Origin of the sequence: Paraburkholderia sp. UYCP14C, from assembly GCF_004197395.1 — a bacterium.
In the GTDB taxonomy this organism is placed as follows: Bacteria; Pseudomonadota; Gammaproteobacteria; order Burkholderiales; family Burkholderiaceae; genus Paraburkholderia.
On sequence record NZ_SELS01000010.1, the window covers coordinates 1 to 55,788 of the forward strand.

Sequence of the window (55,788 nt, forward strand, 5' to 3'; positions counted from 1 at the left end):
GCAGATCAGCGACATCACGGCAGTGGATAGCGCCGACACGTTCGAACGCCCGATCTACGCAGGCAACGCGATCGCGATCGTGCAATCGGCTGACCCGATCAAGGTCATCACCGTGCGCTCGACCGGTTTCGACGCCGTTGCGGCCGAAGGCGGCAGCGCAGCGGTCGAGAAGATCGAAGCGGCAGCCGACGCAGGCATCTCGCAGTTCGTGAGCCGTGAAGTGACGAAGCTGGATCGTCCGGAACTGACGAGCGCAAAGATCATCGTGTCGGGTGGCCGTGGCCTCGGCAACGGCGAGAACTACACGAAGGTTCTGGAGCCGCTGGCAGACAAGCTCGGCGCGGCACTCGGCGCATCGCGCGCAGCGGTCGATGCGGGCTTCGTGCCGAACGACTATCAGGTCGGCCAGACCGGCAAGATCGTCGCGCCGCAACTGTACGTCGCGGTCGGCATCTCAGGCGCGATCCAGCATCTCGCCGGCATGAAGGACTCGAAGGTGATCGTCGCGATCAACAAGGATGCGGAAGCGCCGATTTTCAGCGTCGCGGATTACGGCCTCGTCGGTGATCTGTTCACCGTCGTCCCGGAACTCGTGAACGAACTCGGCTAAGCGCCGCGGCGCCTGAAAGAGGCCGCCGAAAGCAAGCGAAGGGCGCTGGACCGACCAAGTCCCGCGCCCTTTTTTCATCTCAAGGGAGGAGAACCAGAATGAGCTATACGGCGCCCATCAAGGACATGCTGTTCGTGATGAAAGAACTGGCCGGACTCGAAGACATCGCGAAGCTGCCCGGCTTCGAAGACGCAAACCTCGACACGGCGCAGGCCGTGCTCGACGAGTCGGCGAAACTGTGCGGCGAAGTGCTCGCGCCGCTGAACGTCGACGGCGATCGCAATCCGAGCAGCTGGAAGGACGGCGTCGTCACCGCGACACCCGGTTTCAAGGATGCCTTCCGCCAGTTCTCCGAAGGTGGCTGGCAGGGTGTCCAGCATCCGCTCGACTACGAAGGGCAGGGGCTACCGAAGCTGATCGGCACACCGTGCGTCGAAATGCTGAACGCGTCGAATCTGTCGTTCGCGTTGTGTCCGTTGCTGACCGACGGCGCGATCGAAGCGTTATTGACCGCCGGCAGCGAAGCGCAGAAACAGACTTTCGTACCGAAGCTGATTTCAGGCGAGTGGACCGGCACGATGAACCTCACCGAGCCGCAGGCCGGCTCCGATCTCGCGCTCGTGCGCACCCGTGCCGAGCCGCAGGGCGACGGTTCGTTCAAGCTGTTCGGCACGAAGATTTTCATCACGTGGGGCGAGCACGACATGGCGCAGAACATCGTCCATCTCGTCCTCGCGCGCACGCCGAACGCGCCTGATGGCGTGAAAGGCATTTCGCTGTTTCTGGTGCCGAAGTTTCTCGTCAACGAGGACGGCTCGCTCGGTGAGCGCAACGACGTGCATTGTGTGTCGATTGAGCACAAGCTCGGCATCAAGGCGAGCCCGACTGCGGTGTTGCAGTTCGGCGATCACGGCGGCGCGCTCGGTCAGCTGATCGGTGAAGAGAATCGCGGCCTCGAATACATGTTCATCATGATGAACGCGGCGCGATTCGCGGTCGGCATGCAAGGTGTCGCGATTTCGGATCGCGCGTATCAGAAGGCGGTCGCGTACGCGAAGGAGCGTGTGCAGAGTCGTCCCGTGGACGGTTCCGCGAAGCAGTCGGTGGCGATCATCCAGCACCCGGACGTGCGCCGCATGCTGTCGACGATGCGCAGCCTCACCGAGGCATCGCGCGCGCTCGCGTACGTCGCCGCCTCGCACTGCGATATCGCGCATCGTCATCCGGACGAGGCGACGCGCACGAAGCATCAGGCGATCTACGAATACCTGGTGCCGATCGTGAAGGGCTGGAGCACGGAGCTGTCGGTCGATGTCGCGAGCCTCGGCGTGCAGGTGCACGGCGGCATGGGCTTCATCGAGGAAACCGGCGCCGCGCAGTACTACCGCGACGCGCGCATTCTGCCGATCTACGAAGGTACCACCGCGATTCAGGCCAACGACCTGATCGGTCGCAAGACGCTGCGCGATGGCGGCAAGGTTGCGAAGGAACTGCTTGCCGGTATCGCCGAAACCGTCGAAGCGCTTGGCGCGCAGCAGGGTGCGGCGTTCGCCTCGATGAAGACGCAGCTCGCGCAGGGCCAACGCGCGCTTGGCGCGGTCGTCGATTTCGTCGTCGCAAATGCGAAGGGCGATCCGAATGCGGTGTTCGCGGGCAGCGTCCCCTATCTGAAGCTTGCGGGCATCGTGTTGGGCGGCTGGCAGATGGCGCGTGCGCAGCTCGCTGCGGCGGCGAAGCGCAACGAGGATCCCGCGTTTCATGACGCGAAGATCGCGACCGCGCGGTTCTACGCCGAGCACGTGCTGCCGCAGGCGGCGGCGCTCGAAGTGGCGATCGTCAGCGCGAAGGGCGGCGAGGGCGTGCTGGCGTTGTCGGAAGATCAGTTCTGAAGATGCGTCGATGCCGGCCGCGTGCGGCGGCCGCACGACGGAATGCAAACGGCGCCCTCGCGTGGCGCCGTTTGTTATTGCTGCTGCGTTAATTGCGGCCTGCGCTGTGCGGCCAAGGCCGCGTCAGCGCACCCAGTCGAACTCACGCATACGCCGGTCGATGCTCGCCCGCGGTCTCGCCGAGGTAGCGATGCACGGACAGATCGTCCGCGCGAATCGCGGGCTGCTTGCCCGACATCAGGTCGGCCAGCAGTTGGCCCGAGCCGCACGACATCGTCCAGCCGAGCGTGCCGTGGCCGGTGTTCAGGAACAGGTTCGGCACCGGCGTGCGGCCGACGATCGGCGTGCCGTCCGGCGTCATCGGGCGCAAACCGGTCCAGAACGTCGCCTTCGACGTGTCGCCGCCACCCGGGAACAGGTCGTTCACCGAAAGCTCGAGCGTCTCGCGGCGTGCCTGGCGCAGCGATTTGTCGAAGCCGACGATCTCCGCCATGCCGCCGACGCGAATCCGGTCGTCGAAGCGCGTAATCGCGATCTTGTAGGTTTCGTCGAGCACGGTGGACACCGGCGCGGCAGCCGCGTCGACGATCGGCGCGGTGATCGAATAGCCCTTCAGCGGATAGACCGGAATCTTGACGATGCCATCGAGGAAACGCGTCGAATACGAACCGAGCGCGACCACGAACGAATCCGCGCGCACCAGTTCGCCGCCGCACTGCACGCCGGCGATGCGGCCGCCCGCCATCGCGAGCGCGTCGATCGACGTGTTGTAGCGGAACTTGACGCCCAGTTCTTCGGCGAGCGCCGCGAGGCGCGTCGTGAACATCTGGCAGTCGCCGGTTTCGTCGCCGGGCAGGCGCAGGCCGCCGGTGAGCTTGTGCGACACCGCGGCGAGCGCCGGTTCGGCCTTGCCCAGTTGGTCCGCCGTCAGCAGTTCGTACGGCACGTTGGCTTCCTGCAGCACGGCGATGTCTTTCGCGGCGCCGTCGAACTGCTGCTGCGTGCGAAACACCTGCAGCGTGCCGCCGGTGCGGCCTTCGTACTGGATGCCGGTGTCGGCGCGCAGCGCCTGCAGGCAGTCGCGGCTGTATTCTGCGAGTCGCACCATGCGGCCCTTGTTCACCGCATAGCGCGGCGCCGTACAGTTCTGCAGCATCTGCCACATCCATTGCAGCTGGAACGCGGTGCCGTCGAGGCGGATCGCGAGCGGAGCGTGCTTCTGGAACATCCACTTGACGGCCTTCAGCGGCACGCCCGGCGCCGCCCATGGCGACGCGTACCCCGGCGAGATCTGGCCCGCGTTGGCGAAACTGGTTTCGAGCGCCGGGCCGGCCTCGCGATCGATGACGGTCACTTCGTGACCGGCGCGTGCGAGGTAATACGCGCTCGTCACGCCGACGACGCCACTGCCCAAAACGACGACTCGCATAGCTGCTCCAGGTATCCAAAAATTGTGTGAGGGCAAGGCGTTCGTCGCCGGATTCGATCCGATTCGATTCGACGAGCTGCAACGTGAGGTGAAATGCCGTTTGCCCAGTGTCAACCGCTATACTATTAACAGTGGGACAGGTTTTGTTATCGTATTTTCATCATTTTTAGAAAAAACACCATGCGTACCCAGCGCCAGCCCGTGCGGGCTCTCGACAAGCTCGATCACAAGATCCTGCGGCTCCTGCAGCAGGACGGCCGTATGGCGATGAAGGACCTGGCGGAGCAGGTCGGGCTGTCGGTGACGCCGTGCATCGAGCGCGTCAAGCGGATGGAGCGCGACGGCGTGATCACCGGCTACTACGCGCGCGTGAACCCGGCCGAGCTGGGTGCGGCGCTGCTCGTATTCGTCGAGATCACGCTCGATCACAAGAGCGGCAACATGTTCGACCAGTTCCGGCGCGAGGTGCAGAAGATCCCCGAGGTGCTCGAGTGCCACCTCGTATCGGGCGATTTCGACTATCTAATTAAGGCGCGCATCGGCGAAATGGCCGACTACCGCAAATTGCTCGGCGACATCCTGCTGCAGTTGCCGGGCGCAGTGCAGTCGAAGAGCTACGTGGTGATGGAGGAAATCAAGGAGACGCTGACGATCGCGGTGGGCGAGTAAGCGCCGACTAACTGACGGCGCTGGCCGCCTATTGCAGACTCGACGAAGTGCTCGACAAACGGCGTAAACACTGTATATTTATACAGGTGTTTTGCGCCGTTTTCTTATGGCGCTTCCTGTTTGCGTTTGCATTGCGTGGCCCGCCGTGGATGACCCCGACACCCCTGACATTCCCGAATTTCCGATCGCGCCGCCGGCGCCTCGCAAGGGGCGCGGCGCGGTCACGAACCTGCAAGGCCGCTACGAAGTCTACCAGCGCGAGGCCGTCGACGACGGCTGGCAGACGGCCGACGAGGACGGTGAGCCGAAGGTCCTGCGCACGCAGGTGTTCGAGGAGCGCGCCAAAACGATCCTCACACGCAACGCGTCGCCGGACATTCCGTTCAATGTGTCGCTGAATCCGTATCGCGGCTGCGAGCACGGCTGCATCTATTGCTTCGCGCGGCCTACGCACAGCTACCTGGGCTTGTCGCCGGGGCTCGATTTCGAAAGCCGTATCTACGCGAAGATCAACGCGCCCGAACTGCTCGAGCGGGAACTGTCGAAAAAATCCTATGTACCGGAGCCGATCGCGCTCGGCGTCGCGACCGACGCATGGCAGCCGGCCGAACGCGACTTGCGCCTGACGCGTCGCGTGGTCGAGGTGCTCAGCGAGCGCAATCACCCGTTTGCGGCGATCACCAAATCGTCGCTGATCGAGCGCGACATCGATCTGCTCGCGCCGATGGCGGAACGCGGTCAGTTCATGGCGGCGATCACCATCACCACGCTGGACGCCGACATCTCGCGTACGCTCGAACCGCGCGCGGCCACGCCGTCGCGCCGGCTGCGCACGATCCGCACGCTCAGCGAGGCGGGCATTCCGGTCGGCGTCAGCATCGCGCCGGTGATCCCGTTCGTCACCGAACCGGACATGGAGCGCGTGCTCGAAGCGTGCGCGCAAGCGGGTGCCAGCAACGCGAGCTATATCGTGCTGCGGCTGCCGTGGGAGGTCGCGCCGCTGTTCAAGGATTGGCTGAGCGCGCATTTCCCGGATCGGGCCGAGCGCGTGATGAGCCGTGTGCGCGACATGGGGGGCGGTAAGGATTACGACTCGTCGTTCTCGACTCGCATGAAGGGAGAGGGACTATGGGCGGATCTGCTCAGGCAGCGCTTTCACAAGGCCGTGCGCCGGTTGGGGCTGACCGGGCGCGACCGCGGCATTCTCGACATGTCGCACTTCCGCCGCATCGAGCCGCCGCGCGCCGAGCAGGCGAGCGCACCGGCGCGCGACAATCCGCAACTGAGGCTGTTCTAGTGCGCCGGGGCGCTTGCCGGTGCCGTGCCGCGGGAGCTACTGCGAAATCACTTTAGCCGCTTCGACCTGACTTTCGAAGTAGGTCTGGAACGCGAGCGCGAGACCGGTCATCAGCAGGAACGCGCCAATCAGAAGCGAAAAGATTACGACGAAAATGACCGTCCAGCCCGAGCGGCTTTTGCGTTGCGTGTGGGCGTTGAATTGCGCATCCCATTTTTGATCCGGACGCAGCCCGTAGACGAGCGCGGCCAGAAACGCGGCAAACAACGACACCGCGCCGATCGACGCGAGCACCCAGCCGAGGATCGAGGCGCGCTCGGTGGCGATCAGCAGCATCACGCCGGGAATGCCGATCAGCGTGCCAAGCAGATGTGCCCAGCCGTAGATGTCCCGCGTGCCGTACAGATAGAAACGGTGGGCGCCGAGGCTGCCGAACAGGAACGCCAGCGCGGCGGTAAGCGTCTTGGATCTGAAGCGCGGGGAAGTCGAGGCAACGGTGGACATGAACGCGTGGGCAGAGTGACAGGCGGTCGAAAGGAGCGGTGCGCCGCAGGGCGCGAACCGACGCGCATTCTACGCCTGTGGCGGGCGGGCGGTCACCCGGTCTGAAAGCGGGGTGGCGGGATGCGCCGGACGTGGCTCCACGTGAGTGCGGCCGCTCGGCCGTGCATGCAGGCATCCGCGCGTTACGGCGCTGAGTAAGTGACGCGGTAGATGGCGCCGGCGGTGTCGTCGCTGATCAGTAGCGAACCGTCTGGCAGCGGCAGTACGTCGGCGGGGCGGCCCCAGACCGATTCGCCGGGTTGCAGCCAGCCTTCGGCAAAGACCTGCTGCCGTGCGTGGCTGCCGTCGGGATCGGTGATCACGCGCACGACGCGGTAACCGACCTTCTTGCTCCGATTCCACGAGCCGTGCTCGGCGATGAAGATGTTGTTCCGGTAGTCGGCGGGAAACATCGGGCCGTCGTAGAAGCGCATGCCGAGCGCCGCCACGTGCGCGCCAAGCTGGACCACCGGCGGCGTGAATTCGCTGCACGGATGATCCTTGCCGAACTCGGGGTCGGGCGTGTCGCCGCCGTGACAGTACGGAAAGCCGAAATTCATGTCGAGCCGTGGCGCGCGGTTGAGCTTGTCGCTCGGGATATCGTCGCCGAGCAGGTCGCGGCCGTTGTCGGTGAACCACAGCTCGTGAGTGACCGGATGCCACGCGAAGCCAACCGAATTGCGGATGCCGCGTGCGACGACTTCGTAGTGGCTGCCGTCCGGGTCCATGCGGGCAATCAGCGCATAGCGGTCCGGATCTCGCTCGCAAATGTTGCACGGCGCGCCCTGCGGCACATACAGCTTGCCATCCGGGCCGAACGCGATGAATTTCCAGCCGTGATGCGTTTCCGTGGGCAGCTTGTCGGTGACGACGACGGGTTTCGGCGGATCGGTCAGGTGCGCGTCGATCGCATCGAAGCGCACGATTTTCGACACGGCCGACACATACAATGCGCCTTCGTGCCACGCGACGCCGGCTGGGATCTGCAGCCCTGACGCGATCACATGGTGGCCCGTCACGCGGCCGTTGCGTAGTTCGAGCGCATAGACGTGCCCATCCTGGCTGCCCACGTAGAGAATGCCCTTGGGCGACAACGTCATCGCGCGAGCGCTCGGCACGTCGTCCGACAACACTTCGATATGAAAGCCCGGCGGCAGCCTGATTCTCTCGATGGGCAGTGCGGCGTTTGCCGTCAACGCCCGCGCGGCGAGTAACGCGGACGCCGCTACGCGTAGAATCCGGCTACACGAGGCGCGCAAATGTCCAGCAGAGGGCACGGAAAAGGCAAAAAAGGCGAACGGAAACGAGAGGTTCGGCTGGCGTCGCACAGGCGCTCCTTCAAGTAATTCGGGCGTTTGAGCCAGTTGACGCAGCTCTTGTGGAAGGCCGGTTCACTCCGGTTCCGCAGTTTATCCCGGTAAGTGTTTGTTATGGCGTCGGTTTCCCGCTATAATCGCGTGTTTCAGTCGTTCCGAACCCCGGTTTTCAAGGATTCTAGTATGGTCATCATCCGCTTGGCTCGTGGCGGCTCCAAGAAGCGCCCGTTCTACAACATCGTCGCCACCGATTCGCGCAGCCGTCGCGACGGCCGCTTCATCGAGCGCGTCGGTTTCTACAACCCGGTCGCTACGAAGGGCGAGTCCCTGCGTATCGCTCAGGATCGCCTGACGTACTGGCAAGGTGTTGGCGCGCAACTGTCGCCGACCGTCGAGCGTCTCGTGAAAGAAGCGCAAAAGGCGCAGCCGGCTGCTTGATATGGCGGCCCGCAGGCGTATCGTCGTCGGTTTGGCCGGCGGCTCGCGTGAGCAGTCCGATGCGCAATTTGTTTTACTGAAGCAGACGCCAAAGCAGGCTGCGAAGTTGTTGTCGAGGGTATTCGATGTCTGAGCGTGATTCCGGCAGTTCTGGTAGCGCCAAGGCAGCTTCGCGCGCAAAGGCGTCTGGTCAGGCATCGTTCGGTGCATTCGTCCGCAAGCCGGTCGAACGAACCGACGGCAAGGCGAAAGAGGCGCAAGCCAATGTCGTGAACGCTGGTTCCGAAGCTGCAGAAATGCGCATCGAAACGGCGGCAAGCTGGCCGGCCGATGCGATCGAAGTCGGCGCAATTGTCGACGCTTATGGTCTCAAAGGCTGGGTCAAGGTAGCCGCGCACGCGGATACCGGGCACGGTGGCGACGCTTTGCTGAGCGCGAAGCGCTGGTGGCTGCTGAAAGGCCAGGAGCGCAAATCGGCGCCGTCCTTGCAGTCCAAAACGCATGCCGACAGCGTGGTCGCCCGGCTGGGTGGTGTCGCTGACCGTGATGTGGCGCTGGCTTTGCGCGGCTCTCGCGTGTACGTCAGCCGTAGCGAATTTCCGGCGCTCGAAGCCGACGAATTCTACTGGGTCGATCTGATCGGCCTGGACGTGGTGAATCTCGCCGGGCTCAATCTCGGCAAGGTCGCCAGCATGATCGACAACGGTGCGCAGTCGGTGCTGCGCATCGAATATCCGGCTACCGACAAAAGCGGCAAGCCGATCGCAGGCGAGCGTTTGATTCCGTTCGTCGGCGTCTTTGTCAAAACGGTGGACCAGGCGGCAAAGCAGATCGTCGTCGACTGGGAAGCTGACTATTGAAATCTATCGTTGAATGGGGAGAGCGATGCAGTTCGATGTCGTGACGCTCTTTCCAGAAATGTTCCGCGCGTTGACCGACTGGGGTATCACCAGTCGAGCCGCGAAGCAGCAGCGCTATGGGTTGCGTACGTGGAATCCGCGCGATTTCACGATAGATAACTACCGCACGATCGACGATCGCCCATACGGCGGCGGCCCCGGCATGGTCATGCTGGCCCGGCCGCTCGAAGAGGCGATCAGTGCCGCGAAGGCGGCGCAGTCGGAGCAGGGCATCGGCACGTCGCGCGTCGTGATGATGTCGCCGCAAGGCGCCACGCTGAATCACGAGCGCGTGATGAAGTTCGCGGGCGAACCCGGTCTGATCTTGTTGTGCGGGCGCTACGAAGCGATCGACCAGCGTCTGCTCGACCGTGTCGTCGACGAGGAAGTCAGCCTTGGCGACTTCGTGCTCTCGGGCGGCGAGTTGCCCGCGATGGCGTTGATGGATGCGGTCGTGCGTCAGTTGCCTGGCGTGCTGAACGACTCGCAGTCGGCGGTGCAGGATAGCTTCGTCGACGTGCTGCTCGATTGTCCGCACTACACGCGTCCCGAGGAATACGAGGGCGTGCGGGTGCCTGATGTGCTGCTCGGCGGCCATCATGCGGAAATCGAAGCGTGGCGGCGGCGCGAAGCATTGCGCAACACGTTGAACAAACGGCCCGATCTGATCGTGAAGGCCCGAAAGAACAGAATGCTGAGCCGTGCCGACGAGGCGTGGCTCGCAAGTCTCGCGAAGGAAGAACCGAAGGCCTGAGGCTCAGGTCTTTCGAGCGGACACAAGGCGGTGCCGTACATGCGTGTGCGGCGCCAGATGTGAACCCATCCTCTATCGGGGCCGTAGCTGAACGCAGTAAGCGCGTGAGGCAGGTACGAACGCCGACAAGATGGATCTAGGAGTCAGTAATGAATCTGATTGCAAAACTCGAGCAGGAAGAAATCGCGCGCGTTCTCGGCGAAAAGACCATTCCGGATTTTGGTCCGGGCGACACGGTCATCGTCAGCGTGAACGTGGTTGAAGGCACGCGTAAGCGTGTGCAGGCTTACGAAGGCGTCGTGATCGCCAAGCGTAATCGCGGTCTGAATTCGTCGTTCATCGTCCGCAAGATTTCGTCGGGCGAAGGCGTCGAGCGTACGTTCCAGACGTATTCGCCGCTGCTGGCAAGCATCGTCGTCAAGCGTCGCGGCGATGTGCGTCGTGCGAAGCTGTACTATCTGCGCGAGCGTTCGGGCAAGTCGGCTCGAATCAAGGAAAAGCTGGTCTCGAAAGACCGCGCTTCTTCCGAAGCGTAAATGCTGTAAGAAAAAGCACCCCTCGCGGGTGCTTTTTTGTTGGCCAGGTCAAAATAGCGGCATGTCCCCGCTCATTAGAGAGACCCGTTGATCCGCCCCGTCTTTGAGCCCGAATCTCTGCCCGTCATCGCGACGGGCGCCGATCTGCCACCGGTCGCGGGCGAGCGTCTGACGCCCGATGCACTGCGGGCGCGCTTCGAGCGGCAGCTTGCCTGGACGCCCGAGAAAATCGCCGATGCGCCGTGGCGCAATACCGAACTCGATCCGCGCGTGGCGGCGGTGCTGGTGCCGCTCGTCGTGCGCGCGCGTGGCCTGACCGTGTTGCTCACGCAACGCGCGGACCATCTGAACGATCACGCCGGCCAGGTGAGCTTTCCCGGCGGCCGCCAGGAACCGTTCGACGCCGATGCGACTGCCACCGCGCTGCGCGAGGCACGCGAAGAGGTAGGCCTCGACGCGTCGCGCGTCGAAGTGCTGGGCGCGTTGCCGGACTATCTGACTGGCACCGGCTTTTGCGTGTCGCCGGTCATCGCTCTCGTGCACCCGCCGTTCTCGCTGGCGATCGATACGCTCGAAGTGGCCGAGGTTTTCGAGGTGCCGCTCGCGTTCCTGATGGACCCGTCCAACCACGAAGAGCGCCTGTTCCGCTACGAGGGCGGAGAGCGCCGCTTCTTCGCGATGCCGTATCCGCGTGGCGAATTGACGGTGACGCCCGAAGCCGCCGAGCAGCGCGGCGCGCAACGCACGCAGACGGCTGCGCCAGCGGCCGTGCAAGGCGGCGATCATTTCATCTGGGGGGCGACGGCTGCGATGCTTCGCAACCTGTATCGGTTCCTCGCCGCATGAGTTACACGATTCGCATCGACGCATCGGCACGCCCGCGATGCGCAGTTGCGCGAACGACGCACTTGTCGGCCCTTTGTCAGCTTCCGCGTTCAGACTCATCCGACCCTGTGCTATCGTTATAAAACAATCGTAAAAACTTAAAAAGCACGGCGCATCGCATGACTTTTTTCTCCGTTTTGCTGGCTCTGATCATTGAACAGGTGCGCGCGCTGTCGCCGAACAATCCGGTGTCCGCGTTGCTTCAATACCATGCGGAGTCGGCGGCGCACGGATTCGATGCCGGCAAGCAACGTCACGGTCTGCTCGCGTGGCTCGTCGTGGTGGTGCCCTGGACGCTCGTTGTCGCGCTCGTCTACTACGTGCTGTATCACATTCACTTCATGCTCGCGTTCCTGTGGAACGTCGTGGTGCTGTATTTCACGCTCGGCTTCCGGCAGTTCAGCCATTACTTCACCGACATCCATCTCGCGTTGAACAACGACGACGTGCCGCGCGCGCGCGAAATTCTCAACGAATGGACCGGGCTCGAGACAGTCGACATGCCGGTCAGCGAGATCGTGCGTCACACGCTGATCCATGCGGTGGTGGCGTCGCATCGTCACGTGTTCGGCGTGTTCTTCTGGTTCCTGATTCCGGTCGGTCCCGCCGGCGCGGTGCTGTATCGTTGCGCGGAATATCTCGCTCGGGCGTGGGCGCGGCCGGCCGACGATCGCACCGTCGCGTTCTCCAGTTTCGCGCAGCGCGCGTTCTTCGTGATCGACTGGGTGCCGGCGCGGCTGACGTCGATGGGCTTTGCGATCGTCGGCAATTTCGAGGACGCGATTTACGCGTGGCGCAATCATGCGCGGCAGTGGCCCGATACCAACGAAGGCGTGTTGCTCGCCGCGGGCAGCGGAGCGCTCGGCGCTCGCCTGGCCGGACCGCTCGCGGAGCCGTCGAGCCTCGATGCGCTCGCCACCGGCGACGGCGGTCCGATGCAGGTCGGCGACGACTGCACGCCGCGCACGCTGCAATCGGCGGTGGGGCTCGTGTGGCGTGCGGTCGTCCTGTGGATGATCCTGCTGTTGATGCTGACCATCGCGGTGTGGCTCGCCTGAAGCAGTCACGCCATGCGCGCAATACAAGAAAAAGCCGGGCACGCCGCCCGGCTTTTTCATTTCCCGACCGCGCTTCACCCCTTCAACGGATCGCGCACCGTCCCGCATTGCCAGCACACGGTGAACTGCGCCTCGAGCATCTCGCCGCACTGCTGACATTGCCATAGAGGCGTGCCCGGCGCCGGTCCGCGCGACGCCGCTTCGATCAACTGCCGCGCGATCGCCTCATCGCGTTCATCGACGAGCCACAGCTCCGGCGCGCACTGATCGGCCGGAATCTCGCCGAGCGCGCCGTTCAGATAGCGGTTATGCAACTCGCACGCGATGCCCGCGGTCTCCAGCACGTTGACCCAATGCTGTCCGATGATCAGGTTCGGCGCGCGCATCAGTTTCATGTCAGCGGACGATCTGGCTCGCCTCGTGCACGAGCTGCGCATAAAGCGCATGCCGTTCGCGGCGGATGCGGCCGTCGGCGACCGCTTCGAGGATCGCGCAGCCCGGCTCGTGCAGGTGATGGCAGTTGTAGAAACGGCAGTTCGGCAGCAGCGGCCGGAACTCGGGGAACGCGCGTTCGAGCCCGCCTTCGGTCAGGTGGTGCAGGCCGAATTCCTGGAAGCCCGGCGAGTCGATCAGCGCGCCTGCCGGCCCGTTCACGGTGACCGTGCCATTCAACTCCGGCAGCGGATAAAGACGCGTGAACGTCGTCGTATGGCGTCCGCTGTTCAACGCGGTCGAGATCTCGCGCGTCGCGACTTCGGCATCGGGAATCAGCAGGTTCACGAGCGTCGATTTGCCCATGCCCGACTGGCCGAGCAGCAGTGTCGCGTGACCGTGCAGATGTTCGGTCAAGGTGGCGCGTGCCGCCTCGGGCTGCATGCGGATCGACACTTCGAGCACCGGATAGCCGAGCGCGCGATACGGCTCGAGCCGCTTGCGCGCGCCGTCCAAGGCAGCGGTGACGTCGATCTTGTTCAGCACGATCAACGGCTTCAACTCGTTTTCCTCGGCGGCGACGAGCGCGCGGCCGAGCAGATCCTCGCTGAAATGCGGCTCGGTCGCGAGCACGATCAGCAACTGATCGAGGTTCGCGGCGAACAGCTTCGACTTGTACTGGTCCGAGCGATACAGCAGATTGCGCCGCTCGCCGATCTCGACGATCACGCCTTGATCCGCGGAAGTCGGCTCGTAGATCACCCGATCGCCGACCGCCACCTCGCTGCGTTTGCCGCGCGGGAAACATTGCAGCATTGCGCCGCCATCTTCGGGGGCGACCAGATAGTGACGGCCGTGCGCGGCCACCACGAGGCCGCCAATGCGCGCGCCATTCAGGCCGGACGCCGAGGCTTGTGCGCCGCGCGACGCTTTCTTCGGGGCGCGGCCGCTCATGCGTGCTGCAGCAGTCGGTCGATCCGCTGCGAGGCCGGTGGATGCGAGTAATAGAACGCGGTGTAGAGCGGATCGGGCGTCAAAGTCGACGCGTTGTCCTCGTACAGCTTGACGAGCGCGTTGACGAGGTCGTGCGCATCGGTTTGCGTCGCCGCGAACGCGTCGGCTTCGAACTCGTGCTTGCGAGAGCTCAGGCTGCCGAGCGGCGTAACGAAGAACATGAACACCGGCAGCGCGAGGAAGAACAGCACGAGCGCGAGTCCACTATTGCCGCCAACCAGCGACGGCCGCACGCCGAGCCCTTCGTAGAACCACACGCATTGCGTCAGCCAGCCAAGCAGCGCGAGCATCGCGAGGCTGATCGCGAACGTGACGAGCATGCGCTTCATCACGTGACGGCGCTTGAAGTGGCCGAGTTCGTGCGCGAGCACCGCTTCGATCTCGCGGCCCGACAGGCGCGCGAGCAGCGTGTCGAAGAACACGATGCGCTTGCTCGCGCCGAAGCCGGTGAAGTACGCGTTGCCGTGCGCCGAACGGCGGCTGCCGTCCATCACGAACAGTCCCTTCGCGGCGAAGCCGCAGCGCTTCATCAGCGCCTCGATGCGGGTCACGAGCGCTTCGTCTTTCAGCGGCTCGAACTTGTTGAACAGCGGCGCGATGAAGGTCGGGAAAATCAGCAGGCCGAACATCTGGAACGCGACCCACACGACCCACGCCCACAGCCACCACAGGTTGCCGGCGCGGTTCATCAGCCACAGCACGACGAACAGCAGCGGCAGACCGAACGCGATGCCGAGCAGCGCGCCCTTCAGGCGGTCGAGGAAGAACAGGCTTTTGCTCATGCGGTTGAAGCCGAAGCGCTGCTCGACGACGAACTGCCGGTAGTAGTCGAACGGCAGGTCGATCGCGCTCGTGATCGCGATCACGGCGGCAACCAGCGCGATCTGGCCGACGTAGCCGCGGCCGAGCCAGTCGGAGAGCGCGAGATCGAGCGTCTGCACGCCGCCGAGCAGCGTGAGCCAGATCAGCACGGCCGCGCCGACGACGATCTCGACCATCGCGAGCCGCGTGCGCTCGACGGTGTAGTCGGCCGCTCGCTGATGTGCGGCGAGCGCGATCGTGTTCGCGAACTGGCTCGGCACCTGTTCACGATGCGCGACGACGAAGCGGATCTGCCGCGACGCGAGCCAGAGTTTGGTGCCGACCATCGCGACGACGGCGACGACGAACAGGGCGGTGAAGTACAGGGTGGGCATCCGGGGATTCCGTGGTATCTATGCGAGAATTATATGTTTCTTCCCGCCTCGCGGCGGAGATACGGTTTAACGCAGCGGCTCGACGCAATGGTTGCGGGTAGCAGTTCAAGGCGTCGCTTTCGCGCAGCCGGCCCGGCTCGAACCGCGCGAATCCATTTCAAACGAACACATGCCGCGTCGCACGGGTTTCCAGCGAAGCCCGCCGCGCGGCCCTCAGGGTTGCCTTCATGACTGACATCCTCGCATCCACCGAACAGCCGCCGCTCGTGCGCAGCGACATGAATCTCGTCTGGCTGGACATGGAAATGACCGGGCTCGAGCCCGACACCGACCGCATCATCGAGATCGCCGTGGTGGTGACGAATTCGACGCTCGACAGGATGGTCGAAGGCCCGGTGCTCGCGATTCATCAGAGCGATGAGACGCTCGCGAAGATGGACGAGTGGAACCAGAACACGCATGGCCGCTCGGGGCTGATCGATCGCGTGAAGGCGTCGACGGTCAGCGAGGCCGACGCGACCGTGCAGATCCGCGAGTTCCTCGGCCAGTACGTGCCGCCGGGCAAGTCGCCGATGTGCGGCAATTCGATCTGCCAGGACCGCCGCTTCATGGCGCGCTGGATGCCGGAGCTGGAGAGCTTCTTCCACTACCGCAACCTCGACGTGAGCACGCTGAAGGAGCTGTGCCGGCGCTGGCAGCCCGCCATCTACAAGGGTTTCCAGAAGCGCGCGATGCACACGGCACTGGCCGATATCCACGAGTCGATCGACGAACTGAAGTACTACCGCGAGCATTTCCTGGTGCCATCGGCGCAGTCGGCGCCGGACGCCGCCGCGAGCGCTAAGTAAAGCGTGGGCCTGCACACCGCAGGCCCCGAACCTCAGTCCTGCCGCGGCGCGCGTTGCGCGCTTTTCGGCCGGAACGCGTTGACCACGTCGGCGTTGGTTTCCACGTAAGGCCCGCCGATCAGGTCGATGCAGTAGGGCACGGCAGCGAAAATCCCAGGCACCTTGACCGCGCCGTCATCGCGCAGACCTTCCAGCGTTTCCCGGATCGATTTCGGCTGACCGGGCAGGTTGATGATCAGCGCGGCGTGCTTTTCCGTTTCCCGGATCACCGCGACCTGGCGCGACAGGATCGCGGTCGGCACGAAATTCAGGCTGATCTGCCGCATCTGCTCGCCGAAGCCGGGCATCTCCTTCGTTGCGACCGCGAGCGTCGCCTCGGGTGTCACATCGCGGCGCGACGGGCCGGTGCCCCCGGTCGTCAGCACCAGATCGCAGCCCACCTCGTCGACCAGCTCGACGAGTGTCGCGGAGATGGTTGGCGCGTCGTCGGCGATCAGCCGCGTGACGACCTGCCACGGCGAGCTCAAGGCCGCGCCGAGCCACTCCTGCAACGCCGGAATGCCCTTGTCCTCGTACACGCCCGTCGACGCGCGGTCGCTGATCGACACGAGGCCGATCACGATTTCGTCGGGATGGTTGCGTGGCTGACGTTGATCAGGCGTCGCGGTCGTCATCGTCGTCTTCCGCGGAGAGGTCGGCGTCGTGCGCGTCTTCGGCTTCGTCTTCCGTGCCGGCAGCGTTCTTGATCCACTGGAACAGTTCACGGAAGTAGCGCGGCGGCTTGCTCTGCTCCGCTTCCTTGCGCGCGTTGCGGATCAGCGTGCGGCCCTGCTGCGGATCGGCGCCCGGGTGCCGGCGGATGAAGTCGGTCAGCGCGGCGTCGTCGGCGAGCAGTTTTTCGCGGGTGCGCTCGATCCAGTGCAGCTTCGCCGTTTCCGACTTGTTGACGCCCTTGTAGGTGTCGAGCGCGGTGCGCAGCGCGGCGATTTCGGTCTCCAGCAGCGAGCGCATCACCCGGCCGACATACTGGACCTGGCGACGCTTGCCTTCGAAGTCGGTGATGCGGCGTGCTTCGCGCACGGCTTCGTCGAGCTTTTCGGGCATCGGCATGCGCTTGAGCGCGTCTTTCGGCAGAGCGACGAGCTCCGAGCCCAGATCCTGCAGCGCTTGCATTTCGCGCTTGACCTGGGACTTGCTCGGACGATCGTAGCCGTTTTCGTCGACTTCCGTGACGACGGATTCGATCGGTTGAATGCGGGTTTTGCGTGTCATGCCGGTATTGTAACTTGCCGCGCCGGCCCGACCCGCGGCGGCGCGTACCTTGCTATGATCGCGGGATGCATTTATTCCGCACCCGTGCGCCCGCGCCGAATACGGTGCGCATACCCAGGGCCGCGCGGCCCCAACAGGACGGCAACCACAATGGCAGCAGACATGGACGTCAAGCAGCGCTTTTTTCCGCATACCCAGGATGAGCTGAAGGAAATCGCCTCGGACATCCTCCGTCACGCGAAGGCGCTCGGTGGCACCGACGCCGCAACCGAAATCTCCGAAGGTGACGGCCTGTCCGTCTCCGTGCGGCGCGGCGAAGTCGAGACGATCGAGCACAACCGCGACAAGATGGTCGGCGTGACGGTGTTCATCGGCAACAAACGCGGCAACGCGAGCACCTCGGACTTCTCGCCGCAGGCGTTGAAGGACACAGTCGCGGCCGCCTACAACATCGCGCGCTTCACCGCCGAGGACGATTGCGCGGGCCTCGCCGAAGCCGAGCTGCTCGAAACCGCGCCGCGCGATCTCGATCTGTATCACCCGTGGAATCTGTCCGCCGACGAAGCGGTGGAAATCGCGCGCCGCTCCGAAGACGCCGCGTTCGCGACCGATCCGCAGATCAAGAACTCGGAAGGCGCGAGCGTGTCGGCGCAGCACTCGCAGTTCGTGCTGGCAACCTCGCGCGGCTTCCTCGCCGGCTATCCGTATTCGCGCCACTACATCGCGTGCGCGCCGATCGCCGGCAGCGGCCGCAACATGCAGCGCGACGACTGGTACACGTCGACGCGCAGTGCCGACGAACTCGCTGATCCCGAAGCGGTCGGCCGTTATGCGGCACAGCGCGCGCTTGCGCGCATCGGCGCGCGCGGTCTCGACACGCGCAAGGTGCCGGTGCTGTTCGAGGCGCCGCTCGCGGCGGGCCTGCTCGGCGCGTTCGTGCAGGCGACGAGCGGCGGCGCGCTGTATCGCAAGACCTCGTTTCTGGTCGACAGCCTCGGCAAGCCGGTATTCGCGCCGCACGTGCAGGTGGTTGAAGACCCGCACGTCGCGCGCGCGATGGGTAGCGCGCCGTTCGACGAGGAAGGCGTGCGCACGCGTCAGCGCTCGGTCGTGAAGGACGGCGTCGTCGAGGGCTACTTCCTGTCCACCTACTCGGCGCGCAAGCTCGGCATGAAGACCACCGGCAACGCGGGCGGCTCGCACAACCTGTCGCTGCTCAGTTCGAACACGCGCCCGGACGACGACTTCGAAGCCATGCTGAAGAAGCTCGGCACCGGTCTGCTGCTGACCGAGCTGATGGGCCAGGGCGTCAACTACGTGACCGGCGACTACTCGCGCGGCGCGTCGGGCTTCTGGGTCGAGAACGGCAAGATCCAGTATCCGGTCGAGGAGATCACGGTCGCGAGCACACTGCAGGAGATGTTCCGCCATATCGTCGCGATCGGCGCGGATACGATCACGCGCGGCACCAAGCAGACCGGCTCGGTGCTGATCGAGCGGATGACGATCGCAGGGCAGTAAGCCGCGCGGCCCGTTCCAACGGCGCTCCGGATCAAACGAAAACGCCACGCAACTCAACGTTGCGTGGCGTTTTTTTATCGCCTGCATCGCGCGCCGTCAGTGCTCCTTGCGTTGATACGTGACGAATGCGTAATCGAAGTCGTTCGGCGCATTCGAGTGATGCGCCTCGCGCGCGATTTCTTCCCACACATGCGGGTCGATCGCGGGGAAGGTCGCATCGCCGGGGAAGTCGGCGGCGATTTCGGTGACGATCAGCTTGTGCGCGTGGCGCAGCCCTTCGTCGTACAGCTGCGCGCCGCCGATCAGAAACGCCTGCGGCGCCTGGTCCTGCGCGGCGAGCGCGAGCGCTTCGTCGAGATTGGTCGCGGTGTCGCAGCCCTGAAAGCGCCGCGCGCCATCGCGCGTAACGACGATATTGCGGCGACCCGGCAGCGGCCGGCCGATCGATTCATGCGTCTTGCGGCCCATGATGATGGGCGCGCCCATCGTCGTGCGCTTGAAGAACTTGAGGTCTTCGGGCAGTCGCCAGGGCAACTCGTTGTCGCGGCCGATCACGCCGTTGCTGGCGCGAGCGACGATCAGGGTGAGCGTCGTCATCGAATGGTAAGTGGAAGGTAATCCGACGATTCTACCCGACGCGCCTTCGCCCACCCGCCGCTCATGTGCCGCTCATGTGCCGCTCACCCCCGCGCCGGGCCGTCCGCCGCGAACGCTCCCTTGTCGTCGACGGCACCCGGTTCGCGCAAACCATGCACGCCCATCAGCCGATACAGCGTCACACGCGAAATGTTCAGCTCCACCGCCGCCTCGTTCAAGCGGTGCCGATGGCGCAGCAGCGCCGCCTCGATCGCGCGCTTCTCGGCAGCCTCGCGCGCCTGCGTGAGCGTCATGCTCTCCTGCTCGGCGAAACCGGCGAGGTCGAGGTCGTCGGCGGAGATCAGCTTGTTCTCGGCCATCACGATCGCGCGGCGCACGCGGTTGATCAGCTCGCGCACGTTGCCGGGCCAGTTGTAGTTGTAGAGCGCCTCGATCGCCGACGGCGTGAAGCCACGAATCTTGCGCGCGTTGTCGGTCTTGAACTTGTGCAGGATGTGATACGCGAGAATCTCGATGTCCCGTCCACGCGCGCGCAGCGGCGGCTCGTCGACGCGCAGCACGCACAGGCGATGAAACAGGTCCGCGCGGAACTGGCCTTCGCGCATCGCGCCGTCGAGATCGACGTGGGTCGCCGAGATGATGCGCACGTCGACCGGAATCGATTCGCGCCCGCCGAGCCGCTCGATCTTGCCTTCCTGCAGAAAGCGCAGCAGGCTCGCCTGGCTTTCGAGCGGCAGATCGCCGATCTCGTCGAGAAAGAGGGTGCCGCCGTCGGCCGCCTCGACGCGACCGATCTTGCGCTGATTCGCGCCGGTGAAGGCGCCGCGCTCGTAGCCGAACAGTTCGGATTGCAGCAGGTGATGCGGTATCGCACCGCAGTTGATCGGCGTGAACGGTGCCTTGCGGCGCGGCGAGCGCTCGTGAATGGCGAGCGCGGTCAGCTCCTTGCCGGTGCCCGATTCGCCCGCGATGAACACGCTCGCGTCGGTGTTCGCGACCTTGCGGATCGTGCGAAAGAGCTGCTGCATCGCCTCGCAGGTGCCGACCATTTCCTCGTCGCCCGCTTCGCTGACGGGCGGCGGCAGTTCCGGGTCGCACAGCGTGACCATGCCGAACGCATGGCAGGCCAGATAGTCGATCGTCGCGTGCGCGACCGGCTGCTTCACGAAGTCGAAGCAGTAGTGGCGCACGAGGCGTCGCACGAGCGGATCGTTGAGCCGCTCGCCGGTCGCGAGCGCGATCCAGCCGATCTGCTGCTGACGCAGGCTCGCCTCGAGCCCGCCGATGTCGCGCGGCGCAAAGCTCGCCAGATCGACGATCCCCGCGCAGGCGATGTCGGGCTTCACGAGCCGCCCGAGTTCGTGCGTCGAGCGCGCGGCCGCGACCTGCCAGCCGCGGCTTCTCAGATGCGCGATCAGCGTTTCGTCGGGCGTGCGCGCGACGTACAGCAGCTGTCGCTCGAGGCCACGCACCGCGGCACGCGCCGGGCCATCGGCTTCGTTGCTTGCCGGTGGCGCGATGGCTGGCGCCGCGGCCGCTGATGACACGGCGGCGTGCTTGGGCACCGCGAGCGACAGATGCGATCCCGCTGCCGCGACGGAAGCCACACTAGTCAGATGAGGTGATTCACGCACGTTCGACCTCTTATCGTTGGCACGTCAGAAGGTGTACGGAAAGCGCATGCCGACCACGAAGTTCGGCGCGTCGGGTGTGAGTCCGATCGATACCGAGCCGTTGATGGTCAGATGCTTGTTCACGACGTGGTTCAGCCCAAAATTCATCACCGCGGCCGTGGTCTCGCTGCCCGGCACCTTCTGGTAGGTGCCGCCCGGAGCCTTGGTTTGCGATTCGGGCTCGAGCGCCATCGTGAACGACACGCTGGCCGAATCCTTGTCGGAGAACGCGAGCGCGACGCCGCCGCCGAACTGCACGATGTCGCCGAGCTTGACGGTCGCCGGTTCGACTTGTCCCTCTACCGACGAGATGTCCGCGAACGACCGCGCGATGTTGTAGGTATAGGAAACGCTGCCGAACAGCACGACCGGGTCGTAGGTCTTCAGCACCGACAGACCCGCGGTGATGTTCCAGAAACCGGTGCCGGTCGGCAGCGTGGTCGGCGCGACCAGGTTGGTGTTGTCCGCATTGACCTGCACGACTTTTTCGCCGAACGGCGAGCTGCCGGTCGGTGCCTTCACGCGCAGACTGCCGACCACGTCCGGCATGGCATTGGTTTCCCTGACGAACTGGTAGTAGATGCCGAAGTTCACGTCGCCGATGTCGTGACTCGACACGGTCGCGTCCGACAGCGTGCTCGCCGCGCCGCCCGCGCCGCCGACGATGAAGTTGCTGTGGCGGTACACGTACGGCACGTCGACGTCGACGTTGATGCGGTCGGACACGCCGTAGCGCGTGTCGAGGTCCGCCATCACCTGGTGCGACTTGGTCTGGCCGAGATTGATGTTGCCGAGGAAAATCGCGTCGAGCGCGAGGAAGCCCGACAACTGCAGCTGGCGACGGTCGTAGTAGGTGTCGCTGATGCCGAGGTCCATCGTCAGCTTGTGGTCGAAGAGCGGCGCATGTTCGCGTTGCACGACCGCCTGCTCGGCCTGGGTGCGCACCGGTTCGTTCGCGCGCTGGGTCTGGCCGACCGCGCCGCTGCCGTCGGTGGCGGCGGGCAGGCCGCCCGCATTGCTGCCCTCCGGCAGCGGCGGATTGACCGGCACGCCGGTCGCGGTGCCGGTGGCGCCGCCCGGCGCGGGCGCGCCGGGCAGGACCTGCGCGAGCGGCGGCAGCGGCACCGGCAAGCCGTCGGCGCCGGGCTGCTCGGCCACCGTGTCGGTGCCCGCGGGGGCGCCGGCACCCGGCACGCCGCGTCCGCGTTGCGCCATCTCGAGGTCGGTGACCTGGCGTTCGAGCGAATGGATCTGTCGCTGCTGCTCGTCGACGACGCGCATCAGCGTGTTCAGACGCTCCTCCACGGATTGACCGGCGAGCGCCTGCGCGTTCGCCGACTGACAAAGAGCCCAAAGCATGACGGCGGCCGGGATGGCTGCGAGAGCCATGCGCGGCACCCTGGTCGATGACACTTTTTTCATTTTTTGCTCCCCCGGTGGTCCGGTCGCGCGGTGCTGACTGCACGGCCGTCTCTTTACTGCTTGCGATGCAGTTGGCGGGTGGCGGCCCGCCTCGTTATCTCCTGTTTTGCAGTGCCTGCAGTACGCCCAACTGACGAAGCATCGAAGCCGACATCTGCTGGGTTTGCAGATGCAGTTGCAGGACGTTGACGACTTGCTGGTTATTGCCTGCAATCTGCAGCAACTGGGCGATCTGCCCGTTGCTGGGCGCGATGGTCTGGGTGGCGAGCCCAGCGGGTGTCTGCAGCGCGACGTTCACGCCGTTGCTGCCGAACGAAATGCCGGCCTTCACGGAGCCGCTCGAATTGCTGGCCGAGGCCGACGGCGCATTGGCGGTGCCCGTCAGCGTCACGGCGCTGTTGCTGAAGTCGATCAGCGCGGAGTTGGCGCCGCTGTTGCGATCGCCCGCGACCTGGGTGACCTGCGACACGCCGTTGACGCCGATGCTCTGGCCGCCGCGTGCCTGGGCATTCGGGTTGGCGCCCGAATCGTCCGCATGGCCGTGCGCGCCGCCGCTCACGCTCGCGAACGTGCTGACGGAGCTCGTGAGCTGGCCGCTGCCGTTCTGCACCGCGCTCAGCGACCCTTGCGCGAGCGCGCTCGCGCCGTTGGGCAGCTGCCATTGCGAAATGACGTTCAGCACGAAGCCGGAGATCATCGTCGCGCCGGCGTATTTGCCGGTCTGGGTCGCGAGCACGTCGTCGCCGACGAGCTGCACCCGCAGCGGCGCGGCGCCCGGCTCGGGCGGTATCGAAAGTTCGGGGGCCGGTGGCGAGGCGGCGCCCTCCGAAGCATGGGCAACGCTGCTTGCGCCGCAAGCGATGGCGCAGAGCACGAACCCAAGCTGTGTGAAGTGTGACTTCATGGCGGGTTCAGAACATGTCTGCCTTGTTCAAGCCGTACTCGAAAAAGGGAGTCGCGGCGGTGCCGGCCGCCAGCGCGGCGGCGCGCAGCTTCAGCGCGAGCGACTCGTTGTCCTGCAACAGCGGTGAATCCTCCCTGAAGGGTTTGCCGAGGACCGCGAACACGAGGCCGTTCCAGGTCTTCGCGAAGTCCTCTTCGAGCACGATGCGATTGCCGAGCGCCGGATCCGCGATGAACACGCGGCCGTCCTGCGCATGCTTGACGATCACGAAATGCTCGTAGCCGTCCATGTTCATCAGGACCATCACGGGGATCTGCAGATGGTGGAGCGCGTCGACGTTGACGCGAAAGCCGCGGCCGCGCAGTCCGATGGTTTCGACGAAGTGCTTCATGTCGAGCATCGAGAAGCCGTTCTTGACGACGACTTCGGGCGTCGAGAAGACCATCATCCGGCGAATCAGTTCGGTCTCCGGAATATCGATGCCGTAGCCGTACTTGAGGAGGGTGGCGAGCGCCGCCGCGCCGCAGCTGTAGTCGAGCTGCTGACTGACGATGTGGTTGTAGCGCAGGTCCTTCATCGAGCGGACCGTCTTCGTCAATGGCACGCCGGCGAACGTGGACGTGTCGATGCTCGACTGTGCGGCGGCGTGACCCGCGCACAGCACACAGCCTGCCAGCGCTACGGCGAACGGTAGCGCCGGGAACCCCTCGAACCCGGTCATGCTGGTCTCCCACCCGATCCGCGCCGGCAGCTTCTGCGGCTGCCGGCGCGCCCTTCCGACTGCTTCGTGGTTCTTCTGCTTGCCTGCGCCCGTCGCTTCGTCGGCTTACTTGCCGCTGTTCAGCGCCGCGATGGCAAGGCCGTTGTGCTGCAGGTTGCCCGCGCCGCCGGCGATGTTCACGCCGATGTTGCCGGAGGCGCCTTTCAACGTATCGGCACCCAGACTCGCGGTGCCCTGGAATTGCCCGTGAACGGCCATCGTGGCGGATTGCGAGTTGTCGTCCGTCGCATCCATCGCGGTGGTCATCGCCTTGCCCGGCGAGGTCGTCGTCACTGCGCCGGCAAGCGCGTTGTCCTGCGCGTTGCCGATACCGGACGCGATGTTCACGCCGACGTTACCCGTCACACCCGACAGCGACCCGTTGCCGACCGACGCGTTCAGATTGAAGTTGTGGATCGTCGCGCTGCCGCCCGAGGACTGCACGTTGAAGTCCTGCGCGTTGCCGAACACGTTGCCGACGTCGACCGAAGCGAGCGATACGTCGTTGCTCTGCGCGTTGTCGATGCCTTCCGCGATGTTGATGCCGAGGTTGCCCGACACGTTGCTGGCCGCGTTGGTGCCGGTGGTCGCGTTCAGTGTGCCGGCCGCCTGGTTGTTGATGTGCTGCGTGACCGTGCCGCGGGTCGTCACGTCGGTCGTCGTCATGCCTGCGTCGATGCCCCATGCGGCGCCGTACGCGTTGCTCGATGACGAGCTGCTACGCGAGTAGCCCGACGATTGCTCGCCGACCATCGCATAGCCGGAGCCTTCGTTCGCCTTGAAGCCCCACGAACGGCTTTGCCCGGACGCTTCGCTCGCTTCGAAGCCGCCGGCGACGCCCGACGAGTTCGAGTAGCTCGATTCGCGATACCCGGCTTGCAGGCCGCCGTGGGCGTTGAACGAGCCGCTGCCGTGCGAGAACGTGTTGTGGTCCTGGTAGCTGTAGCTGCCGCCGATCGAGCCGCCCGCCGAGATATGGCCGCCCGAGTTCTGACTCGTGTGCGAGAAGCCGCCCGCGATGCCGGCTGCCTGCTGGCTCGTTTCATAGCCGCCGCTCGTCACGCTCGCGCTCCGGCTGCCGTACGCATAGCCGCCGGAGGCTTCGAAGCCCTGCGAGGCCGAGCTCGACGACGTATGGCTTTGCGTCGTGAATGCGAATGCCGCGCCGCCGCCTCTGACCGAGCTCCTGTTGTTGTTGATGGTCGTGGTCACGTTGCCGGTGGTATAGCTCTGCGCCTGCGGATCGAGCGTCGCGTTCACGTTGACCATCTGATTGTTGTTGATCACCGCGTCGGCAGTGCTGGAGACGTGCACGCAGCCAAACAGTCCGACCATACCTTCGACGCCGACCATCTCGCCGACGACCGTCGTATTGAACAGGTAGGCCTTCTGCGGCGCGGCAAGCACGCTGCCGGACGCGGCAACGAGAACGGCCGTGGCAATAAGAGTGCGCTTCATGATTCGCTCCGATACTTAAGTGTGGTCAGTTAAGAAAAGTGCCCGCCGGGGGACGGAGCACAAAACTGTTTGCCGTGGCATTACCGGCGCCGGCTGCCTGGTTGATCTGCACGATTCCGCTGGCGTTGCGAAAGGCATCGCTGGAAATGCTTGCCTCGCGCACGCCGTGAATCGCGTTCGACTGCCCCGGACTACCGTTTTTCGGGGCCGTCGCGGATAGCTCCCCATCCGAGACGGTCTCGACTCCGAGCGCCGCAGTCCCGATCTGGGTGCTGTTGCGCTGCAGATTCCCTGCTCCGGCCGACTGGTTCACCAGCACCGCGCCGGAAGTGTTCGAAAACGCATTGGCTTCGATCGACGCTCGCGCGCTCGTCACGTTCGCGGCCACCGACGCGCTTTGCACGCTCGCGTTCGCGTTGCCGAGCGCGGCGCCGTTGGTCACCGTGATCTGATTGGCTTGCGCGTTGTCGAGGCCAGCGGTTTCGTTGACCGTGAGCGCGCCCGTCGCGCCCATGCCCGCGCCGGCGCCGATCGTCGCGGTGGCGCCGACGACCGGCACCGCTTGCGACTGCGCGTGGGCCGCGCCGGCGACGAGCGCGGCGACCGCCATGCACAGGCACGTGCACACGCGCAGGGCCGGGCGGCCCGAAGCGACTCCGAGTAGTTGGAGCGATGGCAGCGAGAGGAGAAGGCGCGAGCTCATTTCAGACCTCCGAGCGCGCCGCCGAGCACGTTCGACAGCGGCGCGAGCGAGCCCGTCACCGACGAACTGACCGTGCCGCCGACGCCCGCCGCCGGTCCGCCGATGCCGCCCGCGTTCAGCGGGATCGTGTTGCCGGTCGCCCTGCCGGAGAGGATCTGCGTGACGGCCTGCATGCCGGTGCCGCCGAGCGCGCCGCCCGCGGCGACGCCGGTCGAGCCATGCGCGTTCGTCAGATCGGAATCGCCGACGAGCGTCGCGATCGTCGGATCGAACGAGTTGGCGGGGAACGTGGTGGCGCGCACCGCGACCGGGTCCTGCTCGCGTGGCACGGGGACGAACGCGTCGCGCGGCGTGACGCTGCGCTCGACGATGATGTCGCCCGGATTGGCGACCTGCTCGGCATAGGCATGGCTCGCGAAGCAGGCGACGACGAGGACGCTGGCGAGGAGGGCGCTGCCGCCCAAAGCGGCGCGCGGCAAGACGGGAGCGTTGCTGAACGACGCCGCCGGCAGCCCGAGGGCGTGCGGCGTCTGGTGGTTCGTACTCATGTCCCGGTCCCTTCTCTCTTGTTACTTGTGTCCCGCCGTCGTGGGGCGCGTTACCTGCCGCGCGACCACCGGTCCTGCATTGCCTGGTTATGTGCTGTTTGTGCTGTTTGTGCTTTTGGTGCTTTTGGCTCGCCGTGCTTACTTGCGCTGGTATGTCGCGACGTTGCCCTGGGCGGCGCGCGCGGCGTCGACGGGCACTGGCAGCGGCGAGGGCGGGGCGATCTCGTCCCACAACGTCACCTGGCTGCCGCCGCTTTGCATCAGCTGCGGCGTCGCGGCGACCATCAACATGCCGACCGCGCCGCCGCGTTGACGTGACAGCATCTGGTCATCGAGCGAAATATCGTTCACCGATGCAGCATCGGCGGCCGGGTTCGACGCGCCGGCGGCAATCTGGCTGTCGTCCTCCGCGGCAACCGGCGTGGTGGCTTGCAGGCTGGCGGAGGCGGGATCGATGGCTTCGTTGGAATCCGCCAGCGTGGCGGATCGAGCCGGGGCGGCTTGCGCTGTCGGGGTGCCGGCATTCGCCGGCAGGGTGCTGAACGCGAGGGCTGCGCAAATCGCTAGATACGGTGCGCCGCGGCTTATCAGATCGATGCGGAATGCGAGTCGCATGATGTGTCTCCCTGGTGCACGCCTTTTAGCGAAACGTGTGCCATCGCTCGCAATCCATTGATACGTCTGGCGCTAACCAGCAGAAAGACAACTAATGCGTTCCAAATCAGGAAAAAACGTTGCAGCACTGAAACGGGTCAGCAGAAAATACCTATAATTCGTTAATCGGCAAGATCGGACTACCGTCGCGAGAACGCCACGAAAAGCGCTTCCACTAATGTTTTATTTGTCGGCTGAATAATTCGCAATCGCCCGGTAATCCTTTATGGGTAAGGGGTCCATTGATTAAATTCGCATAATTGTTTTCGAAGCGGCGCGCGTATAGTAAGCTCTCGAAAACAGCTTCAGATTTAAAAAAGGCCCATATCAGGCCGTTTCAAACACACACGCCGCTTTCTTGGGGATCAGCTGTCCGCACGGAATGGAATGGCCGTTCGGGTTTTGCGATTCGCGAATCCCGGACGAGTCAGCGTGTCTGAACCGCAGTTTCAGGTGCATGCGTCGTCCTTAACGTTCGTTGACGAGAGGATCTGAATAATGGAACCCGCAACGCGGCAACTGATTTACGTTTCGCGTGACCCGAGCGCGGAACTGAATACGCGTTTTCTGCAGCGCGGCTGGCATGTCGAAGTCGTGGGTTCGGCGCGCGATGCGCGCCGGGCGGTGCGCACCGGAACGGCAGCTGGCGGCCTGCTCGATTTGTCCAGTGATTTCCAGCCGCACGAAATCGCCGCTTTTGAATCCTGTTTGACCATGCCGAACGTCGGCTGGGTCGCTGCCACCACGCCTGGCCAACTGCAAGACGCCGCGTTGCGCCGGCTCGTGCGCGACTACTGTTTCGATTACGTGACGGTGCCATATTCGGGCGATCGTATCGTCGACTCGGTCGGTCATGCGTACGGCATGATCTCGCTGAGCGAAACGGCCTCGCACGATGGCTCGCAGGGCGCCGAGGGCGAGATGGTCGGTTCGTGCGACGCGATGCTCGCGCTGTTCCGCTCGATCCGCAAGGTCGCGATGACCGACGCGCCGGTGTTCATCTCCGGCGAATCGGGCACCGGCAAGGAGCTGACGGCGGTCGCGATTCACGAACGTTCGGCGCGGCGCAACGCGCCGTTCGTGCCGATCAATTGCGGCGCGATCCCCCCGCATCTTCTGCAATCGGAATTGTTCGGCTACGAGCGCGGTGCGTTCACGGGCGCGAACCAGCGCAAGATCGGCCGGGTCGAGGCGGCCAACGGCGGCACGCTGTTTCTCGACGAAATCGGCGATCTGCCGCTCGAAAGCCAGGCGAGCCTGTTGCGCTTCCTGCAGGAGCGCAAGGTCGAGCGGCTCGGCGGACATACCGCGATCGACGTCGACGTGCGCATCATTTCGGCCACGCACGTGGACATGACCGCGGCGATGATCGAAGGACGCTTCCGTTCCGACCTGTATCACCGCCTGTGCGTGCTGCAGATCGACGAGCCGCCGCTGCGCGCGCGCGGCAAGGATATCGAGTTGCTCGCGCGGCACATGCTCGAACGTTTCAAGAAGGATGCGAGCCGGCGCCTCCGCGGCTTCGCGCCCGATGCGATCGCCGCACTGCATAACTACGGCTGGCCGGGCAACGTGCGCGAGCTGATCAACCGGGTGCGGCGCGCAATCGTCATGTCGGAGGGCCGCGCGATCACCGCGCGCGACCTGGAGCTTGCCGAATATGTCGAGATCGTGCCGGTGTCGCTCGCGCAGGCGCGCGAAGCGGCCGAGCGTCAGGCGATCGAGCTTGCGTTGCTGCGGCATCGCGGGCGGCTCGGAGACGCGGCGCAGGAACTCGGCATCTCGCGGGTGACGCTGTACCGGCTGCTGTGCTCGCACGGCATGCGACATATGGAAGGCGAGCCGATGTCGGCGCCGCACAGCGAATTGCCGGCGTCGGTGCAGCATCTGTAGATGGCGGGCGAGCGGCGAGGCTGGCGACGCGGTATATGAATGTGAAGGCGCGTCGCTGCGAGACTCGCGGCTCTGCCGGTTTGAATCGGTTGGCTGCACGATTCGGGCACGGCGATTCCATCCGGCCAGCGCCGCCTCGAAGCGCGGATGCGTGAGCGTGTCGCCGCTCCTAGATCGTGTCCCGCGGTCTTTTCCGTTCCGTCTGAATTCCCCCTCGATATTTCCCATGTGGCGCGCCCTGCCCAGGCGGCGTCCGGTCACGCTTGCTAGAATCCGGATTTGCTCAATTCCGTGAGCGCACCCGATCGGGTTCGCGCCGCGTCGAAGGAAACCGCATGAAACAATACCTGGACCTCGTCCGCACGATTCTCGACACCGGCACGTGGCAGGAAAACCGCACCGGCATCCGCACCATCAGCATGCCCGGCGCGATGCTGCGCTTCGATCTGCAGCAAGGCTTTCCCGCGGTCACGACGAAGAAGCTCGCGTTCAAGTCGGCGATCGGCGAGTTGGTCGGGTTCCTGCGTGCTTCGCGCAGCGCCGCGGATTTCCGCGAGCTCGGCTGCAAGGTATGGGACGGCAACGCGAACCAGAACGCGCAGTGGCTCGCCAATCCGTATCGCGAGGGCCCGGATGATCTCGGTGACGTCTACGGCGTGCAATGGCGCAAGTGGCCGGCCTACAAGGTGCTCGACGCCAGCGCGAGCGCGCAGCTCGCCGACGCGCAGGCGCGCGGCTTCCGCGTGATCACGCAGTTCGACGAAGAAGGCCGCTCGAAGGTGTTGCTTTACAAGGCGATCGACCAGTTGCGCCAGTGTCTCGACACGATCATGCAGAACCCCGCCGATCGTCGGATTCTGTTCCATGCCTGGAATCCGGCCGTGCTCGATCAGATCGCGCTGCCGGCCTGCCATCTGCTGTACCAGTTTCTGCCGAACGTTACGCGCCGCGAAATTTCGCTGTGCCTGTATATCCGCAGCAACGACGTCGGGCTCGGCACGCCGTTCAATCTGACCGAGGGTGCGGCGCTGCTGCATCTGGTCGGACGCCTGACGGGTTATACGCCGCGCTGGTTCAGCTATTTCATCGGCGATGCGCACATCTACGAGAATCAGCTCGACATGCTGCATCACCAGCTCAAGCGCGAACCGTACGAGAGTCCGCGACTCGCGATTTCCGATCGCGTGCCCGACTACGCGAAGACCGGCGTGTACGAGCCGGAATGGCTGGAGAAAATCGAGCCGGCGGATTTCTCGCTGATCGGCTATCGACATCATGAGCCGCTGACGGCGCCGATGGCGATCTGATGTCGGTGGGAGCGGGGCGGTAGCGTTCGTTCTCGTCAAAGAGGAAAAAGCCCCGCGATGGTGTGCATCGCGGGGCTTTTTCGTATCCAGGACGGTGGGTGAGCTGCTCAGCTCCTGTGATGGTCGTCGCGATTGCCGCCGCTCTGGTGCTGCTCGGCGTGTTGCGGTTGCGGCTGCGGCTGCGGACGTGGCTGCTGCACCTGCTGGGGGCGCGGTTCGGGGCGCGGCTGCTGCATCTGCGGACGCGGCTCGGGCCGGGCTTGCGGCATCGGCTGCGGACGCGGTTCGGGGCGCGGCTGCTGCGCCTGCTGGAACTGCGGTTCGGGCCGGGCTTGCGGCATCGGCTGTGGACGCGGTTCGGGGCGCGGCTGCTGCGCCTGCTGGAACTGCGGCTCGGGCCGGGCTTGCGGCATCGGCTGCGGACGCGATTCGACACGCGGCTGCTGCGCCTGTTGCATCGCAGGAGGACGCCCGTCCTGCCCACGCGCCTGCTGCGCGGCCAGGTTTTCCGGCGCATGCGGCACACCCGGCTGCTGCGCGAAATTCGGCTGTTGCGGCCCGCCCGGCTGCCCCATGTGCGGCGCCTGCTGCGCCATCGGCGTATGGGGCTGCGTCCATGCCGGCTGCGATCTGCCGACCGCGCCCCATTCCTGCGGCGCGCCGTGCTGCCGTGTGTACGCGCCCGAGTTGGCTGGATTACCGCCGCCTGCTTGCGGCGGCCGCGGCACCCCGTTCGACGGATGGCCCATATTGCCCGCAATCCCGGCCTCGCCTGGCTGTGGCGGATGCGCGTTGCCGACCATCTGCGGCGGCATGCCCGGACGCCCCTGCGGGGCTTCGCCATGCGGTCCCACGGCGCCGGCTTCGCCGGGCCGCTGACCGGCCTGCTCAAGGCCATGCGGCGCATTACCACCGGCCGCGCCAGGCGTACCGGGCGCACCCGCCGCCATGCCCGGCGGACGTCCCGGCACGTGCGATTGCACGACCCGCACGTTCGCCATCGGCAGCGCGCCCGGTGCGCCGGTCATATGCGCGGGGACCGAGGTGCGCACGATCGGCTGGCCGCCGCCGGGCACCCGTCCGCCGCCGCTTTGCGCGAAGCGCTGCGCGAGCTCGTCGTGGTACGCGGCCGGCATCACGGGGTGACGCGTCGCGACGACCGGGCGGCCGACGACGCTCGCCGGCGGCCGGTAATTCGCGCGCCGCAGATCCGACCCGAAGCTCTCGCGCACCGGCGCGATCCCCGGTGCGCCGGGGTTGATTCGCGCGTTGCGCCACTGCGCGGGATCGACCTTCTGCGAGAAGCGTCGCACCGGCTGACCATGCACGAACGCGGTCGCCGGCACGGCCGTCACGCCGCCCGGCACGCGATAGTTCACGTACGTGTTGTGGATGTTCACGTTGCGGTGGTAGTCGTTGACGATCGTCGTGCGGTTCACGCGGTTGTAGTACCCGGGGCTCCAGCGGTCGTGATCGCCCCAATGCGGATGCCACGGCTCGCCCGGCCCGAGCGGAAACCACGCGACGCCCGCGGCGACGACGCCGCCGACCGCCAGGTTGACACCCCAGTCGACGCCGCCGTCGTCATCGCCGACGAACGCGACCAGCGCCGGCGCATAGACGGGCGCCGCATCCGCTTCGAGCGGACCGGGCACCCACGCCCATGTGCCGTCGACCTCGGCCCAGCGGCCGTAGTGATACGGCGCGAAGCCCCAGGGTTGGTCGTCGACCCAGGTCCACCCCCAAGGCGCCTGCCAGACCCAATGGCCGTCGTGATACGGCGCCCAGCCGGCCGGTGTCGCGTTCGGCGTCCACACTTCGCCGTACTGCGGCGTCTCGCGCCATGTGCCGTTGGCATCGAGGTCCTCGTAGCCGGGGATGTCGCGCGACACGTAGCGCGCCGACGGCGAGCGGTCTTCGGTGGCGTCGCGGCTGGCGGCCCACCGGTCGAGTTCGTCGCCAGCGGGCACGCGGTTGTCGGCGAGCTGCTGCAGGCTGGTGCCGGCGAAGCGGATCTGCTGACCCGCCGCGATCGGCACCTGGCCGCCGTCGCCGTACGCGACCGCGCTGCCGCTGCGCACGGTGACGGTGGTGCTGCTGCCGTCGGGCGCGACGTCGACGCGGTAGTCGCCGGGACCGGTCACGCCGAGCGCGAGGTTCGGCGTGTCGATTTCATACGACGACCCCGGCGCGAGCTCGCGCACACGCGTCGACAGCGTGCCTTGCGCGACTTTCAGTTGCGCGGTCGTGTCGTCGAGATTGAGCACGTCGAGGCTCGTGTTCTGGCCGAGGCGCACCGCAGTCGAGCCGATGTGCAGCTCGGAGCGTGCGTTCTGGTCAGTCCACAGCTGGTCGCCGGTCGTCAGCGGCCGGTTGATCTGCGCGTACGACCAGTCGGTCGCGCCGGCGGGCTCGGTGGTCACGGCGCCCGCCGTATAGTTCAGACGCGCGATGCGCCCAGGTGGATCGCCGCCCGACTGATCGACGCCCGCCGCGTTTTGCGGCGGAGGTGGCGCTTCCTGCGCGTGTGCGATCTGCACGGCGAGCGCGACGACGGCGGCCGCGATCAGCGTATAGCCGCTCATCCGGCGTTGGATCCCGGCTGGCTGCGCGGGCTGCTTGGCATGTGTCATGACTGATCTCCGGCGGACGCGGCAATGGGCCGGGTCCGTTCAATCACTGTACCTGCCGGCTATGTTTCAAGGCCCGCTCATTTGTAAGGTGGATTCGCGGGCGTGTAACAAAAGGTCTCGCGCGGATCTCGAGCGGGTCTCGTAGCCTTGTGCCCCCGCCAGCTCGACGGTCTATCCGGCCAGAAACGCATCGAATTGCTGATGGCCGGCCGGCGTCACGCGCAGCACCCGCGGCCGCTCGGTCCGCTCGACCCAGCCGTGCGACGACCACGCGTCGAGCAGCGCCGCGCCGAGCGCGCCGCCCAGATGTGGCCGGCGCATGCTCCAGTCGAGGCAGGTGCATGCGAAGCGCCGCCGCCGGGTCTTCTGCGCGGCGAGGTCGATGCCCCAGTCGGCGAAGCGGGCGACGCCCTGCGCGGTCGCTTCGAGCGAGGCGCCGTTTTGCGTCAGCAGCCCGCGCTCGAGCATCCGCTCGAACATCCGCACTGACAGTTCGCCGGCCATGTGGTCGTAGCAGGTGCGCGCGTAGCGCATTTCCAGCGGCACGGTGCGCGCCGGACGCGGCACGGAACGCTGCGGCGCGCTGACTTGCGCGACGTTCGCGAGCGCTTCGATCGACGCGGCGATGTCCGCCGACGCAATACGGAAATAGCGATGCCGGCCGCGCACTTCGAGTGCGAGCAGCCCGCCGTCGGTGAGCCGTCCGAGATGGGCGCTCGCCGCCGATGGCGACAGCCCCGCGATCATCGTCAGTTCGCCGGCGGGGCGCGCGCTGCCGTCCATCAGCGCCCATAGCATCGCGGCGCGGCCGGGATCGGCGAGTAGCGCGCCGATCCGGCTAAGGCCTGGAAAGTGGTTCTGGTCGTCTAAGAGGGGGGCGGTCATCGCGCGTCTCCTGAATGGGCGGCAAAGGGCGGCGCGGCCGAAAGGCAAAGCGCGCCGGCACGATTCCCACTCTACGCGCATCGGGTATTCGATGTTTCAGCTTCGCGTGAACAATGAATGCGACGGACGCGTGCCGCCGGTCAGCGCTCCCGCGTCGTCGCGTGCCGCCAGGCTAGAATCGAAGCCTGTCCTTGCAGGAATCCGATGTGATGAAAACTCTTCTGGCCGTCGCCGCGGCGGTTCTGCTGTTCAGCGCCTGCGCGGGAGGCGGAGCCGGCTCGGGCTCGGCCGGCAGCGGCAGCATCAACATGTACGGCACCATCGACGCAGGGATCAGCGTCCGCAACTAGGACGCCGCGCAGCCGTCGGGGCAAGGATGCCTTGGGCCGAGCGCCGGGCCGCAGCGCGCCAGATATGTCCCGCGCGCCGTGTGCTCCGATCGACACCGCGCCGCGCGCAATATTGCGCTCGTATAATCGGCTCCTTTCAATGCATCCGATTGACCGGAGTCAAGATGAGCACTGTTCCCACAGCACCGCTGGACCGTTCGGAAACCACCTTCCGCTTTCTCGCCGAGCCGACCTCGGTCAACTTCGGCGGCAAGGTGCACGGCGGCGCGCTGATGAAGTGGATCGACGAAACCGCCTATGCATGCGCGGCGGTCTGGTCGGGGCGCTATTGCGTGACGGTCAGCGTCGGCAACATCCGTTTCCGTCGGCCGATTCTCGTCGGCAATCTGGTCGAACTGCGCGCGCGCGTCGTCGCGACGGGCCGCACCAGCATGCACATCCATGTGTCGGTGCAGGCGGGCGACCCGAAGGGCGGCGAGCTGCTGCAGACCACCGACTGTCTGGTCGTGATGGTCGCCGTCAACGAGAACGGTCATCCGGTGCCGGTGCCGGCCTTCGTGCCGCAGACCGAGGAGCAGAAACGCCTCGCCAAGTACGCGATGGACGTGAAGGAAGCGCTCGACGCGATCGTCGAGCTGAAGCCGGAAGAAGTCGCGCAAGGCAAGGTTTAAGCGCGACTGGTCTGCGGGCGACGCGCCGTCAAATGCGCTCTCATGCGTGACTTTTGTCGCGCCGCCTCGCCCACTCACCCCGCCGTACGTCCGACCATATCCTGCGGTCGCACCCACTCGTCGAACTGCTGCTCGGTGACATAGCCGAGCGCCAGCGCCGACGCCTTCAGCGTCGTGCCTTCCTTGTGCGCCTTCTTCGCGATCTGCGCGGCCTTGTCGTAGCCGATGTGCGGATTGAGCGCCGTCACCAGCATCAGCGATTCGTTGAGCAAGGTATCGATGCGTTCGTGATTCGGCTCGATGCCGACCGCGCAGTTGTCGTTGAAGCTATGCGCGCCATCGGCGAGCAGACGCACCGACTGCAGCAGGTTGTGCGCGATCATCGGCCGGAACACGTTCAGCTCGAAGTTGCCGCTCGCGCCGCCGATGTTCACGGCGACGTCGTTGCCGAACACCTGCGCACACAGCATCGTCAGCGCTTCGGACTGGGTCGGATTGACCTTGCCCGGCATGATCGAGCTGCCCGGCTCGTTTTCCGGAATCGACAGCTCGCCGAGACCGCAGCGCGGGCCGCTCGCGAGCCAGCGGATGTCGTTGGCGATCTTGTTCAGACTCGCGGCCACGGTCTTGAGCGCGCCGTGCGCGAACACCAGCGCGTCGGCGGCTGCCATTACTTCGAACTTGTTCGGCGCCGACACGAACGGCAGACCGGTCAGCTTGCCGATCGCGGCGGCGACGCCGTCGGCGAACTTCGGATGCGCGTTCAGTCCGGTGCCGACCGCGGTGCCGCCCTGCGCAAGCTCGTACAGATGCGGCAACGTCGACTCGACGTGGCGGATGCCGTGCTCGAGCTGCGCGACATAGCCCGAGAATTCCTGGCCGAGCGTGAGCGGCGTCGCGTCCTGCAGGTGCGTGCGGCCGATCTTGACGATATCGGTGAACGCTTTCGCCTTGCCGTCGAGCGTATCGCGCAGCGTCTTCAGCGCAGGCAGCAGATGCTTGACGATCGCATCCGCGGCGGCCACGTGCATCGCGGTCGGAAACACGTCGTTCGACGATTGTCCGCGATTCACGTCGTCGTTCGGATGCACCTTGCGCGCTTCGCCGCGCTCGCCGCCGAGCAGCTCGCTCGCGCGATTCGCGATCACCTCGTTCAGGTTCATGTTGGTCTGCGTGCCCGAGCCGGTCTGCCAGACCGCGAGCGGGAATTCGCCCGGATGCTTGCCGTCGATGATCTCGTCGGCCGCCTGCATGATCGCGCGGGCCTTCTGCTCGTCGAGCACGCCGAGGCCGAGGTTGACTTCGGCCGCCGCGCGCTTGATCACCGCGAGTGCGGTGATCAGCTCGGGTGACTGCTTCTCGGTCGAAATCTTGAAGTTCTGCAGCGAGCGCTGCGTCTGCGCACCCCATAGGCGGGCGTTCGGCACCGCGATTTCGCCGAATGTGTCGCGCTCCATCCGTACGTCTTCAGTCATGGTTGACTCCGCTTCTCAAAGTTCCGAGTTGACAGGCAATAAGGAGAATAGACCCGTTAGCGCGTTCCGGTAGAAGCCGGCCTGCGGATCGAAAATGTAGGTGCGTGTCTGGCCGTTCTCGACGTCGGTCCAGACGAGCGGCGACAGCGGCGCGCCGATCGAGCGCAGGTAGGCGAGCTGGGCCGGGTCGGCGAGCGTCACGTGGTAGCTCTGATCGGGCTGGGTGGCACGTTCGAAGATCTTCGCGACCTGATTCGCGAGTTCGGGGCTGTGGATCACCAGCGCGAGCTCGGTGTTCAGATTGGCCGAGCGCGGGTCGAGGTTCATCGAGCCGATCACCAGAATCTGGTGGTCGATCACATAGGTCTTCGCGTGCAGGCTCGCGCGCGAACGCGAGCCGACCAGCCCCACGGTCGGTGAATCCTGGTGCGACCTGAATTCGTATAGCTCGACGCCCGCCTTCAGCAGCGGCACGCGGAACGGACTGTAGCCGGCCTGCACGGCGACCGCGTCGGTGGCCGCGAGCGAGTTGGTCAGCACCGCGATGCGGATGCCGCGATGCGTGAGCTCGCCGGCCGCCTGCACGCCGGAGGCGTGCGGCACGAAGTACGGCGACACGATCAGGAAGTCGTGCTGCGCATCGTGCATCAATTCGCGCAGCCGCGCGAGCGGCGGGCTCACGTAGTCCGGCGACGGATGCTCGATTTTCTCCGGGAGGTCCGCCCTGAATTCCGCGCTCGCCCACGTGAGTCCAAGCTGCTCGCTCGTGATCTGCGCGGCGAGCGGCGTCGCGTTCAGCGGTTTCGCGTTGTAGGGATCGGCGTTGGTGCGCCAGTGCTGGCGCAGGTCGTCGCGCGTCTGGTCGAGTTCTTTCGGGTCGAACTTCTGCTTGTTCAGCGCGCGCAGCGGATAGGCGAGGTCGCTGTTCCAGTAGTCGTCGAAACTCGCGGAGACGTCGGCGACGATCGGGCCCGCCGCTAGCACGTCGAGGTCGCGGAACTGCAGCGTTTCGCTCGCGCTGAAATATTCGTCGCCCAGATTGCGCCCGCCGACGATCGCCAGCTGGTTGTCCGCGATCATCGCCTTGTTGTGCATGCGGCGCGTGAAGTGGCCGATCTGCGTGAACACGTTCGCGGTGCGCTCGAACATGCCTTCCTGCGCGCTGCCGAACGGATTGAACACGCGAACCTCGATGTTGTCGTGCGAGTTCAGTCCCGCCATGGTGCGGTCGATGTCCTTGAAGTTCAGATCGTCGACCAGCATGCGCACGCGCACGCCGTGATCAGCCGCGTACAGCGCGGCGCCCAGCAGCAGCTTGCCGGTGGTGTCCTCGTTGGCGATGTAGTACTGCATGTCGAGGGTTTTGGTCGCTGCGCGGGCGAGCGCGATGCGCATCTGCAGCGCGTCGGTGCCGTTCGACAGCACGCGGAATCCCGACTGCTGCGGATGCTTCGCCTCGAGCGGCGCGAGGGCTTCGCGCAGCGGCGTGTCGGCGCTGGCCGGCAGCGCGTGCGTGAGCTGGCGGTCGAACGCGGTGGCGGGCGGCTTCGTCGCGCAGGCGGTCAAAAATGCCGCCGCGCAACAGAGCAGGAAAAATTGCCTCGTTGTGCTGACTATCGAGCGGCGGCGCGCGGCCCGCCGATGTTGTTCGAATTGGCCCTGCACGCTGTTTTCCCCTTGTTTTGCAAGCTTTTCGCGTGGCGACAGCAAAGGCCTGCACGCGCTGTCGAGAAAACCATTCTAAGGGAATTGGGGCGCGGGTTCGTCGTTCGTCTGCAATCGCCGCGGCGTGGTGGGGAAGTGCGGCGGGTCGGTCGGAAGGGCGCCGCGGTTCGGTGATCCATCACCTGCTGCGAACCGCGGCGCAGACGCTAGATCAGACGCGTTCGGCGCGCAGCGCACGCTCGCCATCGGGATGCGTCGAGCCTTTCGCCGGACGACCCGCCCACACGCCCGCGAGCAGCGAGCCCGACAGGTTGTGCCAGACCGAGAACAGCGCGCCCGGCAGCGCGGCGATCGGCGTGAAGTAGAGCTTGCCCAGCGTCGCGGCGAGACCGGAGTTCTGCATGCCCACTTCGATCGCGAGCGTACGGCAGACGGCTTCGTCGAAACCGAGCAGACGGCCGCCCCAATAGCCGCCGAGCAGGCCGATGCCGTTGTGCAGCACGACGCCGACCATCACGACGAGGCCCACCGACGCGATGCTCTTCTGCGTGCCGCCCACCACCGCGCCGATGATCAGCACGATCGCGACCATCGACACGAGCGGCAGGATCGGCTCGATCTTGCGCACGAGCTTGCCGAACAGATGATTGACGACGAGACCGACGACGATCGGCAGCGCGACGATCTGCAGGATGCTCATCAGCATGCCGTGCACGTCGACGACGATCGACGCGTCGACGTAAAGGCGCGTGAGCAGCGGGGTCGCGAACACGCCGACGAGCGTCGACAGCGCGCTGATCGTCACCGACAGCGCGACGTCGCCGCGCGCGAGATAGATCATCACGTTCGACGCGGTGCCGCTCGCGACGCTGCCGACCAGCACCATGCCGGCGGTCAGGTCGGGCGGCATGCGCAGCGCCTTCGCGATGACCCATGCGGCGAGCGGCATCACGAGGTAGTGCAGCACGATGCCGGCGATCACCGGCGCGGGGCGCGAGAACACGCGCAGGAAATCGGCGGCCGACAGCGTGACGCCCATCGCCAGCATGATGATCGTGAGAAGCGTGGTGACGTGCGGCGCGACGCCGGAAAACGAGGCCGGCGAGAAGTACGCGGCGACCGAGACGAGCACGGCCCAGAGCGGGAACAGGCGGGTGACGCGGGCAAGCATGGCGGGTGGTCCTTGGTTATGTTGTGTCGCGAGAAAGCGTGGGGCGCGCTGCGGCGCGGCCGGTGTCGGCCAGCGTTGTGGCGTTTGCGGCACCGCGCGAGGCGGCTACGGCACGCGCTGCGGCGAAAGCGCGGCAAAAACGGGCGGCTGATTGAAGCCGCACGCGACGCGAGCCATGGTGAGTGAGCGGCGCCGGTCCGGCGCCCGCCTTGGTGAGGCACGCCGGCGTGCGGTTTCGTGGCGCGGGAGCGCGGGTTAGCGCTCGCACGCCGCGGCGGCGGCCATTTTACCTTTTACAGGGAGTGCTTCAGGAGTGGGGCTTGCCGCTACTTCGCTCAGACCGAGCGCACGGGCGGCGTGGCGGCTGGCGCTGTCGGCGCCAGCCGCCGGCTCAGCCTGTGAAAACGCAGCGTCATCAGCAGCGCGACGCTCGCGAGGCCCGCGGCGAGCCCCCACCACAAGCCGCGCGCGCCGAGGCCGGCGTGAAACGCGAGCAGATAGCCGGTCGGAAAACCGATCACCCAGTAGCCGAACGCGGCGGCGATCATCGGTATGCGCGTGTCTTTCAGGCCGCGCAGACAGCCGGAACCCACCGCCTGCATCCCGTCGACGATCTGGAAAATCGCCGCCACCCCGAGCAGCGAACTGGCGAGCGCGATGGTCGGCGCGTTGGCCGGGTCGTCGAGATGCAGGTATAGACCGACGATCCAGTGCGGCGCGGTGATCAGCACGAGACCCGACATCGACATGAAGCCGACGCCGAGCGCGAGCGCGACGAAGCCCGCGTGACGCGCGGCGAGCGGCTGACCGGCACCGGCCCAGTAGCCGACCCGCACATTGGCCGCCTGGCCGATCGACAGCGGCACCATGAACGCGACCGACGCGACGTTCAGCGCGATCTGATGCGCGGCCAGCTGCGATTCGCCGAGCAGGCCGACCATCAGGCCGGTGGCGAGGAACAGGGTCGACTCGACGCCGTAGGTGATCGCGACCGGCCAGCCGATGCCGAACAATTCGCCCATCAACGGCAGCTTCGGCCGCGTCGCGACGACGAAATGCCGGAAGCGCGGCCGCAGATGCAGCAGCGCCATCAGCACGAGCGCGGTCAGCCAGACGGTGATCGTGGTCGCGGCCGCCGAGCCGAGAAAGCCGAGCCGCGGCAGTCCATACGCGCCGTGAATCAGCCCGTAGTTCAGAAAGCCGTTCACGACGACGCTCACGATCGACACCCACAACAGCCGCCGCGCCGCGCCGATCGCCGGCAGGAACGAGCGCATCAGGCCGACCCCGATCAGGCTCGCGGGTGCGCCCCAGCGCAGCACCGCCGCGTACCGGCCGACGTTGTGCGCGAGCAGGCCCGGCTCGCCGAACGCGAGCAGGATGTGCGACGCGAACGACAACAGCACGAACGCCGGCACCGCCAGCAGCACCGACAGCACGAAACCGGTCCAGTAGATATGCGGCACGCGGCCGTCGTCCTGCGCGCCGCGGGCGTGCGCGACGCTCACGCTGACTGAGGTCAGCACGCCCTGCAGCAGCGTGACGACGACGAAAAAGAGGTTCGCGCCGAGGCCGCCGGCGGCGAGCGCGTCGGGGCCGAGCGAGCCGAGCAGGATCGTGTCGGTGACGCTCATCGCCATCTGCGACAGTTGCGCGATCGCGAGCGGCGCGGCGAGCCGCGCGGTGTCGGCCGCGTGGCGGGATAGGGTCGGCGGCCGGCTGGCCGCGCGGGCGAAGCTGGGTTGAGTCATCGAATGCCTGGCGGCGAAAGTTGGCGACAGCGGTGGTGACAGCAAGGCGCGGGCGCAAGCGGCGGCGCGTTGCATCGCGCTGAGCGCTCCGAGGGGCGGTGGAGCGGCGGGGCGGCGGCCGGGGAAAAACCGCGGCGCGGCGGCGAGCCGGTCAGCCGACTCCTCGCTCGTGGCGCGATCCGTCGTTTACCTGTCGAATCCGACAGCTTATTGCCTCGCCCGGCCAATGTCGATGGACAACGCACGATTCTGGTGCGCGCCGTCCTGCGAATTTTCGGACTACCGTCAGCCTTCGTGGACCGCGATCCGCGTGTCGCCGAGCAACACGACCTGGCCCGCGCGGATCTTGCAGGTCTTACGCGTCTCGACCCGGCCGTCGACCATCACGGCGCCATCCGCCACCATCATCTTCGCGGAGCCGCCGCTGTCCGCGAGGCCCGTGATCTTCAGCAGATTGTGGAGTTCGACGTACTCGCCGGTCAGCGTGAAATTGAGGTTGGGCATGGCGTTTGCACCTTGGGCACGGGGTCGCGTTGGGGGTTCGCATCATAAAGCAAGTGCATGCGGCGCGGCGGCGCGGGACTCCCGCGCAAGCAAATGAAAGAAGATGTTATTCAGTTGTCGGAAAGTGAAACGTTCCGTAACGCTGATCGCGCCAGATGAATTTCACTCCTAAAGTGCAGTTCAGCAGCAAAGCCCGCTGGCATTTCCGGGATCGCTCCCCGGCCACGTTCCAGCGACGCACAGACCGGGCGGGGCGCGTGGGCCATTCCGTCATCACGACGCCAGAGAGTCCGCCCGTGTCACAACAACTCTAGAGAGGATAGCCATGACCCAGATTCGTTCGCTCCTGATCGGTACCGCCCTCACTGCTTTTGCCGCGACGGCCGCCGTCGCGCAGACCGCGCAGCCGGCAGCAGGCCTCGGGGCTCAGGGGCAGATCCAGACCCAGGGCGCCGCCGAGATGGCGCCGCCGTCCGCGGCCGGCGCGCAGGGCATGCAGGTGCCGCCTTCGGCGCAAGGCATGCAGCAAGTACCGGGCGCGCCCGCCGCACAAGGCGTCGAGGCGCCGCCGCCGGCCCGTTTGACGGCTTCGGGCTCGACTGATCCGCTCGTGCAGAAGCGCGACGCCGACGCGAAGGCCAATGCCGAGTATCGCGCGGCGAAGAAGTCCTCGAAAGCGGAATTGAAGGCGCAGCAGAAGGCCGCGAAGGACCAGTACACGGCGCAGGTTCGCGGCGCGAAGCTGAACCAGAAGGCGGACAAACAGACCGCCAATAACGAAATGAAGATGAACATGGAAGGGCAGGCTGCCGCGCAAGCCGATGGCGCGGACGTCAAGCATTAAGCCCTGATCGATGGCGCGGCGCGTGGGTCTGCGAGGCCCGCGCGCCGCCGGCGCCTCTCGCTCAACCAGGTGTGCTTCAGGGAGATCTCAGATGAACATCAGCCATTCCAGCCGAAACCGCATTTACGCCGCGCTGATCGCGGCTTGCCTGTCGTCGGCCGTGTTCGCGCAGACTGCCGAGCCGGCCGCAGCGCCCGCCACGCATGCGGACAAGAAGGCCGCGAAGGAACAGGCGAAGGCCGACAAGAAAGCCGCGGTCGCCCAGGCGAAGGCGGACAAGACCAAAACCGACGCTCAGGCCGATGCCGACAAGGCCAGCGCCGATGCCAACGTGAAGGACGCGAAGAAGCAGTAGCGCGCGCGGTCTACCGGCGGGTGGACACCCGCCGTTCGGCGTTTGACCCGCTCACGTAGAAGCCTGAAAAAAGGGCGCTTGTCGCGTAGGGTTGTATGGATATACAGTGTGCGTCGCATCCTGAAAATCCATCCAACCCGCAAAATCCGATCAGTGTCCACCGTCGCCGAATCCGCTCCGTCGTTCGATACCGCCGCCTGGCTCGCGAAGCTCAACGACGCCCAACGCGAAGCCGTCGAATACGGAACCGACACGCCAAACGCGCTGCCCGGCGCGCTGCTGGTGATCGCGGGCGCCGGCTCCGGCAAGACCAACACGCTCGCGCACCGCGTCGCCAATCTGGTGGTGAAGGGCGCCGATCCTCAGCGGATCCTGCTGTTGACCTTCTCGCGCCGCGCGGCGCTCGAAATGACCCGCCGCGTGACGCGCATCACGGGCGTCGCGGCCACCACCGTCGGCGTCCGTGCCGCGCTCGCGCAAGGGTTGACGTGGGCGGGCACGTTCCACAGCGTCGGCGCGCGGCTGTTGCGCGAATACGCGGATCTGATCGGCCTCGCGCCCGCCTTCACGATCAACGACCGCGAAGACTCCGCCGACCTGATGAACCTCGTGCGCCACGAGCTCGGACTGTCCGCGAAGGAGCGGCGCTTTCCGGCGAAGGGCACCTGCTTCGCGATCTACTCGCGCGTCGTCAACACGGGCGCATCGCTCGGCCAGGTATTGGACAGCGCGTTTCCGTGGTGTCGCGAGTGGGAGGACGATCTGCGCCGGCTGTTCGCCGCGTACGTCGACGCCAAGCAAAAGCAGAGCGTGCTCGACTACGACGATCTGCTGCTCTACTGGTCGCACATGGCCGCCGAGCCCAGCATCGCGGCCGATCTGTGCGCGCGTTTCGATCATGTGCTGGTCGACGAATACCAGGACACCAACCGCCTGCAGGCGTCGATCCTGCTCGCGCTGAAGCCGGACGGCCGCGGCCTGACCGTGGTCGGCGACGACGCGCAGTCGATCTATTCGTTTCGCGGCGCGACCGTGCGCAATATCCTCGACTTCCCTACGCAGTTCGAGCCGCCCGCGAAGCAGGTCACGCTCGAACGCAACTACCGCTCGACCGAGCCGATTCTCGCCGCGTCGAACGCGGTGATCGAGCTCGCGAGCGAGCGCTACACGAAGAATCTGTGGACCGACAAGGCGTCGGCGCAGCGCCCGCGCCTCGTCACGGTCGCCGACGATGCCGCGCAAGCTCGCTACGTCGTCGAGCAGGTTCTCGAAGCGCGCGAGCAGGGCGTGAAGCTGAAGTCGCAGGCGGTGCTGTTTCGCGCGGCGCATCACAGCGCCGCGCTCGAGATCGAGCTCACGCGCCGCAACATTCCGTTCGTCAAATTCGGCGGGCTCAAATTTCTCGACTCGGTGCATGTGAAGGACGTGCTCGCGGTGCTGCGCTGGGCCGAGAATCCGCGTGACCGCGTCGCCGGCTTTCGGGTCGTGCAGCTTCTGCCGGGCGTCGGTCCTGCCACCGCGGCGAAGGTGCTCGACGACATCGTCGCACGCGCCGACGGCGCCGATCCGGTCGCGACCGCGGGCGGTGTGCTGGCCGCGTTTGCGGCGCCGGCGCGCGCGCAGGAAGACTGGCATCCGTTCGTCAAGCTGATGTCGAGTGTGTACGGGCGCCAAACGCCGTGGCCCGGCGAGTTCGAGATGGTGCGGCGCTGGTACGAGCCGCATCTGGAGCGCAATCACGAGGACGCCGCGATCCGTCACGCGGACCTGCTGCAGATGGAAAGCATCGCGGGTACGTATGCGTCGCGCGAGCGCTTCCTGACCGAGCTGACGCTCGATCCGCCCGACGCCACCAGCGATGAATCCGGCGTGCCGCTCATCGACGAGGACTACCTGATCCTGTCGACGATCCATTCGGCGAAGGGGCAGGAGTGGCGCAACGTGTTCGTGCTGAACGGAGTCGACGGCTGCATTCCGTCCGATCTCGGCACCGGCAGCGACGAGGAAATCGACGAGGAGCGGCGCCTGCTCTACGTGGCGATGACGCGCGCGAAGGAAGACCTGCATATCGTCGTGCCGCAGCGTTTTTACGTGCACAACCAGACGCATCTGGGCGACCGCCATGTGTGGGCGTCGCGTACGCGCTTCATCGCCACGCCGATGCTGCCGCTGTTCGATGCGTACGCATGGCCGCGCGTGCCGGTGGCGAGCGCGCCGAGCGCGGCGGGGCTCGCCGCCGCCGCCCAGGCGAAGATCGAGATCGCGGCGAAGCTCAGGAAGATGTGGGATTGAGCGGCTAGCGCCGCGAGTTGGAGGCGCGGCGCGGACAGGTGTAGCGCCGATCCGATGCTGGGCCGAGCGCCGCTCGGCCCAGCGGAAGTTCAGCGCGACTGCCGCTGCTGTTGCTGCGCGACCGGAGGCGGCGGCACGAAGAAATTGCGCAGCCATGCCGCGAGCCGCGAGAACACGTCGTACGGCTCTTCGACGAAAATCTCCGGCTTCAAAAGCCGCAGATACTCCATGATCTGCTGCGCCTCCTGCTTCTGGAACGTGCCGTGCGAAATGCCTAGCCGCAAGAGTCCACGCAACTCGCCGAGCTTCTCGCGCGCAGTGCTGCCCACGCTCGTCTCGCACGCGACCTTCGCCTCGTAGACGCGCTGGCGCAGCGATTCGACGAGCCGCCATGCCGGCGTCTGCATCACTTCCTCGAGCGCCTGGATGTCCTGCACCGTGCTCTTGATCTGCGCGGCGAGCGGGTCGACCAGCGTTGCGTCGCCTTCCGCTTCCTTGACGATCGCTGCGGCCCAGTCGCGGCATTGCTTGGCGAGTTCCTCGGGCGTCCATTCCGAGCGCGCCGCGAAACCGAAGCCGAACTCACCCGCCTGCCGCATCAGGATCGACACGACGTCCGGAAACTCCTTGTCGAGCGTGCGTTTGGCCCATGCGTACTGGCCGCCCTGCAGCATCCGCTGCACTGCGTGCTCGGTGAGCGGCACCATGTTGTCGAGCAGCTTCGCGCGCAGGAAATCCTCGAACGACGGCGTCGCGAACTGCGGATCGAGCTTCAGCGACACCCGCAAGAAGGCATCGAAGTCCTTGCGCAGCGACGCGACGGTCTCGTCCTTGAGCTTCAGGGTGATTTGACCCATGTGTTATCCCGTTTAATGCGGCCGCGCGCGGTGCGCCGTCGCGACATCGCCCGGTCACTCGCGGACCGAGGCGACGCGACGCCGGCTGCCGGCGCGCTTGATTCCAGCCTGTTGCCGCGTAACCAGCGGGACGACTCCCGATGAGCGGACCTCGACTGCATATCGGCGGGGTGGCGGGAAACTTGAGGGCGGCCCGGCGATGCGCGGGCGCTTTGGAGGGAAGCTTCGAGCGCTCGCGCGCCTGCGAACCGTCAGGAGGGGAGTGAGCGTCGCGGCCCGCGAAGCGGCGAGGTGTCGACGGACCGCTGATGAATCGAGGAGCGCGGAGGAAGGGTGCGCTTACTTCAGCACCACGCACTGCCAGAAGAAGAACACGCCCAGGCCGACTGCGATCGTCAGCAATGGCCTGCGTGTCAGAGCACTGACGACGATCGCGGCGAGCGCGCCGACCAGCTGCGGATTGCGCCAGGTCAATTCGGCGTTGTTGCCGTGCGGCGACACGGCCATCGGGACGATGATCGCGGTCAGTACGGTAACCGGCACGAAGCTGAGCGCGGTGCGCAAAAGCGGTGGGAACACCAGCCGGTCGCCGAGCACGAACACGGCCGCGCGGATCACCCACGTAATCGCGGCCATGCCGACGATCAGAACGACGTAGTTCATCGCGTGGCCTCCACGGGACGGCGCGCGCCGCGCAGGTTCAGACGCGACATCGACAGCAGCACGCCGACCGCGACCCCCGCGAACACGGCGCCGAGCAGGCCGAGCTTGTACGGCCATGCCTGCCAGAAGAACGCCAGCGTGCCGGCGGTGACGGCCGCCGCGAGATAGCGCAGCGCGACCAGTTGCGGCACGACGATCGCGATGAACGTCGCGACCATCGCGAAGTCGAGACCGAGCGACTGCAGGCCCGGGAAAGCCGCGCCGAACAGCAGGCCGGCGACCGTCCACAACTGCCAGTTCAGATACATCGCGACGCCGGCGCCGAAGAAGTAGTACGGACCGACGGTGCCCGGCTCGCGATGGCGGTAGTGCTCCCACGCGACCGCGAAGACTTCGTCGGTGAGCAGCGCGCCGAGCGCCCAGCGCCAGCGCTTGGGCAGATGCGCGACGTGCGGCGCGAGTGTTGCGCTATACAGCACGTGACGCAGATTGACGACGAGCGTGGTCGCCCAGATCACGGCGAAGCTCGCATGCCCTGCGATCAGCCCGAGCGCAATGAACTGCGCGGAGCCCGCGAAGACGACGAGCGACATCAACTGGCCGTGCCACAGATGCAACGGGCTGGATGTCACGAGCGTGCCGAAAATGACGCCGAACGGCGCGGCGCCGACCATCATCGGAATGATGTCGCGCGCGCCGGCGGCGAATTCTTTGAGATGCCCGCCCCGGGTGGGCTGGCCTTGGGTGGATTCGGTCAATCTACGCCTCCTTGATTTCGGAAGCATAGCGGCTGACCGGCGTTCGGACTTGTACGTTCTTGCGGCGGGGTTGCGGGTGGGGTTTCTTGTGGGATGCGCGGGATTGCTGATGAATTGCTGCCGGGTGGGTGGATGCCTCGCGGGATGACAGGTGAGTTGCGGATGGGATTGCTAGTGAGTCGCGGCTGGGACGCCGCCAGGCGGTGGTGAATGGCTGATGAAGGACTTGTGGAGGACTTGTGACCTGCTGGCGGATCTCGGCGGGACCCGCCTGGCGCACGGTGCAGCGCCGGCGCCATTGGCGCCGCATGACGCTACCCGCCGCGCTGCGTTCCTTGCCATTGACCGGGAGGCACACCGAACATGCGCCGGAAATGCCGCGTGAAATGGCTCTGATCGGTGAAACCGCTGGCGGCGGCGACGTCGGTCACCGGGACGCCGGCGCGCAACGGCGCGAGCGCGCGCTGCAGGCGCACCTGATTGCGCCACGCGTGCGGCGGCAGCCCAGTCGACTGCGTGAATAGCCGCGCCGCGTGGAACGGCGACAGCCCCGCCGCCTTCGCGACCTCGGCGAGTGTCACCGGCTCGACGAGATCGCCGGTCAGTCGCTCCTGCATCAGTGCGACGCGGGTGTCGTCGGTAGCGGCGCGCGCGGAGGCGGGGCGCGTCTGCGCGTAGCGGACCAGCAACGTGGACAGTGCGTCGAGCATCGCTGCTTCGGCGGCGAGCGCGTCGTCGCCGGCTTCGAGCAGGCAGTGGGCGTGCGCGAGCCGCGTCGCGAGATCGGCATCGCGGATCACGCCGGGCGCGAACCACGGCAACGCCTGTGGCTTGCCGGCGACTTCGTCGGCCAGCGCGCGGAGGAATTCGACCGGCGCATACATCACGCGATATCGCCAACCAGCCTCGACCGCCTTGGACCCCGTATGCAACTCGCCCGGATTGATGACCGGCACGCTGCCCGCTTCGGCAACATGGTTCTCGCCGCGATACCGATAGCACTCCGCGCCCGCGACGATCACCGGGATCGTGTAGGCGTCGTGCCAATGCGGCGCGAACTCGTGGTCGTGATATTCGGCGGTGAGCAGGTCCGCGCCAGGCAGAAGCGGCGTGCGCCAGTAGCGGGCGGAATCGCGGAAACGAGGGGTGGCGGTCATGACAAGAGTCCGGCTGGACCGGTCAGTTTAACGCGTCGTGGGCGGGGACGGCGGCGGGCGCGCCCCGCGCGCGGCGCGTGAAGCCGCGTGCCGGTGATGCGATCAGTTGCCCTGATTCGCCCTTATTTGACCGGAATCGTCGTGCCGGGCGGCATCGGCACGGCGCTTACGCTGTTTTTCGCGCTACCGCTGACGACGCGATCGCTGTAGGTCAGATAGACGAGGGCGTTGCGCTTCGTGTCGACCACGCGCACCACGTGCAGCGACTTGAAAATCAGCGACATGCTGACCGAGAACACGTCGTCCTTCTGCTTGACGGGGCCGGTGAAATGCAACTCCCCGACCTGGCGACACGCGATCGACGCCTCGGTCGGATCTTCGGCGACGCCGAGCGTGCCTTTGATGCCGCCCGTCCGCGCCCGCGACACGTAGCAGGTGACACCTTGCACGACGGGATCGTCATAGGCTTCGACGACCACTCGGTCCGAGCCGGTAACGTGAAAATTCGTGTTGACGCTGGCGATTTCTTCGCCGTACGCCGAAGAGAGCAGCAGGGCGCCGACGGCCGCGAGTGCGAAGCCTGACGAGATGGATTTCATGAGCGTGCCGGTTGAGTGTCTGGAGTGGGCCGGCGCCAGAGCGGGGCGAAACGTGCGCCGTGAAGCCGCCATCGTATAACGGCGCGTCGCAAGCGTGAGGATGTCCGTTGGGGCACAAAAACAAAAAGGCCCGCACGGATGCGGGCCTTTCAAATTTTTTTGGCTCCTCGACCTGGGCTCGAACCAGGGACCTACGGATTAACAGTCCGGCGCTCTACCGACTGAGCTATCGAGGAACAGCAGTACAACTTGATCTACATAAAAAAAACCCGTCTTGGTTAACGGGCTTTTGCAATTCTTGGCTCCTCGACCTGGGCTCGAACCAGGGACCTACGGATTAACAGTCCGGCGCTCTACCGACTGAGCTATCGAGGAACAGCAGTACAACTTGATCTACATAAAAAAAACCCGTCTTGGTTAACGGGCTTTTGCAATTCTTGGCTCCTCGACCTGGGCTCGAACCAGGGACCTACGGATTAACAGTCCGGCGCTCTACCGACTGAGCTATCGAGGAACAGAACAACAACAGCAGAGAAGCGGAATTGTAGAGGCAGCTCAAACGTCTGTCAATACCTCTGCGTTCATCGTGCGATTAAATCTGAACGGCGAAGGCAGGCGACAGACCGCCGCGCTCAGCGCGCGAGCAGCGCGAGCTTTTCCTTTACGTCCTTGAATTCGTCGGCTTCCGGCAACGGCGCCTTGGTCTTCGTGATGCTCGGCCATGCTTTCGCCAGGTCGGCGTTCAGCGCGATGAAGTCCTGCTGGTCGCCCGGCACGTCTTCTTCGGCATAGATGGCATTCACCGGACACTCGGCCACGCACACGGCGCAGTCGATGCATTCATCGGGGTCGATCGCGAGGAAGTTGGGACCTTCGCGAAAGCAGTCCACCGGGCACACATCGACGCAGTCGGTATAGCGGCACTTGATGCAGCTTTCGGTCACAACGTGAGTCATTCAGGCAGCTCCTGCATGCGGAATCAGGGAAGGCGCGTACGCCAAAAAAGCTATTGTAACGTAACGTCAAGAGGCGCATGAAGCATCGGCCCGTGCGTCTTATATGTTTTCGTGATTAGTTTATGGGGCGCTGCGAGCGCCCGCCGCCGACCCGCAAAGGCCCGGTGGCACGATGGATGCGAACGCATTCGGGTAACATGCGTCAGGTTGGCGCGCCGCTCGGCTCGACGCGTCCATTGCAAGGGTGCTGTGAGCCCTTTTCGTTTTTTCAGCGGTCCAGTTCGTACCATCATGATTATTACTTCGCTGCTCGATACCGATCTGTACAAGTTCACGATGATGCAGGTGGTGTTGCATCACTTCCCCGCCGCGAACGTGGAGTACCGCTTCCGCTGCCGCACGCCGAAGGTCGATCTGGTGCCGTACATCGACGAGATTCGCAACGAAGTGCGCAAGCTTTGCGAACTGCGCTTCACCGACGACGAACTCGACTACCTGGGCCGCATGCGCTTCATCAAGGGCGACTTCATCGAGTTCCTCGCGCTGTTCCATCTGAACGAGAAGTACATTTCGATCACGCCGTCGCCGAAGGGCAATGGCGAAATCGACATCGACATCAAGGGGCCGTGGCTGCATACGATCCTGTTCGAGATTCCGGTGCTTGCGATCGTCAATGAAGTCTATTTCCGCAACACCCAGCAAACGCCCGACTACCACGTCGGCCGCGGCCGTCTGCTCGACAAGATTCAGCTGCTCGGCGCGCGTGCGGAATTCGCCGACTGCAAGATCGCCGATTACGGCACGCGCCGCCGCTTCTCGAAGCAGTGGCACGAAGAGGTGATCCTCACGCTGAAGGACGGCCTCGGCGAGCAGTTTGCCGGCACCAGCAACGTCTTTTACGCGATGAAGCACAGCCTGACGCCGCTCGGCACGATGGCGCACGAGTACCTGCAGGCTTGCCAGGCGCTCGGTCCGCGGCTGCGCGACTCGCAGATCTTCGGCTTCGAGATGTGGGCGAAGGAATATCGCGGCGACCTCGGGATTGCGCTCTCCGACGTGTACGGCATGCAGGCGTTCCTGCGCGACTTCGACATGTACTTCTGCAAGCTGTTCGATGGTGCTCGCCACGATTCCGGCGACCCATTCGACTGGGGCGAGCGCCTGCTCAAGCACTACGAGGCGAATCGCTGCGACCCGCGCACGAAGGTTCTGGTGTTCTCCGACGCGCTCGACATCCCGAAAGTGCTGCAGTTGTACGAGCGCTTCCGCGGCCGCTGCAAGCTCGCGTTCGGCGTGGGCACCAACCTGACCAACGACCTCGGCTACAACCCGCTGCAGATCGTGATCAAGATGGTTCGCTGCAACGGTCAGCCGGTCGCGAAATTGTCGGACTCGCCGGGCAAGAACATGTGCGAGGACAAGGCGTATCTCGCGTATCTGCGGCAGGTGTTCGGCATCGCGCAGCCGGAAGAAGAAGCGGCGAAGTAGCGTTCTTTGCGGCCTGCTTTCCGGTTCATCGCCTGTTCATGATCTGCTCGGGTTCGGGGTAGCGTGGCGAACAGTGTCGCCGCACTCGCGACACCCGGCAATATGCCGTTCGGCCAGGGTGTTCGCGTGAAGGGTGGCCGGTATAATCCTCGCCATATCGCACGGCTGTCGACACGAGGATTTCGCCCATGGACACATCGATTGCCCGCCGCAACATCCTGGCGCGCATCCGCGCCGCGCAAGGGCGCGAGCCCGAGCCGAGCGCTGCCGAACGCGAAGCCGCGGCGGACTATCTGGCGCGTCATCCGGCCGGTCCGCGTCCGGACATGCCCGCCGATCTGCGTACTCGCTTCATCGAAGAAGCGCAGAAAATGGCGACCACCGTCGACACCGTTCAAACCCTCGCCGATGTGCCCGCCGCCGCGCATCGCTATCTGACGCAACACGGCTTGCCGTTGCAGGCCATCGCGTGGCAGACGCTGCGCGATCTGCCGTGGGCCGAAGCCGGCCTCGCCGTCGAATTTCGCAAACCGCAAGACAACGATGTGGTCGGTCTCACCGGCTGCTTCTGCGCGACCGCGGAGACCGGCACGCTCGTGTTGCTGTCCGGACCCGAGACGTACGCATCGGCCGGACTGCTGCCGGAGACGCATATCGCGATCGTGCCGGCGTCGCGCATCGTCGCGGGTCATGAAGAGGCGTTCGACCTGATCCGCAAGGAGCGCGGCGAGCTGCCGCGTGCGGTCAATTTCGTGTCGGGGCCATCGCGCACCGGCGACATCGAGCAGACCATCGTGCTGGGCGCGCACGGCCCCTACCGGGTGCATGCGATCGTCGTGCAGGATGCTTGAACGCGTCGCGCGGCGGCGTGCCAACGCATATGCGACGCACGCGGTATCTGTCGTGCGTGCGCCGGCAAACCGTCGCGCGCCCTGTATCGGCATGAGCTCGCGGGCGGGCCGCGCGGGCCTGTGGCTCGCCGTTGCGGCGATGCTCGCGCTGTGCGCGCCGTGCGTGCAGGCCGCGACTCTCGACGGCGCGCGCCTGTCGGCGCTGTGGGGCTTGCCCTTTGCGGGTGTGCTGCTGTCGATCGCGATCTTTCCGCTCGTTGCGCCAGCCTTCTGGCATCGCCATTTCGGCAAGATTGCAGCGGCGTGGGCGCTCGCGTTCATCGCGCCGTTCGCCGTCAGCTTCGGCGCGAGCGCGGCGCTCGGCGCGCTCGCGCATGCCATGCTCGACGAGTACATCCCGTTCATCATCCTGTTGACCGCGCTCTATACCGTCGCGGGCGGCATCTGCGTGCGGGGCAATCTGCGTGGAACGCCGCGCCTGAACACCGCGATTCTCGCGCTCGGCACCTTGCTCGCGAGCGTGATGGGTACGACCGGCGCGGCGATGCTGCTGATCCGCCCGTTGCTGCGCGCAAACGACAATCGCCGCCATGTGACCCACGTGGTCGTGTTTTTCATCTTCCTCGTCGCGAACATCGGGGGCGCGCTGTCGCCGCTCGGCGACCCGCCGTTGTTCCTCGGCTTTCTCGAGGGTGTGAGTTTTTTCTGGACCACCACGCATCTCGCGCGGCCGATGCTGTTTGTGAGCGGCGTGCTGCTCGCCGCTTTCTATGCACTCGATTCGTACTACTTTCACCAGCGCGAGGAGGTGCGTTCGACTTTCCTCGATCCGACGCCCGACGGCGCGCCGCTCGGCATCGACGGCAAGATCAATTTTGTGCTGCTCGCCGCGGTGATCGCGCTGGTGCTGATGAGCGGACTGTGGCGCCCGCAAATCACGTTCGACGTGCTCGGTACGCACGTCGCGTTGCAAAACATCGTGCGCGACGCAGCGCTGATCGCCGTCACGCTGCTATCGCTCGCGTGGACGCCGCGCGCGGCCCGTGCCGGCAACGACTTCAACTGGGCGCCGATCGAGGAAGTCGCCAAACTGTTTGCCGGCATCTTCGTGACGATCGTGCCGGTCATCATGATCCTGCGGGCCGGAGAGGCGGGTGCGTTCGCGGGCGTCGTCCATCTGGTCAACGAGCCGTCGGGCGAGCCGCGCGACATCATGTACTTCTGGGCGACCGGCCTGCTATCTTCGTTTCTCGACAACGCACCGACTTACCTCGTGTTCTTCAACCTGGCGGGCGGTGACGCGCAGACCTTGATGACCACCGGCGCGACCACGCTCGCGGCGATTTCGGCCGGCGCCGTGTTCATGGGCGCCAACACTTATATCGGCAACGCGCCGAACTTCATGGTGAAGGCAATGGCGCAATCGCGCGGCGTGCGCATGCCGAGCTTTTTTGCGTATCTCGGCTGGTCCGGCGCGGTGTTGCTGCCGTTGTTTGCGCTGACCGGCTGGCTCTTTCTTTGACCGCTGACTCTGCAACGTCGAGGCAACTCCTCGACGTGTGCGACACGGAGACTTGCAATGCAGAAAATCCTCGTTGCCCGTTCGATCTTTCCCGATGTGATCGACCGGCTCAAGCAGTACTTCGACGTCGACTGGAACGAGGGCGACGTGTTGCCCGCCGAAGAGCTGAAGCGCCGTCTCGCGGACAAGGACGGCGCGCTGACGGCCGGTGACATGATCGACGCGGGCGTGCTCGCCGCGGCGCCGCGCCTGCGCGTGGTGTCGAACATGGCGGTCGGCTACAACAACTTCGACATGGCCGCGTTCAACGCGGCCAATGTACTCGGCACCAACACGCCGGACGTGCTGAACGAATCGACCGCCGACTTCGGCTGGGCGCTGATGATGGCGGCCGCGCGTCGCATCGCCGAATCGGAGCACTGGTTGCGCGCCGGGCATTGGCAGAAGTGGAGCTACGACGGCTTCCTCGGCAGCGACCTGTACGGCTCGACACTCGGCGTGATCGGCATGGGCCGCATCGGCCAGGCGCTCGCGCGGCGCGCGCAGGGCTTCAACATGCGGGTCATTTATCACAACCGCTCACGCGTCGCGCCGCAGATCGAGGCCGAGCTGAACGCGGAGTACGTGTCGAAACAGGATCTGCTGCGGCGCGCCGACCACGTCGTGCTGGTGCTGCCGTACACGAAAGAGAACCACCATACGATCGGTGCGGCCGAACTCGCGCTGATGAAGCCGAGCGCGACGCTGACGAACATCGCGCGCGGCGGCATCGTCGACGACGCTGCATTGGCCGAAGCGCTGCGTGAGAAGCGCATCGGGGCTGCCGGACTTGACGTGTTCGAGGGCGAGCCGCAGGTGAATCCGGCGCTGCTCGAGGTGCCGAACGTCGTGCTGACGCCGCACATCGCGAGCGCGACCGAAGCCACGCGCCGCGCGATGGCGAATCTCGCCGCGGACAACCTGATCGCCGGGCTCGGCGCAGGACCGCGCGCCGGTCAGCCGCCGAATCCGATCAACCCCGACGTGATCGGCAAGGCTCGTTCATGACGATGATTCTGGTGGCGGCCGTCGCGGTGCTGGCGGTCGCCCTCGTGATCGCACTGGCATTGCTGCTGCGCGGTCACGACCGTACGGAGCAGCACGAACAGTTCGAAATGCTGAACGAACGCGTCGATGCGGTCGTCGACGCCCAGGCGCATACCGCCGAGCGGCTCGAGCGGCAACTGCGCAACGACATCGCCGAGACCGCGCGCGTGTCGCGCAGCGAACAAAGCAGCGGCTTCGCGCAGTTTCAGCAGACGCTCGCCGCGCAGTTCAGCAGCATGACCACGGTGCAGGGCGGCAAGATCGACGGCTTCGCGCAGCAACTCGACGCCGTGCGTCACAGCCTGCAGGCCCAGGCGCAACAGGCGCGCGACGAGCAGGGCCGCTCGCTGAAGCAGTTCGGCGACACGCTGAGCCTGCAGCTCGGGCAACTGACCGAGGCGAACGACCGGCGCTTCGCCGAAGTGCGCGCGACGATCGAGCAGCGTCTGAAGGACATCGAGGCGAACAACGCGACGCGGCTCGAGGAGATGCGCCGCACCGTCGACGAAAAACTGCACGCCACGCTCGAACAGCGTTTGGGCGAATCGTTCAAGCTCGTGTCCGACCGGCTCGAACAGGTGCATCGCGGTCTCGGCGAGATGCAGACGCTGGCGGCCGGCGTCGGCGATCTGAAGCGCGTGCTCACCAACGTGAAGACGCGCGGCACGTGGGGCGAAGTGCAGCTCGAAGCCTTGCTCGAACAGCTGCTGACCGCCGATCAATACGCGAA

At 65.7% G+C, this 55,788-nt stretch carries 54 protein-coding genes and 3 tRNA genes (1 of these 57 only partly in view); 24 read left to right on the forward strand and 33 right to left on the reverse strand.

Annotated elements, in window-relative coordinates; all coding sequences use genetic code 11:
- Positions 1-610 (forward strand): electron transfer flavoprotein subunit alpha/FixB family protein (locus EVC45_RS11475; RefSeq protein ID WP_211193409.1); only part of this gene is annotated, 610 nt, incomplete at its 5' end.
- Positions 611-708: 98 nt separating this feature from the next.
- A complete protein-coding gene (locus EVC45_RS11480) occupies positions 709-2,499 on the forward strand; it encodes an acyl-CoA dehydrogenase (protein WP_129958116.1) in 1,791 nt (596 codons plus the stop codon).
- Between the two features lie 142 nt (positions 2,500-2,641).
- On the opposite strand, the gene EVC45_RS11485 is transcribed toward EVC45_RS11480, so the two are convergent.
- Positions 2,642-3,928, reverse strand: a complete 1,287-nt coding sequence (locus EVC45_RS11485) for a D-amino acid dehydrogenase (RefSeq protein ID WP_129958117.1) — start codon at positions 3,926-3,928, stop codon at positions 2,642-2,644.
- Between the two features lie 180 nt (positions 3,929-4,108).
- On the opposite strand from EVC45_RS11485, the gene EVC45_RS11490 reads away from it, so the two are divergent.
- Together EVC45_RS11490 and EVC45_RS11495 are read left to right on the forward strand one after the other, a co-directional pair.
- Positions 4,109-4,597 (forward strand): Lrp/AsnC ligand binding domain-containing protein, encoded by a 489-nt coding sequence (locus tag EVC45_RS11490; protein WP_062127950.1) that lies wholly within the window; start codon positions 4,109-4,111, stop codon positions 4,595-4,597.
- A 106-nt stretch (positions 4,598-4,703) separates the two neighbouring features.
- The gene (locus EVC45_RS11495) at positions 4,704-5,894 is read left to right on the forward strand and encodes a PA0069 family radical SAM protein (RefSeq protein WP_373683013.1); all 1,191 of its coding nucleotides are present in this window, start codon (positions 4,704-4,706) and stop codon (positions 5,892-5,894) included.
- A gap of 36 nt (positions 5,895-5,930) precedes the next feature.
- Here EVC45_RS11495 and EVC45_RS11500 read toward each other — a convergent pair whose 3' ends face one another.
- Positions 5,931-6,398: an NINE protein gene (locus EVC45_RS11500; protein ID WP_129958119.1), complete on the reverse strand. Its 468-nt coding sequence runs from the start codon at positions 6,396-6,398 to the stop codon at positions 5,931-5,933.
- Positions 6,399-6,580: 182 nt separating this feature from the next.
- On the reverse strand, positions 6,581-7,714 hold the full coding sequence (locus tag EVC45_RS11505; protein ID WP_248295101.1) for a sorbosone dehydrogenase family protein: 1,134 nt from the start codon (positions 7,712-7,714) through the stop codon (positions 6,581-6,583).
- Positions 7,715-7,936: 222 nt separating this feature from the next.
- On the opposite strand from EVC45_RS11505, the gene rpsP reads away from it, so the two are divergent.
- From rpsP to EVC45_RS11535, 6 genes are all read left to right on the forward strand, one after another.
- The gene (gene rpsP, locus EVC45_RS11510; RefSeq protein ID WP_013090118.1) at positions 7,937-8,191 is read left to right on the forward strand and encodes a 30S ribosomal protein S16; all 255 of its coding nucleotides are present in this window, start codon (positions 7,937-7,939) and stop codon (positions 8,189-8,191) included.
- Between the two features lie 125 nt (positions 8,192-8,316).
- Positions 8,317-9,051: a ribosome maturation factor RimM gene (rimM, locus tag EVC45_RS11515; protein WP_129958121.1), complete on the forward strand. Its 735-nt coding sequence runs from the start codon at positions 8,317-8,319 to the stop codon at positions 9,049-9,051.
- A 25-nt stretch (positions 9,052-9,076) separates the two neighbouring features.
- Positions 9,077-9,844: a tRNA (guanosine(37)-N1)-methyltransferase TrmD gene (gene trmD / locus EVC45_RS11520; protein WP_129958122.1), complete on the forward strand. Its 768-nt coding sequence runs from the start codon at positions 9,077-9,079 to the stop codon at positions 9,842-9,844.
- 149 nt (positions 9,845-9,993) lie between these two features.
- On the forward strand, positions 9,994-10,380 hold the full coding sequence (rplS, locus tag EVC45_RS11525; protein ID WP_129958123.1) for a 50S ribosomal protein L19: 387 nt from the start codon (positions 9,994-9,996) through the stop codon (positions 10,378-10,380).
- 87 nt (positions 10,381-10,467) lie between these two features.
- A complete protein-coding gene (locus tag EVC45_RS11530) occupies positions 10,468-11,226 on the forward strand; it encodes a CoA pyrophosphatase (protein WP_129958124.1) in 759 nt (252 codons plus the stop codon).
- A 158-nt stretch (positions 11,227-11,384) separates the two neighbouring features.
- Positions 11,385-12,323, forward strand: a complete 939-nt coding sequence (locus tag EVC45_RS11535; RefSeq protein ID WP_129958125.1) for a CobD/CbiB family protein — start codon at positions 11,385-11,387, stop codon at positions 12,321-12,323.
- Between the two features lie 74 nt (positions 12,324-12,397).
- On the opposite strand, the gene EVC45_RS11540 is transcribed toward EVC45_RS11535, so the two are convergent.
- Genes EVC45_RS11540 through EVC45_RS11550 form a run of 3 tightly spaced genes read right to left on the reverse strand, consistent with a single transcriptional unit; the run spans position 12,398 to position 14,965 of the window.
- Positions 12,398-12,718, reverse strand: a complete 321-nt coding sequence (locus tag EVC45_RS11540; RefSeq protein WP_129958126.1) for a DUF2007 domain-containing protein — start codon at positions 12,716-12,718, stop codon at positions 12,398-12,400.
- Between the two features lies 1 nt (position 12,719).
- Entirely contained in the window at positions 12,720-13,709 is a 990-nt protein-coding gene (rsgA, locus tag EVC45_RS11545; RefSeq protein ID WP_129958127.1) for a ribosome small subunit-dependent GTPase A, read from the reverse strand.
- On the reverse strand, positions 13,706-14,965 hold the full coding sequence (locus tag EVC45_RS11550; RefSeq protein WP_129958128.1) for a M48 family metallopeptidase: 1,260 nt from the start codon (positions 14,963-14,965) through the stop codon (positions 13,706-13,708). Before EVC45_RS11550 ends, rsgA begins: the two co-directional genes overlap by 4 nt.
- A 227-nt stretch (positions 14,966-15,192) precedes the next feature.
- Here EVC45_RS11550 and orn point away from each other — a divergent pair, with 227 nt between their 5' ends.
- Entirely contained in the window at positions 15,193-15,813 is a 621-nt protein-coding gene (gene orn, locus EVC45_RS11555; RefSeq protein ID WP_129958129.1) for an oligoribonuclease, read from the forward strand.
- Positions 15,814-15,845: 32 nt separating this feature from the next.
- Here orn and mog read toward each other — a convergent pair whose 3' ends face one another.
- Positions 15,846-16,487 carry a molybdopterin adenylyltransferase gene (mog, locus tag EVC45_RS11560; RefSeq protein ID WP_129958130.1) on the reverse strand — a complete coding sequence of 214 codons (642 nt, stop codon included), beginning with the start codon at positions 16,485-16,487 and terminating at the stop codon, positions 15,846-15,848.
- Positions 16,468-17,085, reverse strand: coding sequence for a ribosome biogenesis factor YjgA (gene yjgA, locus EVC45_RS11565; protein WP_129958131.1), 618 nt, complete (start codon positions 17,083-17,085; stop codon positions 16,468-16,470). Before yjgA ends, mog begins: the two co-directional genes overlap by 20 nt.
- A gap of 150 nt (positions 17,086-17,235) precedes the next feature.
- On the opposite strand from yjgA, the gene pmbA reads away from it, so the two are divergent.
- Positions 17,236-18,606 (forward strand): metalloprotease PmbA, encoded by a 1,371-nt coding sequence (gene pmbA, locus EVC45_RS11570; protein ID WP_129958132.1) that lies wholly within the window; start codon positions 17,236-17,238, stop codon positions 18,604-18,606.
- A 96-nt stretch (positions 18,607-18,702) separates the two neighbouring features.
- Here pmbA and EVC45_RS11575 read toward each other — a convergent pair whose 3' ends face one another.
- The 9 genes from EVC45_RS11575 to EVC45_RS11615 all read right to left on the reverse strand — a co-directional run bounded on the left by EVC45_RS11575 (position 18,703) and on the right by EVC45_RS11615 (position 27,286).
- Positions 18,703-19,203, reverse strand: a complete 501-nt coding sequence (locus EVC45_RS11575) for a dihydrofolate reductase (RefSeq protein WP_129958133.1) — start codon at positions 19,201-19,203, stop codon at positions 18,703-18,705.
- Positions 19,204-19,286: 83 nt separating this feature from the next.
- Positions 19,287-20,837 carry a sigma-54 dependent transcriptional regulator gene (locus EVC45_RS11580; protein WP_129958134.1) on the reverse strand — a complete coding sequence of 517 codons (1,551 nt, stop codon included), beginning with the start codon at positions 20,835-20,837 and terminating at the stop codon, positions 19,287-19,289.
- Between the two features lie 24 nt (positions 20,838-20,861).
- Positions 20,862-22,298, reverse strand: coding sequence for a hypothetical protein (locus EVC45_RS11585; protein ID WP_129958135.1), 1,437 nt, complete (start codon positions 22,296-22,298; stop codon positions 20,862-20,864).
- A gap of 94 nt (positions 22,299-22,392) precedes the next feature.
- Entirely contained in the window at positions 22,393-23,202 is an 810-nt protein-coding gene (locus EVC45_RS11590; protein WP_129958136.1) for a peptidase C39, read from the reverse strand.
- Between the two features lie 7 nt (positions 23,203-23,209).
- A complete protein-coding gene (locus EVC45_RS11595) occupies positions 23,210-23,923 on the reverse strand; it encodes a C39 family peptidase (RefSeq protein ID WP_129958137.1) in 714 nt (237 codons plus the stop codon).
- A gap of 105 nt (positions 23,924-24,028) precedes the next feature.
- Entirely contained in the window at positions 24,029-25,420 is a 1,392-nt protein-coding gene (locus EVC45_RS11600) for a hypothetical protein (protein WP_129958138.1), read from the reverse strand.
- 25 nt (positions 25,421-25,445) lie between these two features.
- On the reverse strand, positions 25,446-26,123 hold the full coding sequence (locus tag EVC45_RS11605) for a hypothetical protein (RefSeq protein WP_211193410.1): 678 nt from the start codon (positions 26,121-26,123) through the stop codon (positions 25,446-25,448).
- Entirely contained in the window at positions 26,120-26,671 is a 552-nt protein-coding gene (locus EVC45_RS11610; protein ID WP_129958139.1) for a hypothetical protein, read from the reverse strand. The genes EVC45_RS11605 and EVC45_RS11610 overlap by 4 nt, the downstream gene beginning before the upstream one ends.
- Positions 26,672-26,809: 138 nt before the next feature.
- Positions 26,810-27,286 carry a hypothetical protein gene (locus EVC45_RS11615; protein ID WP_129958140.1) on the reverse strand — a complete coding sequence of 159 codons (477 nt, stop codon included), beginning with the start codon at positions 27,284-27,286 and terminating at the stop codon, positions 26,810-26,812.
- Positions 27,287-27,823: 537 nt separating this feature from the next.
- On the opposite strand from EVC45_RS11615, the gene EVC45_RS11620 reads away from it, so the two are divergent.
- Positions 27,824-29,218, forward strand: a complete 1,395-nt coding sequence (locus EVC45_RS11620) for a sigma-54 dependent transcriptional regulator (protein ID WP_129958141.1) — start codon at positions 27,824-27,826, stop codon at positions 29,216-29,218.
- 335 nt (positions 29,219-29,553) lie between these two features.
- Positions 29,554-30,525, forward strand: a complete 972-nt coding sequence (locus EVC45_RS11625; RefSeq protein WP_129958142.1) for a thymidylate synthase — start codon at positions 29,554-29,556, stop codon at positions 30,523-30,525.
- Between the two features lie 107 nt (positions 30,526-30,632).
- Here the strand turns inward: EVC45_RS11625 and EVC45_RS11630 are convergent, their stop codons facing one another.
- Together EVC45_RS11630 and EVC45_RS11635 are read right to left on the reverse strand one after the other, a co-directional pair.
- Positions 30,633-33,158 (reverse strand): DUF6600 domain-containing protein, encoded by a 2,526-nt coding sequence (locus EVC45_RS11630; protein ID WP_129958143.1) that lies wholly within the window; start codon positions 33,156-33,158, stop codon positions 30,633-30,635.
- Between the two features lie 171 nt (positions 33,159-33,329).
- Entirely contained in the window at positions 33,330-34,043 is a 714-nt protein-coding gene (locus EVC45_RS11635; RefSeq protein WP_129958144.1) for a helix-turn-helix transcriptional regulator, read from the reverse strand.
- Between the two features lie 209 nt (positions 34,044-34,252).
- Here EVC45_RS11635 and EVC45_RS45565 point away from each other — a divergent pair, with 209 nt between their 5' ends.
- A complete protein-coding gene (locus EVC45_RS45565) occupies positions 34,253-34,393 on the forward strand; it encodes a hypothetical protein (RefSeq protein WP_168991451.1) in 141 nt (46 codons plus the stop codon).
- A gap of 164 nt (positions 34,394-34,557) precedes the next feature.
- Positions 34,558-35,064, forward strand: a complete 507-nt coding sequence (locus EVC45_RS11640; protein WP_129958145.1) for an acyl-CoA thioesterase — start codon at positions 34,558-34,560, stop codon at positions 35,062-35,064.
- A 74-nt stretch (positions 35,065-35,138) separates the two neighbouring features.
- Here the strand turns inward: EVC45_RS11640 and fumC are convergent, their stop codons facing one another.
- The 5 genes from fumC to EVC45_RS11665 form a co-directional block, all read right to left on the reverse strand.
- Positions 35,139-36,539, reverse strand: a complete 1,401-nt coding sequence (gene fumC / locus EVC45_RS11645) for a class II fumarate hydratase (RefSeq protein ID WP_129958146.1) — start codon at positions 36,537-36,539, stop codon at positions 35,139-35,141.
- Positions 36,540-36,554: 15 nt separating this feature from the next.
- Entirely contained in the window at positions 36,555-38,156 is a 1,602-nt protein-coding gene (locus EVC45_RS11650; RefSeq protein ID WP_129958274.1) for a phospholipase D family protein, read from the reverse strand.
- Positions 38,157-38,415: 259 nt separating this feature from the next.
- Positions 38,416-39,375 carry a bile acid:sodium symporter family protein gene (locus tag EVC45_RS11655; RefSeq protein WP_129958147.1) on the reverse strand — a complete coding sequence of 320 codons (960 nt, stop codon included), beginning with the start codon at positions 39,373-39,375 and terminating at the stop codon, positions 38,416-38,418.
- A 335-nt stretch (positions 39,376-39,710) separates the two neighbouring features.
- Positions 39,711-41,126: an MATE family efflux transporter gene (locus EVC45_RS11660; protein ID WP_129958148.1), complete on the reverse strand. Its 1,416-nt coding sequence runs from the start codon at positions 41,124-41,126 to the stop codon at positions 39,711-39,713.
- A 285-nt stretch (positions 41,127-41,411) separates the two neighbouring features.
- Positions 41,412-41,630: an RNA-binding S4 domain-containing protein gene (locus tag EVC45_RS11665; protein WP_013090085.1), complete on the reverse strand. Its 219-nt coding sequence runs from the start codon at positions 41,628-41,630 to the stop codon at positions 41,412-41,414.
- Between the two features lie 325 nt (positions 41,631-41,955).
- Here EVC45_RS11665 and EVC45_RS11670 point away from each other — a divergent pair, with 325 nt between their 5' ends.
- The 3 genes from EVC45_RS11670 (at position 41,956) to EVC45_RS11680 (ending at position 45,121) form a co-directional block, all read left to right on the forward strand.
- Positions 41,956-42,474: a hypothetical protein gene (locus EVC45_RS11670; protein ID WP_129958149.1), complete on the forward strand. Its 519-nt coding sequence runs from the start codon at positions 41,956-41,958 to the stop codon at positions 42,472-42,474.
- A 91-nt stretch (positions 42,475-42,565) separates the two neighbouring features.
- Positions 42,566-42,829, forward strand: coding sequence for a hypothetical protein (locus EVC45_RS11675; protein ID WP_129958150.1), 264 nt, complete (start codon positions 42,566-42,568; stop codon positions 42,827-42,829).
- Between the two features lie 153 nt (positions 42,830-42,982).
- Complete coding sequence (locus EVC45_RS11680) at positions 42,983-45,121, forward strand: ATP-dependent helicase (protein WP_129958151.1); 2,139 nt, start codon at positions 42,983-42,985, stop codon at positions 45,119-45,121.
- Positions 45,122-45,210: 89 nt separating this feature from the next.
- Here the strand turns inward: EVC45_RS11680 and EVC45_RS11685 are convergent, their stop codons facing one another.
- The 9 genes from EVC45_RS11685 to fdxA all read right to left on the reverse strand — a co-directional run bounded on the left by EVC45_RS11685 (position 45,211) and on the right by fdxA (position 50,111).
- The gene (locus tag EVC45_RS11685; protein ID WP_129958152.1) at positions 45,211-45,978 is read right to left on the reverse strand and encodes a DUF4088 family protein; all 768 of its coding nucleotides are present in this window, start codon (positions 45,976-45,978) and stop codon (positions 45,211-45,213) included.
- A 339-nt stretch (positions 45,979-46,317) separates the two neighbouring features.
- The gene (locus tag EVC45_RS11690) at positions 46,318-46,641 is read right to left on the reverse strand and encodes an AzlD domain-containing protein (protein ID WP_129958153.1); all 324 of its coding nucleotides are present in this window, start codon (positions 46,639-46,641) and stop codon (positions 46,318-46,320) included.
- The gene (locus EVC45_RS11695) at positions 46,638-47,399 is read right to left on the reverse strand and encodes an AzlC family ABC transporter permease (RefSeq protein ID WP_129958154.1); all 762 of its coding nucleotides are present in this window, start codon (positions 47,397-47,399) and stop codon (positions 46,638-46,640) included. Before EVC45_RS11695 ends, EVC45_RS11690 begins: the two co-directional genes overlap by 4 nt.
- Before the next feature lie 314 nt (positions 47,400-47,713).
- The gene (locus tag EVC45_RS11700) at positions 47,714-48,556 is read right to left on the reverse strand and encodes an AraC family transcriptional regulator (protein WP_129958155.1); all 843 of its coding nucleotides are present in this window, start codon (positions 48,554-48,556) and stop codon (positions 47,714-47,716) included.
- Between the two features lie 122 nt (positions 48,557-48,678).
- On the reverse strand, positions 48,679-49,155 hold the full coding sequence (locus EVC45_RS11705) for a CreA family protein (protein ID WP_129958156.1): 477 nt from the start codon (positions 49,153-49,155) through the stop codon (positions 48,679-48,681).
- Positions 49,156-49,315: 160 nt separating this feature from the next.
- Positions 49,316-49,391, reverse strand: a tRNA-Asn gene (locus tag EVC45_RS11710).
- Positions 49,392-49,454: 63 nt separating this feature from the next.
- A tRNA-Asn gene (locus EVC45_RS11715) sits at positions 49,455-49,530 on the reverse strand.
- A gap of 63 nt (positions 49,531-49,593) precedes the next feature.
- Positions 49,594-49,669, reverse strand: a tRNA-Asn gene (locus tag EVC45_RS11720).
- A 118-nt stretch (positions 49,670-49,787) separates the two neighbouring features.
- Positions 49,788-50,111: a ferredoxin FdxA gene (fdxA, locus tag EVC45_RS11725; protein WP_062127873.1), complete on the reverse strand. Its 324-nt coding sequence runs from the start codon at positions 50,109-50,111 to the stop codon at positions 49,788-49,790.
- A gap of 291 nt (positions 50,112-50,402) precedes the next feature.
- Here fdxA and pncB point away from each other — a divergent pair, with 291 nt between their 5' ends.
- The 5 genes from pncB to EVC45_RS11755 all read left to right on the forward strand — a co-directional run.
- Positions 50,403-51,599, forward strand: a complete 1,197-nt coding sequence (pncB, locus tag EVC45_RS11735; RefSeq protein WP_129958157.1) for a nicotinate phosphoribosyltransferase — start codon at positions 50,403-50,405, stop codon at positions 51,597-51,599.
- A gap of 188 nt (positions 51,600-51,787) precedes the next feature.
- Positions 51,788-52,450 (forward strand): lactate utilization protein C, encoded by a 663-nt coding sequence (locus EVC45_RS11740; protein ID WP_129958158.1) that lies wholly within the window; start codon positions 51,788-51,790, stop codon positions 52,448-52,450.
- A 139-nt stretch (positions 52,451-52,589) separates the two neighbouring features.
- Positions 52,590-53,972 (forward strand): sodium:proton antiporter, encoded by a 1,383-nt coding sequence (locus tag EVC45_RS11745; protein ID WP_211193413.1) that lies wholly within the window; start codon positions 52,590-52,592, stop codon positions 53,970-53,972.
- Positions 53,973-54,029: 57 nt separating this feature from the next.
- On the forward strand, positions 54,030-55,019 hold the full coding sequence (locus tag EVC45_RS11750; RefSeq protein ID WP_129958160.1) for a D-glycerate dehydrogenase: 990 nt from the start codon (positions 54,030-54,032) through the stop codon (positions 55,017-55,019).
- On the forward strand, positions 55,016-55,788 hold the 5' portion of the coding sequence (locus EVC45_RS11755; RefSeq protein WP_129958161.1) for a DNA recombination protein RmuC. It continues 676 nt past the right edge of the window; 773 of the gene's 1,449 nt are visible here — the first part of the coding sequence; the start codon lies at positions 55,016-55,018; its stop codon lies beyond the right edge, outside the window. Before EVC45_RS11750 ends, EVC45_RS11755 begins: the two co-directional genes overlap by 4 nt.

Excerpts from the sequence above, each read along its gene's own strand:
- EVC45_RS11480 (WP_129958116.1), top strand. The coding sequence starts at position 709 with ATGAGCTATACGGCGCCCATCAAGGACATGCTGTTCGTGATGAAAGAA.
- EVC45_RS11485 (WP_129958117.1), bottom strand. The coding sequence starts at position 3,928 with ATGCGAGTCGTCGTTTTGGGCAGTGGCGTCGTCGGCGTGACGAGCGCG.
- EVC45_RS11490 (WP_062127950.1), top strand. The coding sequence starts at position 4,109 with ATGCGTACCCAGCGCCAGCCCGTGCGGGCTCTCGACAAGCTCGATCAC.
- EVC45_RS11495 (WP_373683013.1), top strand. The coding sequence starts at position 4,704 with ATGGCGCTTCCTGTTTGCGTTTGCATTGCGTGGCCCGCCGTGGATGAC.
- EVC45_RS11500 (WP_129958119.1), bottom strand. The coding sequence starts at position 6,398 with ATGTCCACCGTTGCCTCGACTTCCCCGCGCTTCAGATCCAAGACGCTT.
- rpsP (WP_013090118.1), top strand. The coding sequence starts at position 7,937 with ATGGTCATCATCCGCTTGGCTCGTGGCGGCTCCAAGAAGCGCCCGTTC.
- rimM (WP_129958121.1), top strand. The coding sequence starts at position 8,317 with ATGTCTGAGCGTGATTCCGGCAGTTCTGGTAGCGCCAAGGCAGCTTCG.
- trmD (WP_129958122.1), top strand. The coding sequence starts at position 9,077 with ATGCAGTTCGATGTCGTGACGCTCTTTCCAGAAATGTTCCGCGCGTTG.
- rplS (WP_129958123.1), top strand. The coding sequence starts at position 9,994 with ATGAATCTGATTGCAAAACTCGAGCAGGAAGAAATCGCGCGCGTTCTC.
- EVC45_RS11535 (WP_129958125.1), top strand. The coding sequence starts at position 11,385 with ATGACTTTTTTCTCCGTTTTGCTGGCTCTGATCATTGAACAGGTGCGC.
- EVC45_RS11540 (WP_129958126.1), bottom strand. The coding sequence starts at position 12,718 with ATGAAACTGATGCGCGCGCCGAACCTGATCATCGGACAGCATTGGGTC.
- rsgA (WP_129958127.1), bottom strand. The coding sequence starts at position 13,709 with ATGAGCGGCCGCGCCCCGAAGAAAGCGTCGCGCGGCGCACAAGCCTCG.
- EVC45_RS11550 (WP_129958128.1), bottom strand. The coding sequence starts at position 14,965 with ATGCCCACCCTGTACTTCACCGCCCTGTTCGTCGTCGCCGTCGTCGCG.
- orn (WP_129958129.1), top strand. The coding sequence starts at position 15,193 with ATGACTGACATCCTCGCATCCACCGAACAGCCGCCGCTCGTGCGCAGC.
- mog (WP_129958130.1), bottom strand. The coding sequence starts at position 16,487 with ATGACGACCGCGACGCCTGATCAACGTCAGCCACGCAACCATCCCGAC.
- yjgA (WP_129958131.1), bottom strand. The coding sequence starts at position 17,085 with ATGACACGCAAAACCCGCATTCAACCGATCGAATCCGTCGTCACGGAA.
- pmbA (WP_129958132.1), top strand. The coding sequence starts at position 17,236 with ATGGCAGCAGACATGGACGTCAAGCAGCGCTTTTTTCCGCATACCCAG.
- EVC45_RS11575 (WP_129958133.1), bottom strand. The coding sequence starts at position 19,203 with ATGACGACGCTCACCCTGATCGTCGCTCGCGCCAGCAACGGCGTGATC.
- EVC45_RS11585 (WP_129958135.1), bottom strand. The coding sequence starts at position 22,298 with ATGAAAAAAGTGTCATCGACCAGGGTGCCGCGCATGGCTCTCGCAGCC.
- EVC45_RS11590 (WP_129958136.1), bottom strand. The coding sequence starts at position 23,202 with ATGAAGTCACACTTCACACAGCTTGGGTTCGTGCTCTGCGCCATCGCT.
- EVC45_RS11595 (WP_129958137.1), bottom strand. The coding sequence starts at position 23,923 with ATGACCGGGTTCGAGGGGTTCCCGGCGCTACCGTTCGCCGTAGCGCTG.
- EVC45_RS11600 (WP_129958138.1), bottom strand. The coding sequence starts at position 25,420 with ATGAAGCGCACTCTTATTGCCACGGCCGTTCTCGTTGCCGCGTCCGGC.
- EVC45_RS11605 (WP_211193410.1), bottom strand. The coding sequence starts at position 26,123 with ATGAGCTCGCGCCTTCTCCTCTCGCTGCCATCGCTCCAACTACTCGGA.
- EVC45_RS11610 (WP_129958139.1), bottom strand. The coding sequence starts at position 26,671 with ATGAGTACGAACCACCAGACGCCGCACGCCCTCGGGCTGCCGGCGGCG.
- EVC45_RS11615 (WP_129958140.1), bottom strand. The coding sequence starts at position 27,286 with ATGCGACTCGCATTCCGCATCGATCTGATAAGCCGCGGCGCACCGTAT.
- EVC45_RS11620 (WP_129958141.1), top strand. The coding sequence starts at position 27,824 with ATGGAACCCGCAACGCGGCAACTGATTTACGTTTCGCGTGACCCGAGC.
- EVC45_RS11625 (WP_129958142.1), top strand. The coding sequence starts at position 29,554 with ATGAAACAATACCTGGACCTCGTCCGCACGATTCTCGACACCGGCACG.
- EVC45_RS11630 (WP_129958143.1), bottom strand. The coding sequence starts at position 33,158 with ATGACACATGCCAAGCAGCCCGCGCAGCCAGCCGGGATCCAACGCCGG.
- EVC45_RS11635 (WP_129958144.1), bottom strand. The coding sequence starts at position 34,043 with ATGACCGCCCCCCTCTTAGACGACCAGAACCACTTTCCAGGCCTTAGC.
- EVC45_RS45565 (WP_168991451.1), top strand. The coding sequence starts at position 34,253 with ATGAAAACTCTTCTGGCCGTCGCCGCGGCGGTTCTGCTGTTCAGCGCC.
- EVC45_RS11640 (WP_129958145.1), top strand. The coding sequence starts at position 34,558 with ATGAGCACTGTTCCCACAGCACCGCTGGACCGTTCGGAAACCACCTTC.
- fumC (WP_129958146.1), bottom strand. The coding sequence starts at position 36,539 with ATGACTGAAGACGTACGGATGGAGCGCGACACATTCGGCGAAATCGCG.
- EVC45_RS11655 (WP_129958147.1), bottom strand. The coding sequence starts at position 39,375 with ATGCTTGCCCGCGTCACCCGCCTGTTCCCGCTCTGGGCCGTGCTCGTC.
- EVC45_RS11660 (WP_129958148.1), bottom strand. The coding sequence starts at position 41,126 with ATGACTCAACCCAGCTTCGCCCGCGCGGCCAGCCGGCCGCCGACCCTA.
- EVC45_RS11665 (WP_013090085.1), bottom strand. The coding sequence starts at position 41,630 with ATGCCCAACCTCAATTTCACGCTGACCGGCGAGTACGTCGAACTCCAC.
- EVC45_RS11670 (WP_129958149.1), top strand. The coding sequence starts at position 41,956 with ATGACCCAGATTCGTTCGCTCCTGATCGGTACCGCCCTCACTGCTTTT.
- EVC45_RS11675 (WP_129958150.1), top strand. The coding sequence starts at position 42,566 with ATGAACATCAGCCATTCCAGCCGAAACCGCATTTACGCCGCGCTGATC.
- EVC45_RS11685 (WP_129958152.1), bottom strand. The coding sequence starts at position 45,978 with ATGGGTCAAATCACCCTGAAGCTCAAGGACGAGACCGTCGCGTCGCTG.
- EVC45_RS11690 (WP_129958153.1), bottom strand. The coding sequence starts at position 46,641 with ATGAACTACGTCGTTCTGATCGTCGGCATGGCCGCGATTACGTGGGTG.
- EVC45_RS11700 (WP_129958155.1), bottom strand. The coding sequence starts at position 48,556 with ATGACCGCCACCCCTCGTTTCCGCGATTCCGCCCGCTACTGGCGCACG.
- EVC45_RS11705 (WP_129958156.1), bottom strand. The coding sequence starts at position 49,155 with ATGAAATCCATCTCGTCAGGCTTCGCACTCGCGGCCGTCGGCGCCCTG.
- fdxA (WP_062127873.1), bottom strand. The coding sequence starts at position 50,111 with ATGACTCACGTTGTGACCGAAAGCTGCATCAAGTGCCGCTATACCGAC.
- pncB (WP_129958157.1), top strand. The coding sequence starts at position 50,403 with ATGATTATTACTTCGCTGCTCGATACCGATCTGTACAAGTTCACGATG.
- EVC45_RS11740 (WP_129958158.1), top strand. The coding sequence starts at position 51,788 with ATGGACACATCGATTGCCCGCCGCAACATCCTGGCGCGCATCCGCGCC.
- EVC45_RS11745 (WP_211193413.1), top strand. The coding sequence starts at position 52,590 with ATGCTCGCGCTGTGCGCGCCGTGCGTGCAGGCCGCGACTCTCGACGGC.
- EVC45_RS11750 (WP_129958160.1), top strand. The coding sequence starts at position 54,030 with ATGCAGAAAATCCTCGTTGCCCGTTCGATCTTTCCCGATGTGATCGAC.